The sequence below is a fragment of the Treponema zioleckii genome, from assembly GCF_014737315.1.
GTDB classification, from domain to species: domain Bacteria; phylum Spirochaetota; class Spirochaetia; order Treponematales; family Treponemataceae; genus Treponema_D; species Treponema_D zioleckii.
This window is the reverse complement of sequence record NZ_JPUF01000037.1, coordinates 1-42,764: the sequence shown is the minus strand read 5'-3', so window position 1 is coordinate 42,764 and position 42,764 is coordinate 1. Positions and strand designations below refer to the sequence as shown.

Genomic DNA, 42,764 nt, shown 5'->3' with positions numbered 1-42,764 from the left:
TCGAGGTGACAAAAAAAGGATTCCGAGACTCGTGGTGCAAAAAAAGGGGATTCCGAGTGCTCGCTAGTGCCAGTGCATCGCGAACTATTCCGTCATGCGAGAGAACTCGCCAGTCATGCTGAGCATACAGCTCTGTCATGTCGAGCGCAGTCGAGACATCTGCTTTTACCGGACGCAAACAGACTGGCGGAATCTACTGATTGTAGACCTACTCGACTTCGCTCGAGGTGACAAAAAAAGGATTCCGAGACTCGTGGTGACAAAAAAGGGAATTCCGAGTGCTCGCTAGTGCCTACCTTTAGCCGTGTTTCCTAAATTCGGAATGACGGTTAATTATTGTTCGTTGTACTAGCCTTTTGTTTTTCTGTGCAATTTTCCTTGTCTTTCAGAAATTTCCAAGTTATACTTTGTTATCGCAAAAAGTTTAAGATTTTTTACAGAAATCTTACAAAATCTCTATACATTTGCACGGGGGGGCAGAAAAAAAATTACCGTCTCCCCGTATACCGTGATCGGAGGTGCAATATGAAGCGACAGTGCTTTTTGCTCGGTTTAATTTTTTCTCTTTTCTTTTTTAATTCCTGTTCAGACATTGAAAAATCTTCTTCCTCCCTTGTTCTTACATTGCCTGGTAGCGCAAGAGCTGCACTTTCCTCTGGCGACATTGAGAAATTTGAAATTTCGCTTCTTGGCGAGGGAACGGGCTACAGCGAGAAAAAAACTGCAAAGCCGGGTGATTCTGTGGAGTTCAAAAGTCTTGAAGAAGATGTTTATGACCTGACCGTTTCGGGCTTTTTTGGCGAAACAAAAGTTGCTTATGGCGAAGCTCAGACAACTGTAAAGGACGGTGAGACGAGCGAAGTTTCGGTAAAACTGAAAGCTTTGTTTATACGATATTATGTTTCTTCAAGTGGAGATGACGAATCTGGCGATGGTACGGAAGAAAAACCTTTTGCCTCGCTGTTAAAGGCTACGGAGTTTATATCTGATGCTGAATTGTATTACGAAATTCACATTAGCGGAGAACTTAGCGGCACACAGTCGATTTCGGGAGAAATTTCTGCGAAGTCGATTACGCTTGAGGGAAACGACAACAGCACTTGCAAACTGAACGGCAACGAGGCGGGAACGACGCTAACGATTAATACGAGCGTTCCTGTTACAATCAAGAATCTTACAATTACTGGCGGAAAAAACGAAAGCGGTAATGGCGGTGGCATTTCGATTGGGGAAAGTGCAACCGTTACGCTCGCCGACGGTGCGGTTGTTGCAGGCAACAGTGCAAAACTTGGTGGCGGAGTATACAACGAAGGAACGTTATTTATGTACGATTCTGCTGCTATCGGTGATGCCAGTGCGACAGAAGCTGCAACAAGTGAAGAATATTCAAACTCTGCGACAAGCGGAGGAGCAGGACTTTACAATGCTGAAAATGCAAAAGCCTATCTTGGGTATTCAGATGAAAATACGGTAAAAACACTGACTGGAGGAAGTTGCTACAATTACGGCTGTGACGGTGCTGGCATTTATAACAAGGGAACAGTCAAAATGGCAAGCGGAAATGTCAGCTATAACGGTCATTCAGGTTTTGGCGTTGGTATATTAAATGATGAAAGTGGTGAATTTGAGCTTTCGGGGGGCAAAGTAAGCCACAATATATACTATGGAACAAATGGATATGGCGGTGGCTGCCGTAATCAAGCTACCTTCACTATGACCGGTGGCGAAATAAGCTATAATAGTGCAACCAAAGGTGCTGGTGTAAATGCAAGAATGGGAACATTCACTATGACCGGTGGCTCAATTAAAAACAACGAAGGCACAAGCGGAAAGAGCATTTATTATGAAGAGGGCACTGTAAGTGTTAGGGGTACCGACACAGGAACGACAGATGATGACATCATCTTGGTCAATTAAGCCATTTTCCACATTTTGAAGAGTCACCCCGAACTAGTTTCGGGGTCTCTTGCGTCCCATCAGCAACAATCCCGGCTACTTTACCGCAAAGCAACAGCATTGCATTGCCTCACCAGTTCAGCATGAGCATATAGTCTGTCATGTCGGGCATATAGTTCTGTCATGTCGAGCGCAGTCGAGACATCTGCTTTTACCGATGCAAACAGACTGGAGAAATCCACTGATTGTAGACCTCTCGACTTCGCTCGAGGTGACAAAAAGGGATTCCGAGACTAGTGGTGGCAAAAAGGGGGATTCCGAGGCTCGTGGTGATAAAAAAAAGGGAATTCCGAGACTAGTCCGGAATGACTTTTTTTCTTTCAGGATTATAGTCGAATTTTTATAAAACTTTTTATAGTCTTAAAAAGCGTCTTCGGCTATAATCCTCGCATGAAACAATCATCTTCAACAAATTCAATTACGAAAAAACTCAATGACAACCGAAACAAGTTTTTTCTTCTACAATTTTCACTTTTATTGATTCCACTAATTATTTTTATTGCATTTCATGTAATTGGAACGCATTACAGAATTCTTGATCTGGCAAAAAATAGCGGACTCTTTAAGAATTCCACAGTAAACGAATACATCAATAACCATTTTGAGCAAAACTTTTCGGAATCCGATAAAAACAGCTATGCAATAAAACTAGATTCATTGAATATTTTAGTTTCGAATCTTTCAACAAACGACAGCAGAGTGTTTGTAATCGACACAAACGCAAAACTTCTCGCAGGTTCGGATTTTCTAAAATCAACTTTTCAAGGCACAGAGAAAAATGCTGCCGCAATGAAGGCGCTTTCGGGAAACAGCGGAAACGTTGATTTGTCGATTGACGGAGAGAAATTTCTTGCCACGTGCTCACAGAACAATGCCACAGGCTGGGGAATCATTACGCTCAGACCGTACAAGCTTATAAGAAACGACATTTTTAGCGAAGCGACCGTGGCTTTGATTCTCGGAATCGTCTTAGCTCTAGGAGTCGCGGTCATGGCAACCTGGATTTTTGAAAACAAAACAAAAAGAATCATTGACTACACGATTCTAAAAAAACAGCTTGAACAGGGCCAAATCAATATTGACACTATTTCAAAACTCGATGACGAAGAATTGGAAAAATTAGTTGCCGCCGTGAATAAAATCCGAGATTCCAGAATCAATTGCCGAAAAGACACGGAACTTGACCAGATGACAGGTCTTTTGAACCGGGCTAGCATAGAAAAATTATGTCGCAGACAGCTGGCTGGCATTGGCGACAATGTTTTTTCTGCGCTCATGATTATAAATCTTGACTATTTTAAGGGCGTAAACGACAAATTAGGCTCACAGCTCGGAGATGCGGTTTTGCATGATTTTAGCGAAGTTTTAAAACGCTTGTTCAGACCGAGCGATGTTGTTGGCCGATTTGCCGGCGATGAATTCGTGGTATTTTTAGGCGGACTTCCAGGAGAAGAAATTGCGCTTCAAAAAGCAAAGCGTATTCTTGAAGCGGCTTCGAATGTTCTTATTGGTGTTGAACAAACCAAAATAAGTGCAAGCATCGGTATTGCGACAACTCCAAAGCACGGAAAAACTTACGAAGCGCTTTTTGACGTTGCGGCAAAATCAGTTTACAAAGTAAAACAAAACGGCAAAAACGGAATCAGCATTGGTGAAAACGAAATAATCCGATAAGTTTTCCCCCAGACAGTCCAAAAACTCGAAATTGCAATGTCACCCCGAATTTGTTTCGGGGGCTTGGCATCAAATGCAGTGTAAATACCGAAATAACTTCGGCATGACCGTATCCGCCATATACGGTGGTTTCGACAAGATCAACCACCGTAGCTTTGCAGTTTTTTGCCAAGCTCTCGATTTATCGGAGAGAGAATTTTTCGGAAAGGAACGTCTCCTTTCCGTCAACAAGAGCTCCAATGCAATAATCATAATATACTGTAGAAGAACTTCTTGGGATTGTTAAAAAAGTTTCGTTCACAACTCTGTAAAGATTAAGGTTGTAGGTCGTTGACGTAGAGGTGGAAGTGCCCGTTGTGGACGTTGAAGTGGACTCCGTAATTTTGTAAACCTTGTATGCTGACGCTCCGTCCACAGGATCCCAGGTAACAATATAGTTACCGTTTGTATACGTAACTTTCACATTCGTTACCATGTCATTCACATCTGCATGGCAAGAAACAAAAATTAATCCAAAAACAAAAAGCAAAGTTAAAAAAGCAAAAGCCCATTTTTTCATCGTAAAAACTCCTTTTTTAATGAACTTTACTGCTCGTTATACATACGAAGCGACGTAAATGCGATTCCGAACACAAGGCTTCGTTTTGGCTCAAGGTCAAGCAAATAGTCATAATTGTACTGACCATAAAGCGCAATAGAATCGCCAAGAGGAATATCAAGACCACCTGCAACACGCAAAACACAATAACTTGCAATATCGGCATAAGTGTCAAGTGAATTGTATCCGCCGATTGGCGAGAAAAATGCCACGCCAACACCTGCAAGGCCGTAAAGATTCATCGGATAATAGCCAAACAAACGCTTGTTAATGCCAAATCCCATAATCGAAGAAAGATACATTGGCCAGTTAGTAACCTTGTCAGTCATTTCAGAAGTCGGAAGACCGCCAACAAGCTGCCAATAATAGAACACATACGGAGTGATAGCCGCACGAATATCGCATTCAATGGTCGGCATACCGTCAAGGCTCGCTCCTCCACCGATTCTAAATCCACCGGCTCCGCCACCGCCGGTCTGCTGGTCATAAGGATAAAGCCGTTTGTATTTTGCTTCGGCTTTTGCAATTCGTTTCTGCTCGGCTTCAAAAGCCTTTTGCTCTTCAAGAGCTGCCCGCTCTTCGGCAAGACGCTGCTGCTCGGCGAGTCGCTGATTTTTTAGCTCAGTTTTTGCAGCAGCTTTTTCTTCAGCCTTGCGCTGCTCTTCAAGCTCCTTGTCAGAAGGAATTCTTTCGGCAATAACCATAAGAGGCGCGCTGATGTCATATTTTGGCGAAGTCTCAAAATTTCTTGACCTTATTGAAGGAGTCTGTGAGAACATCTGCTTGTTCTTGATTGTATTAGAAACTCGCAGAGACGAAAAATTGAATTTGTAAGTCGAAACTGCATTCGCAACAGGCTCAACAGTATAATCAAGTTCACAAGTTATAATCGGCTCTCCGCGGTTGAACAAACTCGTATACGAATCAACGTTATCGGCATACGTCGTGTAAGCTTTGTCGTCTTTTGGAGAAGGAATTGAAAGCCCCGTCAGCTCAGTATATTTGATTTTAAAAGATTCCTGAGTAAGAAGAATTCCGTCGGAATAAAAATACGCATACGCAAGCCATGAGCCAGAAATTCCGTCGTAAGAACCAACCGAAATTTTGATTTCATCACTAAGCGAAGAAGCTGTATGTTTTGTTTTTAGAAGTTCCAGATTGTTTCGAATTTCAACTTTTAAGTTTGTGTCGTGAGTCGCAGTCGCATTCCGAAGATTCTCGATTTCTTTTTCTGTGTCCGCATTGATTTTTGCAAGCTCACTTTCAAGCTGATTTGCGCGTTCAAGTTTTGCCTGAGAAGTAGGATTTCCAGCAACATCAAGTTCTACAGCTCTGTACGGAGCGTTCTCGATTTCGGCACGCTTTTCTTGATAACGGGCATTCGCGGCACTGTTTATTTCTGCGGCACGTTCGCTTATACTTTCGCGAATTTCAAGCAAAGCCTTCTTTTTGCTTTCAATGATTTTAATCTGATTGATGATTGATTCATGCTCAAGCCGTTTGCTACGAACTTCGGCAGCCTTTTTGGACGCTTTTTCCGCAAGTTCATTTCGCTTTTTTATCGACGCGGCACTTCGCTCCTGCTCGTCACGTGCGTCCTGTGCGCGTTTTTGAGCCTCTTCCTTCAGTCGTTCGCTTTCTTTTTGCGCAGCCGCAAGTTTTTCTTGATAGAGCGCGCGCTGTGCCTCCAATGAAGAAAGCTGAACACCAGCATCAGAATCCGTGGAAACGGTCATAAGTTTGATTTCTTTGTCGTATTCAGAAAGAAGTTCGGTAAAAGCATCCGCCTCTTTTTGATTCAATGCAATCTGCTCATCAACGCCAAGATCCCGCTCGCCGTTTTTCAGAACAAATCTTTGGGAACTTGAAAGCGGAATGTCGAATTTGTCGCAAAGTTTTAAGGTCACTTCGTCAATAGCACTGTCCGCACCGGAATACAAGCTGTCAACATTTTTTCTAGGCTCTGCCAAACAAGGGAAGATATTTTCGCCGGTCGTCAAATCGGTAAACGAAACTGAAATTTGATATTTGCTTCCGTTTCGGCGAACAGTGGTAAATGCACAATACTGAGCGTTAATTTGCTTTCCCATTTCGATTGCGGTGTCTTGGTCGTAAGCCGCAGATTCAGATTTTCGTTGCAATTCTCGCATCGTTTTTTCGTTCGAAGAATTGACGATTACAAAATCTGCGTAAAGTCGAAGATTTGATTCAAGTTTGTCTTTTACAGAATTCGGAAGCCAGGATTTTTCCTCATCACGAAGGTTTTCTGAATCAACAAAAACGAGTACGCGACTTTTCCGATAGTCTTCCGAAAAAGCATTCCAAAATAATAGCAACGATAAAACAAAAAGCACAAACTTTTTCATGTTTAAAAACTCCAATATCTTTAATTATAACTCTTTTTAATTTGAATTCAAAGAATCTGTAAAGGGTTTGTAAATTTGTTTTAGAAACGGTGGGGCAAAAATGTAATGCAGAAACTGTGAAATTCTTCTATAATTTTACAAATCTTTTTGGGGGTTTTTATGGAACAATACAAGAAAGAATTCATTGATTTTATGGTTGAATGTGAAGTTCTTAAATTCGGTTCATTCACGCTCAAAAGCGGTCGGCAGTCGCCTTTTTTTATGAACGCGGGAGCTTACGTTACGGGAAGTCAGCTTTTTAGGCTCGGAAAATTCTATGCGCAGGCAATTCACGACAACTTTGGCGATGATTTTGACGTTTTCTTCGGGCCGGCTTACAAAGGAATTCCGCTGGCGGTCGTAACGGCTGTGGCCTACTCAGAACTTTACGGCAAAGAGGTAAAATATTGCAGCGACCGCAAAGAGGCCAAAGACCACGGTGCTGATAAAGGCGGACTTTTGGGTTACAACATCAAGGACGGAGACCGAGTTGTAATTATTGAAGACGTAACGACTTCTGGAAAATCAATCGAAGAAACTTACCCAAAAATCAAGGCGCAGGAAACTGTTCCGGGCGGAATTAAAATTGTGGGCGAAATTGTATCGCTTAACCGCATGGAAAAAGCACCGGACACGAACAAAGCCGCTCTCGACGTGATTTCTGAGAAATACGGTTTTCCGGCAAAAGCGATTGTTTCAATGAGCGACGTAATCGACGCGCTTTACACGAACGGTGACAAAAAAATTATCACCGACGAAATAAAGACGCAAATCGATGCGTACTACAAACAATACGGCGCAAAGTAATAAAACCGTTCAAAAAAAACGCTCATTTCGGCCGACCGAAGAAAGTGGAGAAATCTACCATATTGTAGACATCTCGACTTCGCTCGATGTGACATAAAAAAAAGGGATTCCGAGGCTCGCCGTGCATTGCTTGGCCAACTATTCCGTCATGCGAGAGAAGTCCCCAATCATGTCAAGCACAAGCTTTGTCATGTCGAGCGCAATGCTTTGTCATATCAAGCGCAAGCTTTGTCATGCTGAGCGCAATGCTCTGTCATGTCGAGCGCAGTCGAGACATCTAAAAACGAGGAAGAAAGAAAATGAACGATTACTATGTGTATATTCTTGCCTGTGATTCCAATTCGACGGTTTATATAGGAGTGACAAATGATTTAAAACGGAGAATTGCAGAACATAAGTCAGGGCAAATAGAAGGATTTACAAAAAACTATCACGTTCATAAACTTGTTTACTTTGAAAATTGCCATGATATAAACGCTGCAATTTTGCGTGAAAAGCAGTTGAAAAAATGGAGTCGTAAAAAGAAAAATACTTTAATAGAGAGTCAGAACCCACTATGGAAAGACCTGTCAGAAAATGAGTAGACATCTCGACTTCGCTCGATGTGACATAAAAGGGATTCCGAGGCTCGCCGTGCCAGTGCTTGGAGAAGTATTCCGTTATGCGAGAGAAGTCGCCAATCATGTCGAGCGCAAAGCTCTGTCATGTCAAGCGCAAGCTTTGTCATGTCGAGCGCAAAGCTCTGTCATGTCAAGCGCAAGCTTTGTCATGCTGAGCGCAAGCTTTGTCATGCTGAGCGTAATGCTCTGTCATGTCGAGCATAGTCGAGACATCTGCTTTTACCGCTGCAAACGGGCTGGAGAAATCTATCACATTGTAGACATCTCGACTTCGCTCGAGGTGACAAAAAAGGGATTCCGAGGCTCGCCAGTGCCAGTGCTTGGCCAAGTATTCCGTTATGCGAGAGAAGTCGCCAATCGTGTTAAGCGCAAGGCTCTGTCATGTCAAGCGCAAAGCTCTTTTGAGAATTAATAATTGTAACGGTGCATTGTGTCCTGTTCGAGTTTTAAAATCATGCGAGGACTTGGCCTAAACACTTTTTCGTACACGTAATGCTGCACTTGCGAATTCAAATGCTCGCACAGAGTATTGTAGTAAAAATCCGCATCGTTTTCAGAGTAGGCGTGCTGAAGGTCGTCTATAAACTCTGCGATTGTGGATTTTTCTGCGTAATCGTTTGAGCGGCGATATTCGTCTTTGCCCTGGCGAGTAATTTTTTTGGTTCCAAAATTCTGCCCAGCAATCTGCACGTTTTCCGACGAAACATGAAGTTTTTTCCAGTCACCGTAAAAAAAATATTCGGGCACATTTTTGATATTAAAAAATTTTCTTCCAAGGTCGGTGAGCGAAGAAAGTCCGCGTTCAACAAAATTCTGCGAGCCAACGTTCGGGAAAAGCCGCAAAACGGCATCGTCAAAAACGAGCGCCTGAATGTCGTCATCAACGCCAAGACTGCCAAAATCCCACTCCCGCTGATTAAAAACAAGAATAAATGCGTTATCAAAATCGTGTCCATCGTTCATTTTTTTCATTCTCTCAAGAACTTCTCCGTCGGTAAGCTCCTTGAATTTTGGAATGTTAAAATACACGAACATCAGATTTCCGCGTTCGTGTGGCTGAGAAAGGCTGTCATCGATTTTTGAAGCCGTGTCCACATAAAAATGCGAAAGCGAAAGCCTGTTCCGAAGCAGATTGTAAAAATACCTGTTTCTGTCCGCGTCGGATTTTAGGCTTATGAGCGGACGCGAAGCAATAAAAATCTCGCCGCTGTTCAAATCATTTTCGTAACGTTTTTTGTCCGCAGCAGAAAGATTGAATTTTTTTGCATTCTGCAAGAACCAGTTTTCAAGATACTGATTCAGGGCCAGATTCACGTACTGGGCCTTTTTGATTTTTTCATTCAGCAAAGAGGCAATTTTGATGGCATTTTCGCGAACTTCATTTTCGGCAAAATTGTTGCTAGAAACTTCCAGCTGAAAAATCAGTTTTGTAATGTCGTTAAGTTCTTCGTCGTCGGTCAGAGGAATTTCTTTTTCTTCCCCGCTCCGCCCCAGATTTTTTAAACACGCAAAAGCGTTCAAAAGTTTTTCGTCATAACTCAAAGAAGATACGAGAAACGGTGCGCCATCTGCAAGTTCACTTTTTAGGGCAGCCAGATTGTTTTTTATAAGATTGTCGGTTTTGAGGCGAACGATATTTCTGTCATCATTCTTCCGCAAACTTTCCGCCAATTCAAAAAATCCTTCGATGTAACGATGATATTCCGCGGAGTTTTCAACTTCGCGCCCGTCGATTTTTCGGAGCGAAGAGGCAAAATAGACCATTGACGGCGAGATTGAATCCAAAAGTGTCTGCTCGTTTTCGTAAACAGCGTCAACGTAATAAATCCGCCCCTCGTTCAAAACGAAGAACGTTCTAAAACTGTCGCTGGCATAGCTTAAAATTTCACTTTCGCGCGGGTAAAGCGGGTCAAAATAACGGTAAATTTCAACGCGGTCTTTGCCTTCGTTGTCGTTTTTCGTGTTCGTCTCAAAAACATTTTTGTAAAAATCGTCGAACTTGCCTTTAAAAGTGCAGCCCGTGTCGCCGATTCTGATTTTCCAGCCTTGATTCGCGGTGTCTTCAAGCACAAGCGCGTCGCGGTTAAAAATATCTTCGCGCATTTTTACGGAGCGCATCCTGTTTTTTTCAAGATAATCGCCAGCAATTTCAAGCTGCAAAGGCAAATACGAAAGCGAAACGGTTGATTTGTAATTTTCAGAACTAAGTGCCGACTCGGTGCCGGTAAGATTTTTTACAGTGACTTCCGCATTTTTTCGTGCGTTTTCTAGAATTCCAAGCTCAACCGCATAATCCTTTGATTTTTGCTCGTAGGCAATGTTCACCGGACGAATGCAGTCGTTGTAAAACTGAGAGTTTTTGGCCTCGGCTCCCTTTCGAATGACAAGCGTGTTGATTTTGTCGCTGGAAAAAATTTCCACTGGTGGCAAAATGACTTTTGTTTCAACTTCGTCGCGGGAATCTGCATTTTTTTCATCAGAATTTTCGTTTTTTTCAATTTTTTCGTATCTGATTTTTGAAAAATCAACTCCGGCCTTAACTTCGTAAGTGGCAACTTCAAGATAGCGGCCGTCCTTTCCGTCCATGATGTTTATAAAATCTAGCTGTTGCTTTGCCGTAACCAGCTTCATGGAATCCTGAATTTTTGTAATCGAAGTATAAGTTTTAAAAGTTTTCTGCTGAAAATCCCGCACGATTGGAAGTTTTCCAAAAACGTTGCTAAAAAGTTCGGGATTTAAGATTTTCATCGAAAAAGAAATTCCCAAAAGCACAAAAACAAGACTCAAAGCCAAAAAAGAAAGTTTTTTCATTTGAATACCCCGGACTATCTAAAAATCCACTTCCACAGTCTGCCAGTCGGAAGTGCTCCGCACAATTTCAGTAAGGCGTGCAAGAAACGACTGATAGATTTCAAGTTCGCTCAGATTGGAATTTTGTTCCCCGCCAAGAATCTGAGCGCAAAACTCTGCCTGAAGTTCTTTTTTTACCGCATCAACGATTTCTGCCTGACTCATATCAGGCTTTATCAGATCTTTTTTTACGCCAAAAAAATCAATTTTTTCGCTTTCAAACGCAGCAACTTTCTGAACGTCCTTTTCTTCAATGCGAACATTTACCGAAAAAGGCGTTTTTGAAGAAGCCTGTGAAGGCTCGTATTTTAGGCGAAGAATTTTGTTTTCGTAGTCAGAATCTTCCTCGTTAATCGAAAGTTTTTCCATTCCGTCAAACGAAACTTCCGCAGTTCCCGAAATGTGATAAACCTGCAATTCATCCGCGTAAGCCGAAAGCGCACTGTCCGCATCATTTTGCTCAGTTCCGTGCACGATGAATTTTTTAAATTCGATTGTCTGAATAATGAGACTCTGAGTTTTTAAAGAATCTAGGTCAAAACTTTTAAAATTATTTTTTTGAAGAAAATATTTTGCCGTGTTCCATAAAAGAAAAACCGTGAAGATTGCAAGCAGCCCAAACACAACCGAAAAACAAACTTTAAAAAAACGGAAAGTTTTTTCTTCGTCGGTTCGGGGGCATTTGGCGCACCACCTTTTTTAGGCTCTTGTGGCTCCGCAGGCAAGTCAACTTCTAATGTTTCTGGTATTTTTTCTGGTAAATCAGGTAATTCAACGCTCATTTTAGTAAACTCCATAGCCTTCAAGCCGTTTTAAAATCGCAGGATTTGCGTTCCGTGCCGCGACGATTTGAGCGGCATTTCTGCCGTCATTTGAAAGTGCGTTCACATTCGCGCCGTACATTCTTAAAAGTGCCATCACTCTGTAATCAGGATTAAAAACAGCCGCGTACAAAAAAGCCGTCCAGCCGTTTTTGTCGCGTTTTTCGAGGGCATAATCATCTTCCGAAACCAGTTTTGGAAGGAACGCATTCATTTCGTCAAAATTTCCGTATTGCGCAAAATACATCAAAAGAGTCACTTTGTCGCCCGGCTGAATATTTTTTGCTTCAAACTGGCTGGAATTCAAAATCAACGTAACAATCTGATGATTTTGATTTTCCAGCGCATAAAAAAGTGAATTTTTGCCGTTCGATTCGCCATTTTCTGCCGAAGACAAGCGCGCACCGTGATTCAAGAGGAACTCAAAAATCTGCGTGTCGTTTTGCTTTGCGGCGAGCAAAAGAGCCGTGTTTCCGTCATCAAATCCGCCCCGAACCTTCGCGTCAATTCCGTAACCTGAACGCAGAAGTTTTTCAAGAACTTTTATTTTGTTTTCAAAAACCACGTTTTCTGACCTGTTTTGAGTCACATAAATTACAGGCGGAAGCGAAGCGAACTGATTTTTGCTCACAACATTAAAAAAATACTCTGACCTTTGAGATTTTTTTTCTTCGCTTAAAAAACTTTCGAGCATGGAATCATGCCCCAAAAGTTCATTGTCAATCGCAGCAAAAATCGCGTTGCCCAAAGGAATTTTTTTTGAATAAAGATATTTTATGATGTTTGAAAGATTTTTCTTAAAAATCACTTCCTTTGCAGAACGGCCGTCCGCTCCCAAAAGCTCAAGATTCGCGCCATAGCCAATCAACTTTGAAGCAGTGTTTTCATCGCCGCGCAGGAGCAATTCCAGAATCGGAGTCGCTCCGTTTTTAAGACATTTTTTGTTCAGACCCGCGTCCGAAAGTTTTTCTTTTTTTAAGAGAAGAATATCCAAAACGCGCTGACGATTTTTTTCAAAATCCACAGGATTCAAAAAATCAACTTGCCGCAAAGCAGCATAAACAATCGGTCCAAGTTCAATATTCGTTTCGGGCAAAGCTTTTGCAAACATGCCAAAATTCTCGCTAGCTTCCGAATCAGAAAGAAATTTTTCAAGGTATAAAGTCTCGCCTTTTTCAAGAGCCGCATCTATAAGCGTAAAAATTGACGAACCGATTTTTATTTTATTTTCGCAAAAATACTCAAGGATTTTCTCGCGGTGATTTTTTACGGCAACGTCAAAACTGTTAAGCCCTGCCGTGTCGGTAAGATGCCAGTCCACGAGAGAATTTTTTAAGATTTCAAGTGCCTTTTCCTCGTCTCCGAATTTTACCGCAAGCGAAAGAATCGACGTAAAAGACGATGAAGTTCGCTCTGCAAAATCAAGATTTTCGATTTTTGAAAAATCGCACGAACCGGAAAGCAAATACATCAGCTCAATTTTGTCGGCAGAATTCCGCAAATTGCCTGTTATGTAATCAAAAGCCGACTTTTTGTCGCCGTCAAGTTTGTGGGCATCCCCGCCGTGCTCCTTGAACTGCGTGAACATGTCGGAAGAAAATTTTTGGGAATATCGAGCCACATAATGAAAAGCCGTCAGTAACCAAAATTTATCACCATCTTTTTTGAGCCGGCACTCTTTGTTAACGTCCGCCCCGTGATTCAAAAAATATGTGATTTTTTCGGTCAGATTGTTCAAAGTATTGCTTTTCATGCACAAAATCAAAAGCGGAGTCGCCTTTTCGCCGCCAAAAGTCGCGGAAGAATTGATGTCGGCATTTTTTTCGACGAGTTTTTTTATGTTTTCCCAGTCCACAAAAGCTGTTTTCTCGTTTGCAAAATTCAGAGAATAGCACAAAAACAAAAGCGCGCTTCCAGTAAACTTTCCGTTTCGGGTCAGTTCCAATTCCTCATCGATTTTTTTGACTTTTTCCAAAACGAGAGAAACAAAATCTTCGTCGCGGGAGAGCATTGCGCACAAAAGCGGAGAAATTTTCTCGCCGCCAAAATAAAACGGACTGTCAACATCCGCGCCGCGTTCAATCAGTTTTTTGATTACCAAAAGATTTTTTTTGTCGTAATTCGCGCACAAAAATTGCAACGGAGTAACATTTCCGCCCTTCAACGGAATTACAGAATCCACGGTGCAGCCATTTTTGAGCATCAAAAGCAAAATATCGTTGAATTCAGGATTCTTTAGGCTGCACAAATATGCAAACGGGGTCGTCCGAGCCTGCATTTTCCAGAGTGCGTTCGTGTGCGGGAAAAATCCGCTCACATCTTTTCTGGTCGTCTTTGCGTAAATGTATTTTATAAGTTCCGAATCTTTAGTGGCACAAGCCAAATGCAGTGGAGTCGCATCGTAAAAGCCAAAATTCTTGTTCGTGTAAATTTCGTTGCAAACAGCAGGATAATTTTCGGCAAGCATTTTTACAATCGAAAAATCGGGAGTGCCTTCCAAAGCCGTAAAAAACAACGGCTTTCCCGAAAAAGCGTCTTTTGCGCTAGGGTCGGCCCCTGCGGCAAGCATTTTTTGCACGAGAGAACTGTTTTTTTCGATGATTGCATAAAAAAGAGGCACGTGCTCGTTTTTGTCGGTAGAGTTAATCGCCGTCCGGAGTTCATTTTGAAGGAGAGTTTTCTTTTCGCCCTTTGCCTTTTGAATATTTTTTAAAGTTTTGTCGAGCAAGGCGTCGTACTCAGAAACAATTCCATGTCCAGTTTTTAAATATCCTGAACCAATCTTCTGAAAATCCTTTGTCAAATCGCAGAAAGCCTCGCCAGCCGCAAACAAAAAAACAAGTATCGCAAAGAGTTTTTTCACGATTTTCCTCCAATTGAGCATCTCTCCAGCAACTTTGCAAAACCGACTAAAAAATCGGGTGATCGTCCGCGCATTCCAGCTCTGCAGCACATAGAAATAATTTTTTGACGCAGAAGAACGCCGATACACGCAATTGGACCCCAGATATATTCAAAATATTTGTCATGCTAACTTGATTCAGCATCTGTAGTTATAGATTTCGAATCAAGTTCGGAATAACAACCAATAATCATCTGCGTTCAATCTGCGACAATCTTTGTTTATCTGCGTTAAAAATCTGAAAATTGATTCCGACCGACCGACGTTTTAAACATTTACAAAAGCTTCGCGAATTTCTTTTCAAGGTCTTTTATGAGTTTGTACTCAAACGAGTCCACGAGAGCAATGTAACTTGCTTCCATAACGTCGCTCGAAACGCCCATCGTCGTCCACTTGTCAGCACCGTCGCTTGATTCAATCAAAACACGAACTTTGCTTGCAGTCGCGCTCTTTCCGTCAAGAACACGAACTTTGTAGTCTGTAAGATGAATCTGCGAAACCACAGGATATGCAGTTTCCAACGCTTTTCGGAGCGCAATGTCCATCGCGTTTACAGGACCGTCGCCCTCACCTGCCGAAACGACTGCCTTTCCGTCAACGTCAATTTTCATCTGGCAGAACGCGCACTGGCCGTCAGCAAAGCGCGGAAATTCGCCGCTCGTCTTGTAGTAATGAAGATTAAAGAACGGCTGATATTTTCCAATCGTCTTTCGAACAAGAATCTCAAAACTCGCGTCCGCACCCTCGAACTGATAGCCTTCGTGCTCCAAGTCCTTAACGCGCTTAACAATTTCCTGGACAATCGGGCTTGATTTATTTATCGTCTTGTCGAATTTCTGGACTTTTTCAATAATCATGCTGCGCCCCGCAACTTCGCTCATAAGGAATACGCGCTCGTTGCCGACAGTCTCCGGAGTGATGTGCTCGTAGGCAAAAGGATTTTTTATGACCGCATCAATGTGCATCCCGGCCTTGTGAGCAAATGCGCTCGAACCAACATAAGGCATTCCCGTATCAAGCGCAATGTTCGTAATTTCTGCAACGCGCTTACAAATCGGGGTAAGGTTCTTCATGTTTTCCTCTGGAATACAAGAGCAACCCATTTTTAACTGCAAGTCCGCAATAATCGTAGAAAGATTGGCGTTTCCTGTACGTTCTCCAAAGCCCAGAAGAACGCCCTGAACGTGCGTCGCACCAGCCTCAACCGCCAAAAGAGAATTTGCCACCGCAAGTCCCGCGTCATTGTGCGTGTGGATTCCAACCTGAGTTTTGTCGCCGAATTTTTCAAAAACAGTTTTAGTGGCATTAAAACACTGCATCGGCATTGCGCCGCCCTTAGTCTCGCACAAGCAAAGGCAGTCCGCCCCGCCCTCAACGGCAGCTCCAAGCGACTTTAAAGCGTAATCTTCATTTTCTGAAAATCCAGTAAAAAAGTGTTCTGCATCAAAAATGACTTTTTTTCCTTTGCCCTTCAAATAGGCAACTGTGTCACGAATCATCTCAAGATTTTCTTCGAGTGTCGCGTGCAAAATGTCAGTCACCTGGAAATCCCAAGTTTTTCCAAAAATACAAACGTATTCGGTATCGGCCGAAAGAAGACTCTGAAGATTCGCATCCTCGGCGCAGGAAAGATCTTTTCGACGGGTAGAACCAAAAGCGACAAGCTTAGAGCAAGTGAGCGAAAGTTTTTTAGCTTCAACAAAAAATTCCATGTCTTTCGGATTCGAACCGGGATTTCCGGCCTCAATAAAAGAAACTCCAAGTTCATCGAGAGCCTTTACAATATTGAGTTTGTCTTGAACCGAATAGCTGATGCCTTCGCCCTGCGACCCGTCACGTAAAGTCGAATCAAAAATGTCAATTTTTTTCATAATCACACCTTTTTAAGGAAGGCTCTAAAAAAATCAGTTTTTGAGCCCTGTTTGAAAATCAGTCCGCAATGTATCTGGCCCGACTAGAATCGGTCTCAAAAACATCAATCGCATACAAAAAAGCCCCGCCGTCATCGCGTTTTTTTAAATCAGGCAGAATCTCAATAATTCCGTTGTAAATATAAAGTGCAATCCGCTCCGCGCTCGGATTTTGGTCAAACTCCGCAACATCGTTCAGATTTGTGTGGTCAAGCCGACCACAAACAGCGCGCAAAGCTTTTTTTAACTCAGAAAAGTCCAGCAACATTCCGCCAGAATCAAGTCCGGATCCTCGCACATGCGCATAAACCCTATAATTGTGCCCGTGCAAGTTCTCACACTTTCCGTGATAATCCCGCAAAAAATGGGCTGCCGCAAAATCAGTATCAACACGAACTTCAAACATACGGGAAAAAATATATCATTTTTATTTAGTAAAGTCACTTGTTGCGGAAAACTGTTTTTCGGTCATTCTGAACTTGGTTCGGAATCCCAATATTTTCTGTCATTCCGAATTTATTTCTGAATCTCCAAATTCAGATGCTGATGACAGGCTTTGCAGAGACACAAAAAAAGGCCACGGATTAGTTCAGAAATCATTTAAGGGAACCTCAAAAAACATCCAAATTTTAAGTTTTTCGAGATGCCCTTAATTTTTCAAACAAATCTGCGCCCATCTGAGTTTGTCTGCGTTAAAAATCTAAAAACTCAGTTTTCGAGTTTTAATTAAATGCTTCAAGTTTTTCTGCAGCATCTTCCCACTTGGCGTTGAGTTCTTCCAATTTTTGGGTAAGCTCGTCGATTTTTTTCTGCACGGCTTTTGCCTTCTCACCGTTCGAATAAACTTCTGGATTCGCCATCTGGTTTTCAACTTCGGATTTTTCATCCTCAATTTGCAAAATTTCTTCTTCGATTGAGTTTACGAGTTTTTCAGCCTTGCGTTTTTCTGCCTCAAATTTTTTCTGCTCTTCCCAAGAACGCTTTGTGGCAGAAATCGGTTCAGAATCAGATTTTTCAGCATTTTTTGCCGCCGGCTTCGCTTTTTTCTCGGAATCAAGAATGCCGCCTTCCGGAACAAGACCGTTTTTTTCGTCCTCAAGACGTTGCATGTAATAAGCGTAATCGCCAGGAAAGATTCTGAATTTGCCGGGTTTTAGTTCCAGAACGCGGGTTGAAAGCCCTTCAATAAATCCTCGGTCGTGACTTACGAAAATTACTGTTCCGCCAAAATCCTTCAGCGCTTCCATAAGAACGTCTTTTGAATGCATGTCCAAATGGTTCGTAGGTTCGTCGAGAATCAAAAGATTTACCGGCCTCAAAAGAAGCTTTAAAAGTGCCACGCGGGATTTTTCACCGCCCGAAAGAACGTCTATCGGCTTAAAAACGTCGTCGCCGCGGAAAAGGAAAGCTCCGAGCATGTCACGAACTTTTGGAATCAGTTCCATAGGAGCTTCGTTTTCGATTGTTTCAAGAATCGTCGCGCTGCCTTTGAGAGATTCCGCGTTATCTTGCGAAAAGTATCCGATAGAAACGCCAGAACCAAGTTTGACGCTGCCTTCAAAATTACTGTCAACACCCGCAATGATTCGTAGGAGAGTTGACTTTCCAGCACCGTTATGTCCCGCAACTACGAGACGATCGCCATTTTCCAGAACAAGATTCAGATTGTCGATAACTTTTCTTTCGCCGTCGTAAGACTTCGTAATTCCGTCAAGAGTCGCAACGAGCCGACCGGAATGCGGAGCCGCAGGGAATTTAAAATGAATTTTTTTTAAGCTCTCAGGAATCTCTATTTTGTTTTCAAGGATTTTATCCAGCATTTTCTGCCGTTCCTGAGCCTGGGCCGCCTTCGTAGCCTTTACGCCAAAACGGTTTATAAATTCCTCAAGATGCTGAATCTCGGCCTGCTGTTTTTCGTACTCGTGAATCAAAGTCTCAAGTTCCACTTCGCGAACTTTCTCGTAATGCGAAAAATTCCCCGCGTAACGGTGCAAGTCGCCGCCAAAAAGCTCATAAACCTCGTTTATCGTGTGGTCCAAAAAATATCGGTCATGGCTTACCAGCAAAAATCCGCCTTTGTAATTGTTCAAAAATGTTTCAAGCCATTCGCGAGCTTCAATATCCAAATAGTTCGTAGGCTCGTCCATCAACAGAATGTCGGGATTGACCATAAGATTTTTTGCAAGCGCAATGCGCATCTGCCAGCCGCCCGAAAATTCCTCACATTTTCTGTCCAAATCCTCACGGGTAAAGCCCAAGCCCAAAAGAACCTGTTCTGCAGCCACGCTACGACGGTTCCAGCCAGATTCCTCAAGTTCATTCAGAATCTGCTCATGCCGTTCCAAGAGCGCATTTTGATTTCCTTCGCCGGACTTTAGCTGATCGCCAATCTTATCAAGTTCTTCCTGCAATTTGTAACCAAACTCAAATGCCTTATCAGCCTCTTCCCGGAGCGTGCAACCATGATGAGTAAGCCCGCTCTGAGGAAGATATGCGATTCGTGCGTCTTTTTGAGCGATTCGCTTTCCGTCGTCTGGCTGAACAAGACCTGCCATAACCTTGATGAGCGTAGATTTTCCAGCACCGTTTGCACCAGTCAGCGCCGCCTTAGTTCCTGTCTGCAAGTTGACGGAAACATTTTTAAGAATATCGCGGTCCCCAAATGCCAACGAAACCTGTGAGAATTGTACAAATGCCATATATTTTCCTTATGGGAACCTCTAAAACTTCAGTTTTTTAGAGGTAACTTTGAAAATGAATTATCGAGTCTGTTTCAAAAGTGTCATTCCGAATTTAGGGAGCAACGGCTACAAGCCGGCACAATGCACTAGAGGAACATTGAGAGCGATTCTACGAGCAACTATGTTGCAAAGAGCCAGAATCTCTGTATACGTCGATGCTGAATCAAGTTCAGCATGACAATACTTTTGCCCCATGACAAAAATGAATTTTTAAACCGGCTCTATCGGGTAAAGTTCATCTCGTAAGAGCTAACGCCCTTCATTTTTACAACATTATCTTCAATTTGAGATTGAGCATATTCAAGACGAATTCCTTCACCAGTTTTCTTGTAATAGAAATTAACAGGGCTGCCACCATAAAAATTGAACGTTACAATGGCCGCAAACTGAGCCTGCAAGCTTGGGTTAAGAAGATACTTAATCGAAACCGTTCCGTTTCCAGAAAGTCCTTCGTCAATCGGATTAGGAACGAGAATGTCATAATCAGACCAAGAAAAATTGTTGCCATTAAACGAAAGAGTTCCGTAGCTTGCGCTACTGTACGGGCCAGAACCTGTAAGACCATTCAAAATCGAAGCACGACGGTTCTTTTCACCGCTGATAACCGACTCAATATCATCCGTAAGGGAAGCCATTTCACAAGACTGAGTGATTCCGCTGTTGTCAGAGAACTGAGCGGACAGAGTGCTGTCATCTTTCAAGAAAATCTGAAGATTAGTTCCCTCGAACATGAATCGGTTTCGGGAAACTTTCATAAATCCAGTGTAAGTCCACTCACGTTTTCTAACTTCCTGCTCTTCAATGTCATAGAATGCAACCGCAACTTTGCTGTTTTCTTTATCAAGATTGAATCCATAAGATTTATCCATGCGGGCAAGATCGATCGTATGATTTTTTACCATTTCTGCATAATAAGAAGGATACCATTTTTTTGAAGCAAGCAATTCAAGAACATCATCTTCGTTCTGCGGAGCCTCACCTTCAACAACAAAAACAGGGTTTTCGGCAGTCGAGCCGTCAAACAAATCAAGATTATAAGAGAAACACCAACCAGAAGTTCCGTCTTTCGTAAGAACTTTATACCAATCGCCTTCAATTCCGCTCACAGCCGCACCCTCGCCTTTGTAAAGCACGCGGATTACCTCGCGGTCACGAAGTCGGTAAAGCTGTTTGGAAGTGTTTACAGGCTCACTTCGAATCGGAAGTCCCGCAATTTTTACAGATGCGAATTTGTGCGCACATTCCACATACTGCTGCGCCTTTTTTTTAGCCTGTCTAAGGCTCACTGGTTCCGTAATTTGCCAAAGCGGAATATCAAAAAAATCTTCATTGCTCGTTGAATCAAGCTTTTGGACAGTATAAGTTTTTGTAATATTTGAACGGATAATAACTCTTAAAATATCACCGTCAACAATTCCATGTTCATCGCTAGACCAAAGCACAACGCTGTAGCCCAAATCCTTGTTTCCACAGCCAGAAAAAATTCCGGCCGTCAAAAAAATTGAAAATAGACAAATAATAAATTTCTTCAAAATAGACATAATGATAAATTATACTGATTCCCTATTTAAAAGTGAACAAAGGGAAACGAAACAAGCGTTTTTTTTGCAAAAATTGAGCTTTACAGTGCATTTAATGCAGTGAACGTGACCAAAAAATTCAACCTACCAAAAAACAAGAGAATTTAACAAAAAAAGGCAAAAATTTAATATAGAATGATCAAATTTTTGTTTAACTTACAATTTTCCTTTTTTTTATTTTTATTTTCTTCACTTTAGCACAAAATTTGAATGGTTAAACTCCAAAATATGCTTTATTCTTTAATAAGGACTCTAAATTTCTTTTAATTTCGAGTAAACTTTTTAATGCAGCTGTAAAACTTATGAACGAAGATTATATTGAGACAAACTCAATCGACTTGAGTTTTGAAATAGATTCACTAATTCTCGCCGCCCTAGAATCCACGCTGGAAAAAAGTGTTGGCGAGATTGTCGAAAAATTTAAAATCGAAAACATCTCGATTGAAAAAATAAAATCAAATTTGATTACAAGTGCCTTCGAACGGCTTGAAGACGATTGCTACCTAACAACCGGCAGCAACGGAAAAATTTATCTTGCAGGCACGTGGCTCATGGTCGATGTGAATATCGACAACAAATTCCTGCCGATTTATTTTCATTTTGACGCAAGATTCGACCGAGACCAAGTAATCATGCACCCGGAAATGTCTGGAATTGAGCTCCGCAAAAAACTCTGGGCAAGCCGCAACGAAGAAATTCCGTCCTACGGACTTCCAAAATACAGCCGGCTCCAAGACCCTCTCCGCGTAAAATACAGGATGTTTGCCCCGTACAAGCAAAACAAAACAGTGGCAAAGCCCGTAACGCCTGAAAAAAACTCCGCGCCGTCCCAGACGCACAAATTCTTGAATGATTTACTCCACGAACTTGATGATTTTGAAAACGCAACAGAACTTGAGGAACTCGAAGAAATCGAAGAACTTGAGGAAATTGAAGAACTGGAAGAACTTGAAGACGTTGAAAAATCCGCCGCAAATGCTCAGGCACAGGAAAAAAACGCCGGAAAAAACCTGCAAAGGCTTCAAGGAATCAGCGACATCCACAAACTCGCTCTCGAACAGCTTGTAGACAAAATGTTGGAACCTTAACGACCGTAAATACTTTCTATTTCTTTGGAGTAAACGCCTTTCCGCTCGTAGATTACAACTGGCTTTTCGATTTTTAAGTCTGCTTTCGCAAATTTTCGTGCTTCAATCAAAACCATTGAAGGCTCGCTGTCCGAAAACGACTGCACAAAACGCATTCGTTTAGGCTCCATTTTTTCTGCAAAACACGCCCGAAAGATTTCAGAAAGTCTCTCCGGCCGATGAATCATAAAAAGACTTCCCCCGCTTTTTAATAAACAAGCCGCAGCCCAAACAACGTCATTCACCGAACAAAAAATTTCATGCCGAGCAATATTTTTAGCCTCATTCGGATTCAAGCGGCTGTCAGCACGCATATACGGCGGATTTACGGTAACAACGTCATATTGCGCACCCGCAAAAAGCTCACGTACATTTTTCAAATCTCCTTGCAAAACATTAATTCTGTCTTCAAGATGATTCAATTCAACACTCTTTTTAGCCATACGAATCGAATCTTCCTGAAGTTCTAAGGCAGTAAAATTGCAATGATTTTTTGCGCTCATAAGAATCGGCACAATCGCGTTCCCGGTGCACAAATCCATCACAGAATCATTCGGATGCACGCGGGCAAATGATGAAAGCAAAACTGCATCAATTCCAAAGCAGAATTTTTCTTTATCCTGAACGATTTTGTATCCAGGAATATGTAGATTTTCAATTTGTTCCATAAAAGATTAAAAAAATACGGTGGTCACAAATTTTGACACAGATTAACACAGATGAACAGTGATAAGACACAGATAAAACAAAAATACGACCCACTTGTGCGTATCTGTCTCCAAAAGTTTAGAAATACGGTGGTTGAGCGGAGTCGAAACCACCATATCATAAGTCAGTTCGTCTATTTTGCGTCGAGAACGCTTTCAGAAGGTGTTGAGCCGGCATCGCTAGAATGAACAAGAACGTAAACCGTGCCGTCTTTTGCTTGATGAGTTTTTAGCACCGTCGTTTTGCTCACCCTTTCGCTTGACGTTACGGAAGCATCCTTTGTAATCTGAACGGATTCTCCTTTTTTGCTGTCAGAACGTTTTATATCCAACGACGAGTGAACTTCAGTTTTTATCATCGCGGAAATTGCCTTTTTTGCATTCAGAACAGCAAGCTTGTAGGATTTTTCATAATTACCAAGATTCGCAGAACCTACGGCATAATACCCCGTCTCATCGGCACGCTCAGTGGTAATCCAATCTGGAAGCGGGTCTTCAACTTTTGTGCTTTTACAAGATTCAAAAAAAGAGACAAAAAAAACAAGAGAAACCAAGAATAAAAATTGAGGAAAGAATTTCTTCATAAAAAACTCCAATCGGCGTTAGTTCTGGCTTGCAGCACGGTAAACATAACCAAGTATGTAGCTAGGAATTCCAAAAACTATGGCAAAAACGCTACCGACTCTGGAGCCAATAATAGTAATTTTTTTCGTCATTCGTTTGGTCTTAGCAGAAATATCTACGTTGCTAGAAGCCATGTTAACTTCGCTGTCAACAACTTCCGTGTCGCCGTTCCATTTTACTTCTTCAACAACACGTTCGTCTACAATCTTTGCAGACGAAAAAGTTCCCCTGTATTTTCGGTACTTATACTCATCGGTCTTCATGTATTCTGCAACAAGTTCGTTGTATTCTTTTTTTTCGGCAGCTGTATTCGGCAAAAGAAAAGTCGTATCATCACCGTCAGCAGCCATCCACCCCAAAAAGAAATTTCCCAGCATATAACCAGACACACGCACTGTCTGCCAAATCGTATCTCCAATCACAATAAACGGAACGCCAAGCGTGTAATAAGCCACCAATTTTCCGTCAGTCTTGTTCTGCGCCGTGATTTTTCGGTAAGTTGTGCGATAATGCGCGTCACCGCTCTCTTCATCTTCAGAAACGACCTGAGTATTATTCTCAACAACATATTCTTTGGTGCTCGAACAAGAAAAAATGAGAACGGACAATATTAAAAACAGAAAAATTTTACGCATTTTCATAACACTTTTATTATAACTTAATAAAAAACAAAGTCAATTTAAACTTATTTTCACATTCAAAACAAGCCAATTCGTCCGCAAGCCTGCCGGCTCCAATTGAATTACAGTCGTTGCTTTTATATACTGTTCACTTTAAGGAGATCATTATGACAACATTTCAGGGAATTGTACTCGGCGTTCTGCAAGGAATCGCGGAATTTCTGCCGATTTCTTCAAGCGGACACCTAAAAATCGCACAGCACCTTTTTGGTCTTTCGGAAGTGCCACTGCTTTTTGACATTTTTTTGCACATGGCAACGCTTGCGGCAGTGGTTCTTTATTACAGAAGAACGATTTTAAAACTTTTGTGCATTCTGTTCAGATGGATTTTTAGGCGACCAGCACCGCAAACAGAAGAAAATCCGAGCGGAAAAACAGCGACACTCGCACCAAACGAAAGCATCGGCCGAAATACAATCATAATGATTATTTTGAGCACAATCGTAACAGGTGCAATCGGTATTTTTACTTCAAAACTTATCGATGATGGCTCAGTGCCATTAAAAATGATTTGCTCAGGATTTCTCGTCACATCAATTCTTTTGATTCTTTCCGAAGTAATCGCACGAAAACGCACGAACGATGAGATTACAAAAATCAGCTGGATTCAGGCATTGCTGATCGGCCTTGCTCAAGGAATCGGAACTTTGCCAGGAATTAGCCGAAGCGGAATTACGATTGCAGGCGCACAATTCACAGGAGTTGACAGAGCCACGGCCGGCGACTACTCGTTTATAGTCTCGATTCCGGCGATTGCAGGTGCATTTATTCTTGAACTCAGAAAAATTGGCGAAGTTACGGCAATAATTTCCCCGGCACCAATTATTGCGGGTTGCGCGGCAGCCTTTGCAGCAGGATTCTTGTCACTCACCTGGCTTATAAAATTAATCCGAAAAGGAAAGCTTGAATACTTTGCAGCCTATTTGGTTCCTGCCGGCATTCTAGGAATCATTTTCTTTTAGAAAAAAGTTTTTAAACAAAAAAAGGCACGCTACCAATCGGAAACGTGCCTTTTTTTGCGGAATAGTAGATTCGAACTACTGACCCCCACGATGTCAACGTGATGCTCTAACCAACTGAGCTAACCCCGCATATCTCACAAGCGAGGATTAGACTATATCAAAAAAGATAAGAGTTGGTCAAGCGGAACGTGCGAGGAAAATTATTGCAATAAACAAACTGCGCCAGCGTTTTCTTCCGCATTCGTCTTGGCCTCATCGGCTGTGACGGCGGTGTAGGTGTAGATACTCAGAGAGCTGAACAAAGTTGAATCAGTTGCGGAAATGTTGCTTGTCGAAGAAACCTTTTCTCCTGCGTTTCCGCTTGCGTGGAGGACTGGAGTCGAATCGCCAGACGCGGCATTGAACGAGTATTTGCAGCCGGAGCCGAAATAGTTGTTCTCCGCATACACAATCGCGTTCTTTCTAGCATTGACGCACGACTGTGAAGAATATGGAGAGCCTGACGTTGTGTAATAATTGTTCAAAACATGAATCGTCGAGTTTCTGACCATGGGCAGGCGCTGACCGCAATTCTCGAAATAATTTCCGATGAGGGAAACAAAGCGCTTTGAGTTGTCTCCGTCCGAATCAGATGAGCCAATCAGCATTGTCTTGTCGTGTTTCTTGAAGTGGCAGTTTGAGACGGTGATGTTCGTGGAGTCACCCTTCATGTCGCAGAGACCGTCGAAAATCTGCCATTTCTCTTTCGTCGTGTTTGTCGTGTATGCCAAAGTGAGAGTGTCCTCAAAAGTGCAGTGGTCAACCCAGATGTACGAGCTGCTTCCCTGAATGCAGATGCCGTCCCACTGGGCGTTGTAGCCGTCTGAGGCTTTATATGCCTTATTTGAAGTAGAAACTTCATGATGCGGGAACGGGTCGCATGGATCTTGAATCGTAAGATTGCGGATTATGATGTTTTTCTTTCCGTTTATTTGAATCGAACCGCCACGGATTCCACAGTTCTCGTCCTTTCCGATGAGAGTCGTTCCGTCTTTTGAGATCGTAACTTTAATGAGATTTCCGTACGCTTCATTCAATTTCCACAAATCACCGTACAAAGAACTGTGCGATGCGTTTGTTGGAGCTGTTGCATCCCCATCTTCGGTATTCTCCGCACATGCCGCAGTATATTTATCAACCCAGTCGGCATAGTCAGAATATGTTGAAACGGTCGAATTCACGAAAGAATCCAACGCAGATGGAGCTGTTGACATTGAAGTCTTTCCGCTTTCCCACAATTTTCCCTCGCTCATGTCAATCATGCCGTCGATGATGATGACTCCGCCATTCGAGAGGGCAGAGAGAAGCTCTTCGCGAGTTGTTACAGTGGTTCCGTCAGAAGTTGAGTAGTCTGTGCTAAGGCTGGCATATCCCACAGGCGTGTCCGTCAACGAGAGTGTCGGTGTTGTCGAGAAAGTCACCGTTTTTTCTCCTTGCACGCTGACGGTTCCCCATGTGGCGGTCACGGTCACCGTTACGCTGTCTCCTTCCAATGCGCTGTCGCTCACGGAAAGCTCGACGCTTTCTCCTGTTGTCGCGCTCAACGATGCTTGGCTGTCTGATGAAAGACTCCACGAATATGTGATTTCAGGGCTTCCCGTCTTTTTAGGTGTCGCGGTCAATGCTGATTTGCCTCCGATGCGGGCTTTTCCGCTTCCAGAAATCGAAACACCCGTAAGCGAATCTTCCTCCTCAGCGTCTGCCTTGCACCCAATTGCAAACAAAGCAAAAAGACTGCACAAACCGGCTAGCAAAAAATATTTCTTCATAAAAATTCTCCTAAAATGCTAAAAATTCAAAATAGACAAATGGTAAAACAAAGTAACAAAAATAAAGATTTATGTCATTAAAAAAACTTTTATATAGTTTTAGAAGATTTTTTTAACAATTATATTTCAAAAAAAAGACAAGAAAGGACAAACAGAAAGCTTTTAGGAGAGAATAAAAAAAGCACAATTGCAAATTACAACTGCGCTTTTTCAAAAACATATATTAGTTTTTTACTGCAGAAGAGATTCTTTCAAGAACCTTCTTGCGGTCAAGTGGCTTAACGATGTAGTTCTTCGCACCGAGAAGAAGTGATTTTTTTACCAACTCCTCTTTACCAAGAGCACTTACCATAATAACTTTTGCATTCTTGTCAAAAGCCATAATCTGCTCAAGTGCTGTAAGACCATCCATTCGCGGCATAGTAATATCCATAGTAACTAAGTCAACGTTTGGACAAAGTTCCTTATATTTATCTACACCATCTTTTCCATCAACCGCTGTTGCAACTACTTCATATCCTTCACTTGTAAGAATCTGCCCAAGCTGCTTTGCAACGAACATTGAATCATCAACTACCAACACACGGATTTTTGTGCCGTCAGCATTTACACCTTCTGGCGGACGCTCATTGATTGAAGGAAAATCCTGTTTTGTTTTCATAATGATACTCCTTATTATACGCGTTCGCGAATTGCGACGTTTACTTCAATTTTACCACAATCTGTAATTAGAGGAACGATCAAAGCCTCAACGCTGTTTGAATTTCCACCCATTGCAGCAATTTCCATTTTTTCACCAGCAAACAAAGCAGGTGGAGTCAAGTCGAATTTAAAACCAAGCTCGTGCAATTTTGTAACAGCCTGAGCTGTAATCAAATTCGCCAATTCACTAATTGTAGCCTTTGCCAAATCATCAAATTCAGAAAGTTTTTCACCGTTCATTGCAGAAGCAATATTAAGTGCGGTTTCAAATGTCATGTCGAACAAAACACGACCTTCAACATCTCCAGCAAGACCTACAAATGCCGCAACACCCATAACAGGCATAGCAGTTGATTTCAAATATAAGTCACCGCGGGTAACAGTAGCACCGCCAAGAACCTCCTTCAAAATCTGGTAAGAGGTTTCTACAAACGGATTAATGTACTCTACTCTCATGTACTATTTCTCCTCTATTTATTTTTCCCGAAAATGGTAACCGATCCGCTTTTATTAACAGACCACTTATTGTCACTTTCCAATGACTCATTACGTCCAAGAATTACAATACCGTTGCCCTTAAGCTTTTCTGCAAAATCAGCAACGATAGACTGCTGTGATTTTTCAGGCAAGAATGAAAGCACATCTCTTGCAAGAATTATATCAACAGGTGGCAAAGAGTTAGTATTCGAACAATCATGATACTCAAACATGATGCTGTCACGAATTTCTTGATTAAAAGTGAATTCACCATTTGCTTTTTTAGTAACATACGGTGAATACCAATCATTTGCCACATCATTAGGAACCGAAAGTAACGGTGCATTTGAAATGCTCAACAAATCAATTTCATGTGCATAAACACGAACTTTAGCACTAGGATAACGTTTTTTCAAGAGACAAGCAAATGAATAAGTTTCGTATCCTTTACCACATCCAGGATTCCAAACAACAATCTGCTTTGCAGTATTATCTGGCAATGACTTATAAAGCGCATCCGCATAATCCTTCTTCCACCAAGTTCCAGTACAAGGCGAATAGAACGGAGCCAAATATGCATCTGCATCAGCTGCACTCTGAAGCTGAGTTTTGCCCTCTCCTCTCTCGGCTTCCCAATCTGCGTAACGGTCTTTTATCCATGCATCGTTCAATGAAGTCACTACAAACTTTCGTAAAGAAGCAAGCCCTTCAACGATGAATGTATAATCAACGGCTTTCGCCTCTTTTTTAGGTTCCGGAGCAGGAGCAGCCTTAGATGGCGAAGATACTTTTGCAGCCGAAGTCTGTGCAACTTCCGCTACGGGAGCATTAGCAACCGGAACAGACATTCTTCCAGAAACTTCTTTTACGGTTCCAGCCGCAGCCTCAACAGACTTAGCCTCTGTTTTTGCTCCAAAGATTCTTTCGATATCAAGCAAGATGTAAAGTCGATTATTTACCTCAACAACACCTTGAATGTATTTTATATTAATATCACCAAAAAGCGGGTGTGGCGGATTAATCGTTGATTTTTGAATACCGACAACTTTGTCAATGTCATCAACAACAACACCAAACAACTGATCTGCAATATTTACGATGAGCATATTTTCCAATGCATCATATTTTCTTTCTGGCACATCAATATTGAAGAAAAGTCGCAAATCTACAATCGGGATAATCTCGCCACGAAGGTTGTATACACCAAGCACAAACGGCAATGTATTTGGTACATAAGTAAAACGACCAGCCTTTGCAATTTCTTTTACTTTCATAATGTCAATTGCATAGTCCTTTCCAGCTAGCGAAAAAGTAACCATTTTATAGTCAATCGCAGCCATCTGATCATTTTTTTCGTTTGCAACAGTTTCATTAAGTCCTTGCAACTGGAGCGAACCAAGACTTTCTTTCAAAACCGTATTAATAGAAGGCTGACTCTGATTTGCTGGGGTTTCCATTTAATTCTCCTTATTCATAGTATAAATTAACCAGTTATCAGCTAGTCGCTCAGCAATCCATTTTCCTGTCTTGCTTCAATCTCTTGTCGAACACCAAGCTCAAGGAGCTGCGTTACATCGATAATCAAAGAAACTGAACCATCACCAAGAATAGATGCACCGGCAATACCAGGAGACTGTGTGAACTGATCACGCAATGGCTTGATTACAACGTCTTCCTCACCGATAAGACTATCAACCATAATACCGATTTTTTTATCTTGAGAACCAACAATTACAACAAAGCAGTACTCACCTTCTTCTGAAGTTCTAATATTAAACAAGCGACTCAATCTAAGCACGCTTATTACTTCATTACGAACATTCAAAACTTCATAGTTGTCAATCGTGTTGATTTCTGATTTTTTTACACGAACACTCTCAATAACAGAGGCAATTGGAATTGAGTAAACTTCTCGTCCAACTTGAACCAAAAGTCCCTGAATAATAGCCAAAGTCAATGGCAAACGAATACTAAACTTAGAGCCTTTTCCATGCTCGGTTGTAACAGTAACAGTACCATTCAACTTCTCAATCATCGTCTTTACAACATCAAGACCTACACCTCGTCCAGAAACGTTGGTAATCTTTTCTGCCGTTGAGAAACCTGGCATAAAGATAAGCTGAGCAGCTTCCTGATCTGTAAGAACTTTATTTGGATGAATAAGCCCCTTGCTGATAGCCTTATTTTTTACCTTCTGTACATCAATTCCGCCACCATCATCGACAACATCAATAATAATCATGTTACCTTCATTGGCAGCCTTCAACATAACGGTACCGGTTTCATCTTTTCCGGCAGCTTTTCGAACATCAGGCTTTTCAATTCCGTGGTCAACCGAGTTTCGAATACAGTGCATGATAGGATCCATAAGGTCATCAATTACAGTCTTATCAAGTTCTGTCTCTTCACCTTCAATAAGCAAAGTAACTTTTTTACCCAAATCACGCTGCAAATCGCGAACAACACGCGGGAAACGATCGAAAATCTGACTGATAGGAACCATTCGGATTTTCATTACGCCCTCTTGCAATTCACCGGCAATACGACCGAGATTCTGTGTTGAAGAATGGAATTTTGAATTCAAATCTTTGAATCTAGTTTCAAAAGCATCAAAGTAATTTGCAATATCACCAAACTCATTGAGAATATTTGATTTTATGTCTTTTACAGCAACACCGTTCTGAATTTCTTCAAGATACTGAGGAAGTTGCTCAAACATTTTTCTTACTTTTTCTTTGAAAGAAGAATCCAATGTCTGGAACTGAACAAGCATGTCCGCAAGCTGGCTCGCACTCTGGTTGAACGATGCTTTCGTAATAACAGTCTCACTGATAAGGTTCAACAAGTAGTCAATTCGTTTTGAATCTACACGGAGAATTGAACTCTGCTGTGCATGTCCGCTCGCCGCCGCACCCTTTGCAGGAGCTTTTGCAGCAGGCTTATTTTCTGTAGCCACTGCCGGTACGCTTGCCGCAGAAGTTTCAGCAACAGGTGCAGGAGCCGATACGGCAGGAGATGAAACAGGCGCTGGCTGTGGTGCCGCAGCTGGAGCTGCTTTTGCAGGGGCACTATCCTTAGAAACCGCATTATCAAGATTTTTCGCATCTACGCTAAGAGTAACGTCATCGAGGAAGGCCGTATCTTCGATTTGGTCAGCCGTATTCGAAGTTGCTACATAATAAACAACTTCCTTGTAGAAAACATCCTCGTAAAGAGCATCAAAATCAGGAACGGTCTTAAGAACCGTACCGCAAGCCTTCAATGCCGCAAATACCTGAATACCACCTACGGTGTTCATAGGATTGTTTTCATCAAACACTACGTTTACAGACCACAATTTTTGTCCAGCGGCACAGCCTTGCTTTAATTCTGCAAGTTCATACTCAGAAAGAGCAACAGTTACATTTTCTGCTGCAGGAGCCGCAACCGGAGCAGCTGGCTGAGGCGCAGGAGCCGGTTTTGCAGGAGCAGAAGCTGCTTTTGCTTTTCCAGAACCATCTGGAATAAATGATTTGATTTTTTCGGTAATCTCATCAACACTCTCGCCATAAATGCTACCGTTTGTTCGAGCCTCAAGCATGGCTTTTATCACATCAAGGGCTGTAAGCAAGGTGTCTACGACAGGCTCAGTTACCTTGACACGATCGGATCTGACTTCATCAAGCAAATCCTCCATTATGTGAGCGAAGTGAGAAATCTCAGTAAACTCAACAGTCGCAGAGTTTCCTTTTAATGTATGGGCTGCTCGGAAAATCTCATCAATGGCATCATGATTATTAGGATCATTTTCAATTGCCAAAATATTACTTTCCAAGTTATCGACCATAAGCTCAGATTCTGAGAAGTAATCTTTCAATAATTCTTCATTGTTTGCATCAAGATAATCACTCATATAACTTATTTTAACCTTTCCACTTTCAAAGTCAAGAAAAAAATACAAATATCTCAAACTATTTTAATATTTCTTTAAGAATACATTTGTATTTGACATTTTCCGTGATTTTAAATTTTATTCAAGTCAACCTCACATAATTTTTTTCACTTTTTAAAATAATATGTCGTCAAAATTTACAATCTGCCACACAATTTTATCAAAACAGATTCAAAATCTTCCGATAAACAAGAAACAAGGATTTTCTATGTGATAGAACATCCTAGACTAAAAATTCGGAGCTATTATAAATGAATTTGATAAAAATATGTACTGCTTTTGGTCTCTTTGTTTTAGGAGCGACAATCAATGCAGCACCATTTATTTCTGGAAATTTAGGATTAAACGGTACGGTCGCTTCGGATCCCTCATCCAGTTCATACGACCCGACCTTTGCTTTAGACGGATACCTTTCAGGACAATTGAATTTTAGTTCAAATTTGATTTTGAACGCTGATATTTCAATTAACACGTCTGACGTTTCATCTTCAGGTCTGTTCGGTGACAAAATCGCCACATTCAGGATGGATTCACTTTCAGCAACGTACATACTTCCAGCATACGGAAAAATTCACTCGCTAAACGTCTTTACAGGACGTGTACATGCTATTGGAAAAGAGGAATTTTTACAACAGCAATTTGGTATAAAACCATTTTATTCTTTGATGACCGACGATTGGTTTGGAGTTAATGGAGTAAATATTCAACGAATTTACGGAAACGGTTTTTCCTACACGATAAAACCTGCTTCGCTTCCAATTGCGCTCGCTTTTTTGGCTTACAAAAACAAAGACAACGAAGATGACACAGAACCTACTTTGGATTTAAAATTCGGAACGGTAACAAAATATTTTTCTGCAGAACTGATGATGGGCGCGGGAATTCCGTTCAAATCAGAAGACCCGAACGGAAACAAAGTTTTCCTTTATATTGATTCAATCAATCTTCATTCTGCCGCTGACATTTTAATAGGTTCAAGTTATGGCTCTTCCCTCCTCATTCAGTTCGGTTTTGAGAACATGATTGTAAAAGCTGCATCTATTGATGAATTTCCTAGCGCAGATGACATTTTTATTCTTACGGAATTGCGCATGAGAGAAGGCGGAACACAAGTCTGCATGGGAGTTTTTAACATTCCGGGCGAAAAAAGCACGGACGAAACTACAGGCGACACGATTTACACTGTATCAAACATGCCATTTATAGAAGATACTTTTGGTGCAAACCTTACGATTATGAACGACAGACTGCATTTTTTTGATTACGACATGACTTTTGGAGTTCATGGTACGTTCTCTGTTCCGAACATGCACTTTACGGACATACCAAATTTTAACGATTACAAATCTGACGCAAATTTTAAGGTTTCGCCATTCATGGACGTTAAGATATTCGGCGGTGTCGTAAAAGTTCTCGGACAAATCAACGTCCTTGACTTGCAGGATGACAAAGGCAAAGCAATAAAATTCAGTGTTGGATATAAGACAAGTTTTTAGCTAAAAATTACAACGAACATAAAAAAGCTGAACGAAAATCATTTTAACTTTCGTCAGCTTTTTTTATTTTTTATTTCTTTTCAAGAACAAGTTTTGAAAGCCGTTCGCAAGCTTCTTCAATGTCTTTTCGGTGACCGAATGAACTGAATCGAACGAAACTTTCGCCAGCAGGTCCAAAACCTGAACCCGGAGTCGTTACGACATGGCATTTATCAAGAATCAAGTCGAAAATCTCCCATGATTCATATCCAGGGAATTTAGCCCAAACATACGGACCGTTTCCTGTAAAATAAACTTCAACGCCGATTTTTTTGAAATTCTCGCCGTCAAGAGTTGATTTTATCAATCGACCGTTTTCAAGATAATAGTCAACAGAATCCTTCATGTCTTTTAGTCCCTGCTCATCAAGAGCCGCAAGACCACCGGCCTGTACAATGTTAGACGCTCCGTTGAACAAAGTCGTCATAACACGATTCCAGTCACGGTTAACAGAAGAACCATCTGCAAACTTTAATTCATTAGGCACAATTGTCCAGCCAAGACGAACGCCAGTGAAACCTGCAGGTTTAGAGAAAGAATTCACTTCGATTGCACAAGTTCGTGCACCTTCAATCTCAAAAATCGTTTTTGGGAGTTCTGGATTTCGGATAAAAGCAAAATATGCGGCATCGTAAATAATGATGCATCCGTTTTTGTTGGCAAAATCTACCAACGTTTTGAGCTGGGCTTTTGTAGCTGTGGCACCAGTCGGATTGTTTGGTGAGCAGAAATAAATCAATGTATCTGGCTCAATTTTTGAAAGATCCGGAAAGAAATCGTTTTCTGGAGTACAAGGCAAATAAGTTATTCCCTCGTAACCAGTTCCGTTATTTTTGCCAGCAGCTCCTACGACAACAGAACCGTCAACGTAGACAGGATAAGCAGGGTCTTGAACCGCTACTTTTACATTTTTTCCAAATAAAGTCTGAATTCTTGAAATATCACATTTAGCACCATCGGAAATGAAAACTTCGCTTGCATCTGCCATGCCTTTGTAAAAAACTTCGGCAATTCGCTCACGCAACTTTGAGTTTCCCTGCTCATCTCCGTAGCCAGAATAGCCTTCTGGAGTTGCAAGTCCTAACGCATATTCGCTCATAGCAGTTGCAATGTGTTTTGAAAGCGGCTCGGTGGTGTTTCCAATTCCAAGAGAAATAATTGATGCCTCCGGATGTTTTGAAGCATATTCACGACGGCGGCGGGCTACTTCTGGGAAAAGATAGCCAGCAGTTAAATTTGAAAAACCTGTATTTCTTTGTATCATAGTGAGATAATTTTAGCCTAAACTAACTTTTTTTCCAACTAGTCAGCGGGCTAAAATCAGAGCAACGCATTGTAAACTTACAGGTAGTAAAAAAAATTGTCTGCACTACCGCGAAAAAAATGTTTTTGTTCACGCGGTGCAAGGTTTAAGGTGTAAGGAACCTTTATTAACGCCGCAAAGCGGCTCACCTTGCAAACATTCACAAAAGCCATTTTTTCGCTCTTGTTCCGACAATTTTTTGTCTACTTGCTTACATAGCATCGATGCCGAAAGAAATTCGGCATGACACATTTTTTGCAGCCCACTCGCTTTCATTTTTCAGCTTTTACATTCACCGTGATGAAGTCAATTTTTCCTTCGCGGGCAAAAAGTTGCCTAGTTTCAATTTCTGAAAGTTCAGTTCCGCTGTGCTCAGCAACAGTTCCGTCGGAAAAACAAATTTTTATACTGGCACAATCAGAGTTAACGTAGGTAATCGGCACTCCGCACCACGAAAAATAAAGTTTTCCAAAATCTTCGCTTTGTGTAAAAAATTCGCTCGTTTTTAGAAGTTTCGGATTAAACCGGGCTTTTCCGCCGGAAACATCAACTCCAAGTTCGCCCCATCGGGTAAGAATTTCTTCTTTTACCTGCCCGGTCATTCCAGGCTGTTTTGCGCCCTTTCCGAACGGCGTGTGAGAATACGGGTCAAAAGGGAATGCCCCGTACAGTTCCGGAGTTTTGTTAAAGCTTAGGCCGTGACGCACATCGTAATAAGCATTTTTTAGCGATTCAGCATTTTTATCACCGTTCGCAAAAGCGTCGAGCGCGTGTTCCTGAACTGCGAGCAAGAGTTTAGAAACCATGTGCCAGTAAATACTTCCCAATCCTTCGTAGGCATAAAAAGTTCCGCTTCGGCCCGTAAAGTTTTGATGATTAAAAGTCTCTTCGTAAAGCGCGCAGAGAGTCTTGATTTCTTCTTCGCTGACCTTTGCCTCTTTTGGAAGTTTTCGAAGCACATCTTCCATTATTCGTCCATTGTGGAATTCGGCATTAAAATGCCACGTTCCATTGCAATCCTGCTCCAAAACGGACGAACCTGTTCGCGCAATAAAAGAAGACAGAGGCTTGATTTTTTCATCACAAATATTGTTTTTTTGCGTAAACGCAGGAAGATTTTTATTCGGATAGAGAATGTAAGATTCCTGACGAGGCTCAAAAAGTCTGCTTTTTTTTAGGGCAGAAAGAACTTCAAGAGTTTCTGAGGAATTCAAAAGTCCCGCAGAAAGAATCGCAACCTGACCTTCAAGCATTTCCTGGAGACGAAGAATTTTCATTTCATTTTCGTCCGCAATCATCGTGTTGTAAGTGTGATAAAGTCCGTCGTCCCGTCGATTCGCCTTAATACTTTCTTTGACCAGCGTGCAGATTGCCGAAAGGTACGAGCAGATTTTAGACGCAGAAAGCTCCACAGTTCCCTGAGAATAACCTTTTGCGTAAAGAGAATTTCTTTCTTCTTCAAAAATCTTTCCGGCGGCATCCGTAAAACGCTTTCGCTCCCCGTCATCAGAAAGAAGTTTTTCGCTGCAAGAATTTTTGTAAAGTTCACCGAGAGATGTAAAACACTCGGAAATAACTTTTGGAACTGTAAACGAACCGAATTCAGTTTTTGAATAAATCTCGATGAGGAAAGAAAGCATTCGGTGCAAATAGCAGAGCGTTACGACAGAAAGTCCCCAACCTGCAAGAGCGTTGTTCGCGTCGTTCCATTCTGGTCGCTGGGTGTTCATCCAAATTCCTCCGCCCGGCACAAGGTTCGAAGCCTTTGCGATGATGATTTGAAGGATTTTTGCAGTGAATGAAATGAGGGCTGGCTCGTCGCCGTTCATAACGAGTTTTGCGTCGCTTCCGTAAGTTTTGCTTTTTTCTATCAATTTGTCACTCAAAGTTTTATCAAAAATGATTGACGAATGTGGTGCTTTGAGGATTTCGGCATAACTTTTTAATCGATACGGAATGTTTGAACTTGTGTACAGACATTCGTTCAGGCAGTTTTTAAAACCTGCTGAATCTGTCTTGTTCCAAAGTTCAAGAAATTTTTGCAGATAAATAACTTGGTGATCGCCCCAATAGCCGTACTGCGCCCACGGATTGTCAGGCTCAGGGCATTCCCAGTCGATTCCGGCGCGAGAAATTCTGTACGGATTGAATCCGTCCTGCGTCATTGCGTTTAAAAATTTAGCCGTCATATTCGGAATGTATGCAGGATAGCTCATGGCAAGTGCTTCCCAGTTCTGAAAAATATCGCGCCAGTTGCCTTCGTAGTTCAGAATAGGATTTTTGTTCTCGTCGATTAGGCGAATATTGAATCGGTTCCACGGTCGGCTCGGATCTCCGTGTCGTCGGCTGAATATAATCGGCATGTATTCGAGTGCAAGTCTTATGAGCTGAGAATCGTTTGTGTCATAAAATTTTTTCATAACGAATGATTTTGCAAGTGAATTTTCTTTGGCACTGTCGCCCAAAGCTTTTTTTGCATCTTCATATTTTGCCACGTTACGAGATTTTATAAACTTCAATAAATCCGGGGCGTTGATTCTTCCGTTGTCTGCAAAAAAACCGCCTCGCATAATGTTGAACATTACGTTTGCCTCGTGATGAACAGAAGTCATTTCTTCTGCAGTGCTCTGAATTCCGTCTGACTCTCTTAAATAAGTCTGCATGAGCGACTCGCCCATAGAAATGTCTGCAAGAAGCTGTTTTTTTGCCAAAGCGCGGTCAGACAGAACAGTTTTTAGCGCGGCAACATTTTTTGCAGTCAGTGCAGTGTCAAAAACCTGTTCCCAGCACTCACAAGTTTTTCCGTCCAGAATAATTTTTTTTGCCACGAAGCACGAAGGTTTTTCGCCTTTTACAACATCAACGCTTTTTAAAGAATCCACATTGCCCTGAGCGGTAAAAAAATCTTCGATGGACGAAGGAGCAAGAAGAATTTTTTCGTCAGCCGTAAACCAACTTACATTCGCCAAAAGGCCTTCGCTAGGCTCCGCCTTGTCAGTGACTACAGAAGACAAAGAAAAAAGCGCAAGATTCGATTCTTCGTCCAAATCAGTTTTTTTATAAGCATCCAAAAGAACGGAATTGTTGTTCTCGAAAGCTGCATCCGTACAAGCTGGCATAATGTTTCGGCAGCCGTCAAGAATCGAAAGTTCCACTTTTGAATCCGAAAGATTTTCAATGCGTGCAAGTCTTACAAGACCGAATTTGGAAGAGGAAGTCCATCCATAGCGGTACGAAAGATTCAGGCGTTCGTTCACTTCTTCAAAGAAAACTTTTGTGCCCGTTGCGTTTTTGTAAATGTTTCGACGGATTTTTTCGTCCTGAATAAAACGCGCTCCTGTTGAACAAAGAAGCGGCGCGAACGGTTCCCAAAATTCAGTTTTGCCGTCAGAAGTTTTTACCGCAATTGCGGCATAGTGCCCTGTCGTCAGTTTTGAGTCAGAAACCTTGTCGGCAGTGTAATACGGAAAAATCGCGTAGTCACAATTGATTCTTCCGGCGGTAATGCCGCCCTGAGACCAGCAGAAATTCCAAATATCGGAAGAACTGGTGATGGTCATAAAAAAATCTTCCATGCAGTCATAATTTTCAATTTTATAAAAAATCTCACCGTCAAGTTCGGTAAAAAGTCCGTTCACGTTTTTTTTCATAAATTACTCCCATAATTTTATTGTGCAGTTGTATGCGTCCACACTACAAACTTGCAGGTGTAAAAAAATTGTCTGCACTAACGCGGAAAGCCGTTTTTGTTCACGCGGTGCAAGGTGCAAAGAAAATTATTGACGCCGCAAAGCGGCTCACCTTGCAAACGTTCACAAAAGCCGTTTTCCGCTCTCGTTCCGACAATTTTTTTAATAAGTCCGTAACGTACGGTCAACAGATTTTTACCTTTACAAATTTATAATGCAGAAGTCCTTTCAAATGCACAATAAAGTATGAAATTGTAGGTGTCAATTTAAAAGGTTAGGAAAACCGAAAGATAGCCACTTTTCTGAAAGCTCACTTCCTACCATTCAAGGTGGGCTTACCCTATACTCTGTGGTTAAGGAGGAACTTATGGGAACACCAAGTGCAAAAAAGCCGAATACGGAACTTTGCAAAAAGACCGTATGGCAACGGCTAAAAGATGAAAAATGGCTGCAAATCATGGCGTGGGCAGGACTCATCTGGATGCTCGTATTTAATTATGCCCCGATGTACGGTCTTCTTATTGCATTCAAAAAAAATTACAACATTACAACATCTCTTTTCAGTATTGACTTCATTAAATCTGCGTGGGCAAGCACAGGTGGCTTGCAACACTTTATAAATTTCTTTAAGGACGAAGAATTCGTAAACGTAATGATGAATACGTTGGGAATCAGTCTTCTGAAACTTGCGATTTGCTTTCCGATTCCAATTGCCTTCGCAATTCTTTTGAACGAAGTAAAAAATGCAACTTTTAAGAGAACGATTCAGACGATTTCTTATCTTCCGCACTTTCTTTCATGGGTCGTGCTCGGAGGAATCCTTACAACTTGGCTTGATGAGAGCGGACTTTTTAATCAGTTTCTTACGGCCATCGGAATCATGAACAAACCGATTTCGTTTCTCGCATATCCAAAATATTTTTGGCCGATTGTAGTCATTTCGGACTTGTGGAAGGAGATGGGCTGGTCCGCAATCATTTATCTTGCGGCGATTTCTGGAATTGACCAGGAAATGTACGAAGCGGCGGAAATTGACGGAGCTTCCCGTCTCAGACAGATTTTTTCTATCACGCTGCCGTCAATTAAGGGAACGATTATAATCATGTTCATTCTTGCGGTGGGCGGTCTTTTGAATTCAAACTTTGACCAGATATTCGTGCTTTGGAATCCGTTGAATTCAGAGAGGTCAAACGTTATCGACATTTACACGTATACGACAGCCATGCGAAGCATGAGATATTCTTACGCTGCGGCAATAGGTTTGTTCAAGTCTGTAGTGGCCTTCATGCTGCTGTTTATGGCCAACAAAATCACCAGAAAAGTGAACAATGTTTCACTGTTCTAAAGCGGGGAGTAAAAAATGAGCAAGAAATTAAAAGACAAAACTTCAACGAGCAGATTCGTTACGATTCTTATGCTGGTCATTTGTTTTATCTCCCTATACCCGGTTTGGTACACGGTGATTGTTTCGTTGAATGATTCTACGGACACTTTGCGCGGCGGAATCTACTTTTTAATGCGAAAGTTCACGCTCGAAAGCTACAAGACGGTTTTTCAGGACCACGCAATTATAAAAGCATTCGGAATTACGATTGCGCGAACGTTGATTGGAACGGTTACCAGCGTTCTTTTTACGGCAATGGTAGCCTATGCAATGTCAAAAAAGCACATTTTTGGACATAAGGTTTACATGATTGTGGGTACGATTACAATGTTTTTTGGCGGCGGATTGATTCCTACATTCATTTTGTACAAGAATATAGGCTTGTATGACAATTTTTTGGTTTACATCATTCCGTACATGTTCAATTTTTATAACATGATAATCTTTATGTCTTTCTTCAGGGAAATGCCTGTGGCGCTGGAAGAAAGTGCAAAACTGGACGGAGCGAACGATTTAATCATATTCTTTAAGATAATTCTTCCGCTTTCAATGCCTGTTGTTGCGACAATCGCGCTTTTTAACGGAGTATGGCACTGGAACGACTATTTTACGGGAGTTATGTTCGTGAACGAGTCAGATCTGCAGCCGATTCAGACTTTCTTGTACCGAATCGTGGCGAGCGCGAGTGCTTCAAAGGCAGTTGTAAGCCTTCCGGCAGGAGTTTCGGCACAGCAGGTAAGTTCACAAAGCGTGCGCCTTGCAACAATGGTTGTAACCACGCTTCCAATTGTGTGCGTTTATCCGTTCCTTCAAAAGTATTTCGTAAAGGGAATGCTCATTGGCTCGGTAAAAGGTTAAGGTAAAAGGTTAAATAAGGGAATCTTAAAAAAAACATCCAAATTTTAAGTTTTTCGAGATGCCCATAAATCATTCTAACTGAATGTTATATTATATAGAAGAAACTTGGCAAAAATCGAATAGACACAAATTGATTCGGAGGAAAATATGAAAAAAATCAAGCTGATTGCAAAGTTTTCAGCAATTCTTGCGCTTACAGCAGCCTCTCTGGGACTCTTTTCTTGCACAAAAGATGGCAAAAAAAGCATCTCGACTCTTCCAGGAACTGAAAATGAACCTGGGTGGAAGCTTAACGCTGCAAATCCAATAACTTTTGATTGGTACATTAACTTTTCGTGGTTTTCAAGGCATTGGGGCGACTCAAAAGTTTCAAAGTACATTACCGAAAAAACCGGTGTGAACGTAAACTTTATCGTTCCGGCAGGAAACGAGGCTGAAAAACTCAACACGATGATTGCAGGTGACGCGCTTCCAGATTTAATCACTCTCGGCTGGTTCGAAGGCCAGGTTCCGATGATGATTGATTCAGGTCTGGTCTACTCGCTTGACGAACTTGCCGAAGCATACGACCCGTATTTCTTTAAAGTTGCAAATCCAGACAAATTGGGCTGGTACAGGCAGGAAGACGGTCACGTGTACGGCTATCCGAACGCAAGCTACACTCCATCGGATTACGAAAAATACAAAGGAAAACTCACTTCAAACGAGACATTCCTTGTACGAAAAGATTTGTACGAAGAACTCGGCTCACCGGACATGACGACTCCAGAAGGATTTTTGGAAGCTCTCCGCATGGCAAAAAAGAAATTTCCGACCGTAAACGGTACACCGCTCATTCCGTTCGGAACGGCCGAATTCACCGATGTTGGTAACAGCCAGCTACAAACCGTGCTCTCGCACTTCCTTGCAATCAATCCTGAGCAGGACGGAAAATTTGAAGATGCAAACCTAGGTCTTACAGAAAATCCTGAATATGTTCGCTGGCTCAAGATGTTCCGCCAGGCACACGAAGAAGGCTTGATTCCAACGGACATTTTTGTTGACAAGCGAAGCCAGATTGAAGAAAAAGCCGCGCAGGGTCGTTATTTCTGTATGCTCTACATGAACTGGGATATGCAGGCACCGCAGAACGCATTGTACGCCCGTGACCCAAACAGCATTTATGTGGCTGTTGACGGACCAAAAAACACTCACGCAGATTCTCCAAAACTTGCAGGCGGAAGCATTGCCGGCTGGACCGTTACACTCATCAGCAAAAAGTGCAAAGACAAAGCCCGCGCAATTCAGTTCCTAACCTACCTTATAAGCGAAGAAGGACAAATGGACACGAATTTTGGTATTCCTGGCGAGACTTACAATATGGTTGACGGAATTCCAACTCTTCTTCCAGAGATAAAAGACCTTGATTCAACAGACAAAAACAAGCAAGAGACGGAAATCGGTCTCCTCTTTACTTACTGGATGCTCATGGACACTGCATGGCAAGCTCAGTGGGGTGTAGAATATGCACCGTCGTTGGAACAACCGCAGCTTTGGACATGTCCTTACGTTCATTCCTATGCGGTTTACGACGGTCTTACGCTCCCAATCGGCTCTGACGAAGACTTGATTTATCAGGAAATTCAACGCCGCTGGGGAAAAGACCTTTCAAACCTAATCAGGGCAAAATCAGAAGCTGAATTCGACACGATTCTTTCTGAATTCAATAAATACAAAAAAACTCGCGGAATCGACAAGATTCAGCTTTTGCAAACAGAGCTCATGCAAAAGAACAAAGCGAAGCTCGCAAGATAGCTTTTCCGTCACCCCGAAACCTCACCGACGCCCCGTCACCCCGAACTGGTTTCGGGGTCTTTTTTTACCGCAAGGATGCAGAGATTCTGAATCAAGTTCAGAATGACAAGTTTTCAGATTTCCAACGCAGATTCACACGGATGGGACACAGATACTGAAAAACGCGGATAGCGCAGCTTGGTCACAGATACTAAAAAAATCGGAGTGGCACTACAATGCCAGCCAGAGCGCAGTCGGAATGCCCGTTTTGTCACCTCGAGCGTAGTCGGAATAAGCATTTTTGTCACATCGAGCGCAGTCGAGAGGTCTACAAGCAATA

General features: G+C 41.9%; 30 protein-coding genes and 1 tRNA gene. 10 read left to right on the top strand and 21 right to left on the bottom strand.

Annotated elements, in window-relative coordinates; all coding sequences use genetic code 11:
• Positions 1–525: 525 nt before the first annotated feature.
• Positions 526–1,917: a hypothetical protein gene (locus JI65_RS10605; protein WP_191016242.1), complete on the top strand. Its 1,392-nt coding sequence runs from the start codon at positions 526–528 to the stop codon at positions 1,915–1,917.
• A gap of 429 nt (positions 1,918–2,346) precedes the next feature.
• On the top strand, positions 2,347–3,630 hold the full coding sequence (locus tag JI65_RS10600) for a diguanylate cyclase (protein ID WP_191016239.1): 1,284 nt from the start codon (positions 2,347–2,349) through the stop codon (positions 3,628–3,630).
• A gap of 181 nt (positions 3,631–3,811) precedes the next feature.
• On the opposite strand, the gene JI65_RS10595 is transcribed toward JI65_RS10600, so the two are convergent.
• Together JI65_RS10595 and JI65_RS10590 are read right to left on the bottom strand one after the other, a co-directional pair.
• The gene (locus JI65_RS10595; RefSeq protein ID WP_191016237.1) at positions 3,812–4,189 is read right to left on the bottom strand and encodes a hypothetical protein; all 378 of its coding nucleotides are present in this window, start codon (positions 4,187–4,189) and stop codon (positions 3,812–3,814) included.
• Between the two features lie 26 nt (positions 4,190–4,215).
• A complete protein-coding gene (locus JI65_RS10590; RefSeq protein ID WP_191016234.1) occupies positions 4,216–6,594 on the bottom strand; it encodes a hypothetical protein in 2,379 nt (792 codons plus the stop codon).
• A gap of 159 nt (positions 6,595–6,753) precedes the next feature.
• Here JI65_RS10590 and pyrE point away from each other — a divergent pair, with 159 nt between their 5' ends.
• Both pyrE and JI65_RS10580 read left to right on the top strand, forming a co-directional pair.
• On the top strand, positions 6,754–7,440 hold the full coding sequence (pyrE, locus tag JI65_RS10585) for an orotate phosphoribosyltransferase (RefSeq protein WP_191016231.1): 687 nt from the start codon (positions 6,754–6,756) through the stop codon (positions 7,438–7,440).
• 299 nt (positions 7,441–7,739) lie between these two features.
• Positions 7,740–8,024 (top strand): GIY-YIG nuclease family protein, encoded by a 285-nt coding sequence (locus tag JI65_RS10580; protein WP_191016228.1) that lies wholly within the window; start codon positions 7,740–7,742, stop codon positions 8,022–8,024.
• A 444-nt stretch (positions 8,025–8,468) separates the two neighbouring features.
• Here the strand turns inward: JI65_RS10580 and JI65_RS10575 are convergent, their stop codons facing one another.
• From JI65_RS10575 to JI65_RS10540, 8 genes are all read right to left on the bottom strand, one after another.
• Positions 8,469–10,871 carry a DUF4230 domain-containing protein gene (locus tag JI65_RS10575; RefSeq protein WP_191016226.1) on the bottom strand — a complete coding sequence of 801 codons (2,403 nt, stop codon included), beginning with the start codon at positions 10,869–10,871 and terminating at the stop codon, positions 8,469–8,471.
• A gap of 18 nt (positions 10,872–10,889) precedes the next feature.
• The gene (locus tag JI65_RS10570) at positions 10,890–11,384 is read right to left on the bottom strand and encodes a hypothetical protein (RefSeq protein ID WP_191016223.1); all 495 of its coding nucleotides are present in this window, start codon (positions 11,382–11,384) and stop codon (positions 10,890–10,892) included.
• 56 nt (positions 11,385–11,440) lie between these two features.
• The gene (locus tag JI65_RS10565) at positions 11,441–11,692 is read right to left on the bottom strand and encodes a hypothetical protein (protein ID WP_191016220.1); all 252 of its coding nucleotides are present in this window, start codon (positions 11,690–11,692) and stop codon (positions 11,441–11,443) included.
• A gap of 1 nt (position 11,693) precedes the next feature.
• Positions 11,694–14,594: an ankyrin repeat domain-containing protein gene (locus tag JI65_RS10560; protein WP_191016218.1), complete on the bottom strand. Its 2,901-nt coding sequence runs from the start codon at positions 14,592–14,594 to the stop codon at positions 11,694–11,696.
• A 314-nt stretch (positions 14,595–14,908) separates the two neighbouring features.
• Positions 14,909–16,504, bottom strand: coding sequence for a citramalate synthase (cimA, locus tag JI65_RS10555; RefSeq protein ID WP_191016215.1), 1,596 nt, complete (start codon positions 16,502–16,504; stop codon positions 14,909–14,911).
• Between the two features lie 58 nt (positions 16,505–16,562).
• Positions 16,563–16,949 carry a 6-carboxytetrahydropterin synthase QueD gene (queD, locus tag JI65_RS10550; RefSeq protein ID WP_191016213.1) on the bottom strand — a complete coding sequence of 129 codons (387 nt, stop codon included), beginning with the start codon at positions 16,947–16,949 and terminating at the stop codon, positions 16,563–16,565.
• A 316-nt stretch (positions 16,950–17,265) separates the two neighbouring features.
• Positions 17,266–19,242 carry an ABC-F family ATP-binding cassette domain-containing protein gene (locus JI65_RS10545; RefSeq protein ID WP_191016210.1) on the bottom strand — a complete coding sequence of 659 codons (1,977 nt, stop codon included), beginning with the start codon at positions 19,240–19,242 and terminating at the stop codon, positions 17,266–17,268.
• Between the two features lie 263 nt (positions 19,243–19,505).
• The gene (locus JI65_RS10540) at positions 19,506–20,825 is read right to left on the bottom strand and encodes an SH3 domain-containing protein (protein ID WP_191016207.1); all 1,320 of its coding nucleotides are present in this window, start codon (positions 20,823–20,825) and stop codon (positions 19,506–19,508) included.
• Positions 20,826–21,166: 341 nt separating this feature from the next.
• Here JI65_RS10540 and JI65_RS10535 point away from each other — a divergent pair, with 341 nt between their 5' ends.
• Positions 21,167–21,952, top strand: a complete 786-nt coding sequence (locus JI65_RS10535; protein WP_191016204.1) for a hypothetical protein — start codon at positions 21,167–21,169, stop codon at positions 21,950–21,952.
• On the opposite strand, the gene JI65_RS10530 is transcribed toward JI65_RS10535, so the two are convergent.
• From JI65_RS10530 to JI65_RS10520, 3 genes are all read right to left on the bottom strand, one after another.
• Complete coding sequence (locus tag JI65_RS10530; RefSeq protein WP_191016202.1) at positions 21,949–22,659, bottom strand: tRNA1(Val) (adenine(37)-N6)-methyltransferase; 711 nt, start codon at positions 22,657–22,659, stop codon at positions 21,949–21,951. The genes JI65_RS10535 and JI65_RS10530 overlap by 4 nt on opposite strands.
• Positions 22,660–22,832: 173 nt before the next feature.
• The gene (locus tag JI65_RS10525; RefSeq protein WP_191016200.1) at positions 22,833–23,282 is read right to left on the bottom strand and encodes an LPP20 family lipoprotein; all 450 of its coding nucleotides are present in this window, start codon (positions 23,280–23,282) and stop codon (positions 22,833–22,835) included.
• Between the two features lie 18 nt (positions 23,283–23,300).
• Entirely contained in the window at positions 23,301–23,957 is a 657-nt protein-coding gene (locus tag JI65_RS10520) for a hypothetical protein (RefSeq protein ID WP_191016197.1), read from the bottom strand.
• Positions 23,958–24,109: 152 nt separating this feature from the next.
• Here JI65_RS10520 and JI65_RS10515 point away from each other — a divergent pair, with 152 nt between their 5' ends.
• Positions 24,110–24,964 carry an undecaprenyl-diphosphate phosphatase gene (locus JI65_RS10515; RefSeq protein WP_191016194.1) on the top strand — a complete coding sequence of 285 codons (855 nt, stop codon included), beginning with the start codon at positions 24,110–24,112 and terminating at the stop codon, positions 24,962–24,964.
• Positions 24,965–25,019: 55 nt separating this feature from the next.
• Here JI65_RS10515 and JI65_RS10510 read toward each other — a convergent pair.
• From JI65_RS10510 to JI65_RS10485, 6 genes are all read right to left on the bottom strand, one after another.
• A tRNA-Val gene (locus tag JI65_RS10510) sits at positions 25,020–25,093 on the bottom strand.
• Positions 25,094–25,164: 71 nt separating this feature from the next.
• Positions 25,165–26,772 (bottom strand): pectate lyase family protein, encoded by a 1,608-nt coding sequence (locus JI65_RS10505; RefSeq protein ID WP_191016191.1) that lies wholly within the window; start codon positions 26,770–26,772, stop codon positions 25,165–25,167.
• Positions 26,773–26,995: 223 nt separating this feature from the next.
• Entirely contained in the window at positions 26,996–27,433 is a 438-nt protein-coding gene (locus JI65_RS10500) for a response regulator (RefSeq protein WP_191016188.1), read from the bottom strand.
• Between the two features lie 14 nt (positions 27,434–27,447).
• The gene (locus JI65_RS10495) at positions 27,448–27,930 is read right to left on the bottom strand and encodes a chemotaxis protein CheX (protein ID WP_191016186.1); all 483 of its coding nucleotides are present in this window, start codon (positions 27,928–27,930) and stop codon (positions 27,448–27,450) included.
• Between the two features lie 14 nt (positions 27,931–27,944).
• On the bottom strand, positions 27,945–29,408 hold the full coding sequence (locus JI65_RS10490) for a CheR family methyltransferase (RefSeq protein WP_191016183.1): 1,464 nt from the start codon (positions 29,406–29,408) through the stop codon (positions 27,945–27,947).
• A gap of 41 nt (positions 29,409–29,449) precedes the next feature.
• Positions 29,450–31,843 (bottom strand): chemotaxis protein CheW, encoded by a 2,394-nt coding sequence (locus tag JI65_RS10485; protein WP_191016181.1) that lies wholly within the window; start codon positions 31,841–31,843, stop codon positions 29,450–29,452.
• Positions 31,844–32,133: 290 nt separating this feature from the next.
• Here JI65_RS10485 and JI65_RS10480 point away from each other — a divergent pair, with 290 nt between their 5' ends.
• Positions 32,134–33,378, top strand: coding sequence for a hypothetical protein (locus JI65_RS10480; RefSeq protein WP_191016178.1), 1,245 nt, complete (start codon positions 32,134–32,136; stop codon positions 33,376–33,378).
• A 70-nt stretch (positions 33,379–33,448) separates the two neighbouring features.
• Here JI65_RS10480 and JI65_RS10475 read toward each other — a convergent pair whose 3' ends face one another.
• Positions 33,449–34,681 carry an LL-diaminopimelate aminotransferase gene (locus JI65_RS10475; RefSeq protein WP_191016176.1) on the bottom strand — a complete coding sequence of 411 codons (1,233 nt, stop codon included), beginning with the start codon at positions 34,679–34,681 and terminating at the stop codon, positions 33,449–33,451.
• A 311-nt stretch (positions 34,682–34,992) separates the two neighbouring features.
• Positions 34,993–38,370, bottom strand: a complete 3,378-nt coding sequence (locus JI65_RS10470) for a hypothetical protein (protein ID WP_191016173.1) — start codon at positions 38,368–38,370, stop codon at positions 34,993–34,995.
• A 406-nt stretch (positions 38,371–38,776) separates the two neighbouring features.
• Here JI65_RS10470 and JI65_RS10465 point away from each other — a divergent pair, with 406 nt between their 5' ends.
• The 3 genes from JI65_RS10465 to JI65_RS10455 all read left to right on the top strand — a co-directional run bounded on the left by JI65_RS10465 (position 38,777) and on the right by JI65_RS10455 (position 42,445).
• Positions 38,777–39,754 carry an ABC transporter permease gene (locus JI65_RS10465; protein ID WP_191016171.1) on the top strand — a complete coding sequence of 326 codons (978 nt, stop codon included), beginning with the start codon at positions 38,777–38,779 and terminating at the stop codon, positions 39,752–39,754.
• Between the two features lie 15 nt (positions 39,755–39,769).
• A complete protein-coding gene (locus JI65_RS10460) occupies positions 39,770–40,651 on the top strand; it encodes a carbohydrate ABC transporter permease (protein ID WP_191016169.1) in 882 nt (293 codons plus the stop codon).
• 147 nt (positions 40,652–40,798) lie between these two features.
• The gene (locus JI65_RS10455; RefSeq protein WP_191016167.1) at positions 40,799–42,445 is read left to right on the top strand and encodes an extracellular solute-binding protein; all 1,647 of its coding nucleotides are present in this window, start codon (positions 40,799–40,801) and stop codon (positions 42,443–42,445) included.
• Positions 42,446–42,764: the final 319 nt, after the last annotated feature.

What these genes read in the sequence shown, in the direction of transcription:
- JI65_RS10605 (WP_191016242.1), top strand. Translation starts at nt 526, where the DNA reads ATGAAGCGACAGTGCTTTTTGCTCGGTTTAATTTTTTCTCTTTTCTTT.
- JI65_RS10600 (WP_191016239.1), top strand. Translation starts at nt 2,347, where the DNA reads ATGAAACAATCATCTTCAACAAATTCAATTACGAAAAAACTCAATGAC.
- JI65_RS10595 (WP_191016237.1), bottom strand. Translation starts at nt 4,189, where the DNA reads ATGAAAAAATGGGCTTTTGCTTTTTTAACTTTGCTTTTTGTTTTTGGA.
- JI65_RS10590 (WP_191016234.1), bottom strand. Translation starts at nt 6,594, where the DNA reads ATGAAAAAGTTTGTGCTTTTTGTTTTATCGTTGCTATTATTTTGGAAT.
- pyrE (WP_191016231.1), top strand. Translation starts at nt 6,754, where the DNA reads ATGGAACAATACAAGAAAGAATTCATTGATTTTATGGTTGAATGTGAA.
- JI65_RS10580 (WP_191016228.1), top strand. Translation starts at nt 7,740, where the DNA reads ATGAACGATTACTATGTGTATATTCTTGCCTGTGATTCCAATTCGACG.
- JI65_RS10575 (WP_191016226.1), bottom strand. Translation starts at nt 10,871, where the DNA reads ATGAAAAAACTTTCTTTTTTGGCTTTGAGTCTTGTTTTTGTGCTTTTG.
- JI65_RS10565 (WP_191016220.1), bottom strand. Translation starts at nt 11,692, where the DNA reads ATGAGCGTTGAATTACCTGATTTACCAGAAAAAATACCAGAAACATTA.
- cimA (WP_191016215.1), bottom strand. Translation starts at nt 16,504, where the DNA reads ATGAAAAAAATTGACATTTTTGATTCGACTTTACGTGACGGGTCGCAG.
- queD (WP_191016213.1), bottom strand. Translation starts at nt 16,949, where the DNA reads ATGTTTGAAGTTCGTGTTGATACTGATTTTGCGGCAGCCCATTTTTTG.
- JI65_RS10545 (WP_191016210.1), bottom strand. Translation starts at nt 19,242, where the DNA reads ATGGCATTTGTACAATTCTCACAGGTTTCGTTGGCATTTGGGGACCGC.
- JI65_RS10540 (WP_191016207.1), bottom strand. Translation starts at nt 20,825, where the DNA reads ATGTCTATTTTGAAGAAATTTATTATTTGTCTATTTTCAATTTTTTTG.
- JI65_RS10535 (WP_191016204.1), top strand. Translation starts at nt 21,167, where the DNA reads ATGAACGAAGATTATATTGAGACAAACTCAATCGACTTGAGTTTTGAA.
- JI65_RS10530 (WP_191016202.1), bottom strand. Translation starts at nt 22,659, where the DNA reads ATGGAACAAATTGAAAATCTACATATTCCTGGATACAAAATCGTTCAG.
- JI65_RS10525 (WP_191016200.1), bottom strand. Translation starts at nt 23,282, where the DNA reads ATGAAGAAATTCTTTCCTCAATTTTTATTCTTGGTTTCTCTTGTTTTT.
- JI65_RS10520 (WP_191016197.1), bottom strand. Translation starts at nt 23,957, where the DNA reads ATGCGTAAAATTTTTCTGTTTTTAATATTGTCCGTTCTCATTTTTTCT.
- JI65_RS10515 (WP_191016194.1), top strand. Translation starts at nt 24,110, where the DNA reads ATGACAACATTTCAGGGAATTGTACTCGGCGTTCTGCAAGGAATCGCG.
- JI65_RS10505 (WP_191016191.1), bottom strand. Translation starts at nt 26,772, where the DNA reads ATGAAGAAATATTTTTTGCTAGCCGGTTTGTGCAGTCTTTTTGCTTTG.
- JI65_RS10500 (WP_191016188.1), bottom strand. Translation starts at nt 27,433, where the DNA reads ATGAAAACAAAACAGGATTTTCCTTCAATCAATGAGCGTCCGCCAGAA.
- JI65_RS10495 (WP_191016186.1), bottom strand. Translation starts at nt 27,930, where the DNA reads ATGAGAGTAGAGTACATTAATCCGTTTGTAGAAACCTCTTACCAGATT.
- JI65_RS10490 (WP_191016183.1), bottom strand. Translation starts at nt 29,408, where the DNA reads ATGGAAACCCCAGCAAATCAGAGTCAGCCTTCTATTAATACGGTTTTG.
- JI65_RS10485 (WP_191016181.1), bottom strand. Translation starts at nt 31,843, where the DNA reads ATGAGTGATTATCTTGATGCAAACAATGAAGAATTATTGAAAGATTAC.
- JI65_RS10480 (WP_191016178.1), top strand. Translation starts at nt 32,134, where the DNA reads ATGAATTTGATAAAAATATGTACTGCTTTTGGTCTCTTTGTTTTAGGA.
- JI65_RS10475 (WP_191016176.1), bottom strand. Translation starts at nt 34,681, where the DNA reads ATGATACAAAGAAATACAGGTTTTTCAAATTTAACTGCTGGCTATCTT.
- JI65_RS10470 (WP_191016173.1), bottom strand. Translation starts at nt 38,370, where the DNA reads ATGAAAAAAAACGTGAACGGACTTTTTACCGAACTTGACGGTGAGATT.
- JI65_RS10465 (WP_191016171.1), top strand. Translation starts at nt 38,777, where the DNA reads ATGGGAACACCAAGTGCAAAAAAGCCGAATACGGAACTTTGCAAAAAG.
- JI65_RS10460 (WP_191016169.1), top strand. Translation starts at nt 39,770, where the DNA reads ATGAGCAAGAAATTAAAAGACAAAACTTCAACGAGCAGATTCGTTACG.
- JI65_RS10455 (WP_191016167.1), top strand. Translation starts at nt 40,799, where the DNA reads ATGAAAAAAATCAAGCTGATTGCAAAGTTTTCAGCAATTCTTGCGCTT.